The following is a 57,014-nucleotide window of genomic DNA, read 5'->3' as shown; positions in this document are numbered from 1 at the left end:
ACGAATGATTGCGAGAAAAAATGAAGTGGTAGATCAAACGACGAAAGGAATTACCTTTTTGATGGACAAAAACAAAATCACTGTTTTCGAAGGTGTTGGAAGTTTCGAATCTGCGACTCAGATTAAAGTAACGAAAAACGACGGTTCTACAGAAACCATCGATTCAAAATACACCATTATTGCGACAGGTTCCAAACCAAGTTCGCTTCCTTTTATTACGCTGGATAAAGAAAGAGTAATTACTTCTACCGAAGCTTTAAACCTTAAAGAAATCCCGAAACATTTAGTGGTAATCGGCGGCGGTGTGATTGGTCTTGAGTTGGGATCAGTATACAAAAGATTAGGTTCTGAAGTAACGGTGGTTGAATTTATGGATAAAATCATCCCAACCATGGATGGTGCTTTATCGAAAGAACTCAATAAAGTTTTAAGAAAACAGGGAATGAAATTCATGCTTTCTACGGCGGTTCAGGCGGTTGAAAGAAACGGCGATACCGTAAAAGTTACCGCGAAAGACAAAAAAGGCGAAGAAGTAGTGGTAGAAGGCGATTATGTTTTGGTTTCTGTAGGTAGAAAACCTTACACTGACGGACTTTCCCTTGAAAAAGCCGGTGTTGATCTGGACGAAAGAGGAAGAGTGAAAACCAATGAGCATTTACAGACTAACGTTTCAAATATTTATGCAATCGGTGATGTAGTTGCCGGAGCGATGTTGGCACACAAAGCATCTGAAGAGGGCGTTTTGGTGGCCGAACAGCTTGCCGGACAAAAACCGCACATCAATTACAATTTAATTCCTGGAGTAGTTTATACCTGGCCGGAAGTTGCTGCAGTTGGAAAAACTGAAGAACAGCTGAAAGCAGAAGGCGTTGCCATTAAAGTGGGTAATTTCCCGATGAGAGCTTTGGGAAGAAGCCGTGCTTCCGGTGATTTGGATGGTTTCATCAAAATCATTGCTGACGAAAAAACCGATGAGGTTTTAGGCGTTCACATGATTGGAGCAAGAGCTGCCGATATGATTGCCGCTGCTGTAATCGCAATGGAATACCGCGCAAGTGCTGAAGATATTGCAAGAATGTCTCACGCGCACCCAACTTTTGCAGAAGCAATTAAAGAAGCTGCATTAGACGCGACCGGAAAGATTGCGATTCACATGTAAGACTTTAATTAGTTAAGATATTTTAAAGAGAAGCTTCGGCTTCTCTTTTTTTGATTAAATTATTTAATTTTACTGAAATTAAGAGCATGAACGGTACAGAAAAGCAAATCAAGGACGGCGATTTCTGCAGGGTAACCAGCGGAACGCATAAAGGAAAATCAGGCACAGTTCAGGATATCAATCTGAGTAAAACCGGCCATATAACGATTACAGTTTTGCAGGAAAACGGTGTCCGGTTCAAAACTTTGGGTAAAAATGTAGAGGTTACTGAGAAATAAATCAGTCTTTTTTCTCGTACTGGAAATTGGGCTTGATGTTTTTATTGAGATAAGTCCCTTTCGAAAAAGCCGCGCGGAAATCATCGAAAACTTCCTGCGGCACGTCAAGATAGTCATACACAGCTCCGGACACATAAACAATAGTCAGGATCTGGAGTTCCGGCTTATAAAAATATTTTCTGATGACTGATGAAGGCATAATTCCATTTCAGCAATATCCGTTCCTTTAGTTTTCATACCTTTGCAGTCAATTATATATATCAGGCTAACCTATGGATCTCGGCAAAACTCAATTATTAAAAATCGCAGAAAAAAATTATTCCGGATTATTTCTGGAAGATGAAAACGGAGAAAGAGCATTTCTTCCTAAAGTTTTTGCTTCAGAAGACGCCGAAATCGGGACGGAAATGGAAGTTTTTGTGTATCAGGACGACGACAGACTGAAAGCAACAACAGAAAAACCCAACGCCGAAGTAGGCGAATTTGCAGTGATGAATTGTGTGCAGAGCCTTCCCAGCGGTGCTTTTATGGATTGGGGAATTATCAAAGATTTATTCATTCCGTACAAACAGCAGAAACAGAAAATTGTAGAAGGAAAAAGATATTTGGTTCACGTTTATATTGATGAATTTTTAAACCTGATTACCGGAACTACCAGATTCAAAAGAAATCCTGCTTATGAAGATCTGCCTTTCCGCAAAGGCGATAAAGTGAATCTGATTTTAATGGGTGAAGGCGAACTGGGCTGGAATGTGATTGTGAATAAAAAGTATATCGGATTGATTTATGCTTCTGATGTTTATAAAAAACTGTTTCCTCTTTCTGAAGAAATTGGTTACATAAAATCCATCCGTGAGGACGGAAAAATCGATGTTTCCCTTCAGCCTGAAGGTTACGAAAACAACGATGAGTTTCAGCAGATTATTCTTGATAAACTTAATCAGAATTACGGTTTGCTTTATCTTTCCGACAAATCTGAACCGGAAGAAATCAAGGAAGAACTTCAGATGAGTAAAAAGAATTTTAAGAAAGCCATCGGCGGATTATACCGGGATAAAAAAATTGAAATTTTAGAAGATAAAATAAGACTGGTTGAAGATCTTAATTAAAATCACTTCAATTAATCAAAAATAAAAAGAGCAGTAAAAACTGCTCTTTTTTTTGTCGGGATGACTGGATTCGAACCAGCGACCCCTTGCACCCCATGCAAGTACGCTACCGGGCTGCGCTACATCCCGAACGCAGAGGCAAAAATAAGGATTAGCAAATGATTTTCAAAATGAATTTTACCTCTAATTCCTGTTTTTTATCAATAGCCAACCGTTTAGGATACGGGCGTCAGAAACTTTAATAATATACCAATAGCTTCCGGTGGGAAGGGCACGGGAATCAAATTTTCCGTCCCATTCAAAAGTTCCGGCGGTTATTTTTGACAGAACCAGTTTTCCGTTTCTGTCGTACACTTTTATGTCAGAATTCGGGTAATTCTCCATCCCGTCTATTTTCCACATATCATTGATGCCATCAGCATTAGGCGTGAAACTGTTCGGAACGTTAAAAATCGTGAAGTTCATCTGTCCGATCACGCATTCTCCCGAAGTTTTTACATAAACAGTATGATTTCCGTTCGACAGATAGGTAAATGTATTTGAACTTTGCCAAACGACATTATCCAAAGAATACAGAAAATCTCCGGAATTCGACATGATTACCGTCGCGGTACTGTTTACAATTTGAACTCCCGTGATAGTTCCGAGTGAGGATTGGGTCACGGTTACCGATGCAGAGTTTTCGCAGCCGAAACTGTTTTTCACCTTTAAGTTATACGTTCCGGCTGTCGTAACATTTAAAATTTGATTGGTTGAAACTGGTGCTCCAGAACCATCTTTGTTCCATTCGTAACTTGAAAAACCACTGCCCGCATCCAAATCTACCGACTGTCCGGCGCAAAATTCGGCGCTTGCAGGAAGATTCAGTGCGGGTTTTGGATGTAAGGTTAAATTCAGTTTTACGTAGACAAAACAGCCAAGCGCATTCGAAATTTTCACATGAAATGCATTGAGACCGATATTCAGTTTTTGATTGGCCGGATTAGCAATTAATTGGTTGGCTGAATCGTAGAATTCAAAAATTAAACCTGCAGTATTGGCAATCAAATTGGTTATGTAATTATTAAGATCTACGGTTTTTGTATTGGCTGTCATATCATTACAGAAAGCCGTTGCATAATCATTTGCCGGAATTCCGCCATTCGCAACGGAAACTTTTACCGCCAATTTCTGTGTACTTTCACAACCACCAACTGTTTGCGTTGCATAGTAAGTTTTACTGTCGGAAAGTGGAGTAGAGGACGTCAACATCGCACCTGCTGAATCATACCAAATTATATTCTGACCTGTTACGGTCAAATGAGAAATCGTAGGGTTCTGGGCGGAACAGAAATCCTGCTGAGTGCTTCCTGTAGGTGCCATGGGATCATTGAGCGTTACCTTAACTTCTGTTTTGGCACTTTCGCAGCCATTCAGCGTTTGGCTTGCATAATATTTTGTACCGTCAGTTAAAACGGTGTTGGAACTTAAGGGATTTCCGGCGGCATTATACCATTTTATGGAAGTTCCCGTAATCTGAAGATCGGAAATTTTAGGTGAAATGATCTTGCAGAAATTTTGTGCTGCATTTGCAATCGGCAAAGGCTCACTGGTGATCGTTACATTCTGGTTTTGAGTGGAGATATTTCCGTTACCATCATCATATTTCCAGGTAATCACATAATTTCCGGGCAGAGAATACTGTAGCGGATTTGCTGTCGTAGCGACAATATTACCCATACAAACATCAGTTGCAGTTGGAATCACTTTAATTATTGTTTTACAGTTTCCGGTAATTAAAGGAAGATTGGCAACAGTAGGAACTGGAGCTGTTTTGTCTTCAACTTTTACCTCTATCGTGAAAGTTCCGTCGCAACCACCTGTGCCTGAAATATTGCAAGAATATATTCCAGAATTTAAAATAGTAGCATTGGGGATCGTCGGATTTTGTTGGGTGGAAGAAAATCCATTTGGTCCTGTCCAAGAATAAGTGGTGCCGCCTGAAGCTTTTAAATTAATTGGAGAATTAACACAAACAGGTGAATTAGAGGAATAATTGATTGCGTTTTTACAATCATAAAATTTCATCACTTCGAAGTTCGTGAAAGTATAGACAAAATTATTTTTCGAGTGAATCGCTAGAACTGGCCGTTTTAGATATGATCCCCAGACCAAATTTCCGGTTGGGTTAAACTTTGAAAAAAAACCTTGGTTATAGAAATCAAAATTCGGTATATAACCATCTGGAGTCGTAATGTTATTTTTACTTGCAGTCCAACCACCAACAAAAATGTTATTATGTTCATCAATGTCTAAGCAAAATAAATTGTCATCTCCTGTCGTTTGCGGATTGGCATCACCATAATAGGTTCCCCATATTTGTTTGCCATCGGGTGCAAATTTTGCGATATACATATCATTATAGTCATTACTATTGTTTTGCTTGTGAGTACCGGGCGTTGCAATTTTTTCTAAAGCATCTGTCCTTCCTGCGATTATAATATTACCGTCTTCATCACATTTTATTTCTTCAACTTTCGTATTCCCGTAATCATTATTATAAAAAATCCCATCTCTGTTTCGACCACCGAAATAAGTTCCCCATTGATAATTGAAATTCCTGTCGATTTTAGCCAAAAAAACATTTTCCGCTCCAATTATGGCTGTTTGATGTGTATTGGTATTCCCACCAACATTTCCGGCAAAACTTTTACCACTGGAAGTGGAAAGATAAATATTGTCGTTTTTATCGATGGCTGTGTAGCATTCCCAATTATAAGAAACGGGAAATAGGTAAGCATTAACATACTGGCCGTTGCTAGTAAATTTTGCAACAAACTGACCTTCATTTTTTCCATTGATCACATTTTGGATAGTGTTTAAGATAAGGTTAGGGGTTCCGCTGAGTCCGGAAAGTATCAAATTATCCTGAGAGTCAATTTCTATGCTGTTAAATATTTCGTACTGGGTACCACCATAATAAGTACCCCATAATTTCTGCCCCGCATTATTAAATTTCATTATAAACCCATCATTTTGCCGATACATAGTACTACTGGTCATAGAATGTTCCTGGTAAGAGCCGGGTGTAGTTATAGTGTTATTCCCAGAAGCATCATCTCTGGCTCCTCCAACAATTATTAAATTGTTTTCGGAATCCAGTTCAAAATCTCTTATTCTATTAGAATTGTCTTGAGAGTGATGGTGATTTCCTAAGTACAGTCCCCATCGCTTAACTCCGTTTTCATCGAAACTTGCGACATAACCATAATCTTGTGAGCCGGTAGCACCTTGGATATGTGTTCCAGTGGTAACATCGAATTTTGCCAATCTTTGATCAAGCGTATAGATTTTATTGTTTTTGTCTGTTAAAACTTTTAAATAGCCCCATGAAATGTGAGTTCCATTATAGTTATCGGTACTCCAAATTCTTGTCGGAACCGGATCAATCACCATCACTTTATCAGAAATGTTTTTCTCCGATTTGAAACCAAAGATACCGTTTCCTAGATCCGTAAACTCAACACCAATCGTATTTCTTGAGTTTCCATTTTCCTCCCAGGAGTGTGGAATATTTTCCTGCATTTCCCCAAAACGCAGATTCATAGAGAGCTTTCCATTTTTCAGTTTCGTTTTAGCGCCTTTAAATTTTAATCGGATATTCGATATTTTTCCACCTGGATTAACGATGAAATTATATTCAACAGGTTTTAAAGTGTCATCCGGTTTGAAGAAAACCAGGTCAATATTTGCGTATAAATTTTTATAGGTGATTTTTTGGTAGCGGTAAACTTTTTCAATTCCTTCCGGTCTGTTAGGTCTATTGTAATAATTTTCGTAATCTGCAGATTTACCTTCAGCAATAATTACCGGATTTTTATTGGCACCTACAAAATCAATATCAACTCTGTGATACTCATATTTATAATTGTATTTTTTTTCTTTTATACCATCATTAAAAGGATCTTGTTTGACCTCATTAGATATCTTTTTTAAAGTTTTTTCTACTTCATATACATCATAAGAAAATCCTTGATTTTTAATTTGAACATTGAGTCCGTTTGATGTAAAAAGATATTTGATGTCTGGATATTCGTTGCCATCCTGATCAATGATCTGTCCTTTATTCTCGTAGAAAAAAGCATTGGAACTCGGTTGAATATTTTGACTGAAAAGTAAAGCGGAAAGCGATAAGAAAAAGACGAGAAGTAGAGGTTTTTTCATTAAAAAAATTATGCTCAAATATAACTTATTCCTTCCGCACCAACAAAATCCAGTCTTCCTCCAGTAATTTGTAACCGATGTCGTACACAAAACGGTACTCGGCTCCATTTTTATAGATTTTCAGGCTGGTGAAATATTCAAAATCGAAACCTTCTGCAGTGAGTTTGTTGCGGGTTGTTTTTGCCTTACCTTCAGTGAATTTCTGTTCGCTAAGGATGCGGTGGTTTTTGCGCAGTTTGTTATTGATATTGCGCATCAGATTAGTGGAATCCTTATTGTGTTTATTATTATAGGCGTTCCGGCAACCGTCGTTACAGAATTTCTTATCGCTTCTGCCGATAATTTTATCACCGCATTCAAGACAGTTTTCCATGTTTTTAGTTTTTAATTTTTTTAGCGAAAGCAATGATATGTCCGTCAGGATCTGCAAAATAGAAAGCCATGTCGCCCCAGTTTCGCTCCTGTAAACCACTTATCACTGCAATTTGGTTTTCATGAATATTCTTAAGTGCCGCTTCAATATCATCTACGTAAAGATAAAGTTCACATCTCGGTATTCCCGTGCCGCTAGCCGGTGGCACTGTTTTATCTCCAAGTATTTTTACAATACTCTGGTTTGGCATCAGTCCTAAAACAAAGTCGCTGCTCAGTTCAAACTCCGTCATGCCAGGCACGTTCAGTTGTTTAGGCTGTTGCAGAATTTTGGTGTAAAAGTCTGTACTTATTTCCTGATTCTCTACATATAAGATCGTATGAATTTTCTGAATGCTTATCATGATATCTGTGAGATTAGAGTGATATTGTACTCAAATATAAGTAAATATCCGTTTGCTACCGGATAATTATATGTGTTTTTTGACATTTTAATTTGCATATAAAAAAATAGTTTATACATTTGTCCCTACAAAACAAACAGAATGTTCAATCAGTTACATCATCATCATTTTCATACTTGCACTCTCGCGAGCTGATTATGATATGCTGTAAATTCAACAAATATTTAATCCCGCCTGAGTAAATCAAGGCGGGATTTTTCTTTTACTAAAATCAATTTCCAGACTCCGGTTTACTCACGCATTTAGAAATAAAATTATGAGTAAACTTAAAATTGCCATCCAGAAAAGTGGCAGGCTCAGTGAAAAATCTGTCGCACTCTTAGAAGAATGCGGCCTGAAATTTCCCAACGGAGGTGGAAAACTCATCACAGAATGCACTAATTTTCCTGTGGAAATACTTTTTCTAAGAGATGATGATATTCCGCAGTATGTGGAACAGAATGTCGCCCACATCGGAATAATTGGTGAAAACGTTTTCCTCGAAAGTCAGAAAGAAATCCGCATCGTCGAAAAGCTGAATTTCTCAGGCTGCAGATTAAGTTTAGCCGTTCCTAAAGAAATAGAGTATGAAGGACTGGATTTCTTCAACAACAAGAAAATAGCAACCTCCTATCCGAATATTCTTGGGAAATACTTCAAAGAAAATAACATCAGTGCAACGGTAGAAATCATTTCCGGCAGTGTGGAAATAGCGCCCGGAATTGGTTTGGCAGACGGAATCTGTGATATTGTGAGCAGCGGTTCAACCTTGCTTTCCAACGGATTAAAGGAAGTGGAAACGGTGATTGAAAGTCAGGCTGTAATGGTTTCCAGTCCAAATCTTGAAGCTGAAGTTCAGGAGATTTTAAACAAACTGCTTTTCCGCATCCGATCTGTTCAAAATGCCAAAGAAAACAAATACATCTTGTTGAATTCCCCGAATAACCAACTCGAAAAAATCATCGCAATTCTTCCTGGAATGAACAGTCCTACCATCCTTCCGCTTGCAAAAGAAGGGTGGAGCAGTCTGCATTCTGTTATCGGCGAAGATAAATTCTGGGACGTAATCGACGAGCTTAAGCAAGCTGGTGCTGAAGGAATTCTGGTGGTTCCAATTGAAAAAATGATTCTTTAAATACAAATAAAATGAAAATACTAATTAATCCGCCTGCTTCAGATTGGGCCAAAATTTGCGAAAGACCGGTTTTTCCTGCGGAAGATCTGGAAGATAAAGTGAAAGATATTCTCGGGAAGGTTCAGCAGAGAGGAGACATGGCGCTGAAAGAACTCACTTCACTTTTTGACGGTGCTAATATTGAAGATCTGAAAGTAAGCCAAGATGAAATAGAAAAGGCAAAACTAGAGGTTTCCGAAGAATTAAAGGACGCAATTTCTATCGCTGCAAATAATATCCGAAACTTTCACGAAGCCCAACAGGAGAAAGTAACTTTTGTTGAAACAATGCCGGGAATTAAATGCTGGAGAAAAAGTGTCCCCATTGAAAAAGTCGGGCTTTATATTCCTGGAGGTTCTGCGCCTTTGTTTTCAACGATTTTAATGTTGGGAGTTCCTGCCGGAATCGCCGGGTGTAAAACCCTCGTTTTATGTACACCGCCCGACAAATACGGAAAAATCAATCCCGCGGTTTTGTACACGGCGAATTTTCTGGGTATTACCGAAATCTTTAAAGTTGGTGGCGCTCAGGCGATCGCAGCTTTGGCTTACGGTACGGAAACGGTCCCGAAAGTGGATAAAATCTTCGGACCCGGAAACCAGTTTGTGACCAAAGCAAAGGAGCTGGTTCAGAAAAACGGCATCGCTATTGATCTTCCGGCGGGACCAAGCGAAGTTCTTGTGATTGCAGATAACAGTGCTGATGCTGATTTTGTCGCTTCGGATTTGCTTTCCCAGGCCGAGCACGGTCCTGACAGTCAGGTCGTTTTGCTTTCGGATTCATCAGCATTTATTGAGAAAGTTAAAGTAGCTTTAAACGGCCAATTGAGTGCTTTACCGAGGGCAGGAATTGCTGAACAGGCACTTCAAAACAGCTGTTCCGTGGTGTTAAATTCCATCAATGAATGTATTGAATTCAGCAACAAGTATGCTCCGGAACATTTAATTCTGGCCTTTGAAAATGCGGAAGAATTTGCTGATCAGATTCAGAATGCAGGTTCGGTATTTCTGGGCAATTATTCCTGCGAAAGTGCCGGTGATTACGCGAGCGGAACTAATCACACGCTGCCCACTAATGGTTATGCCCGAAGTTACAGCGGTGTTTCATTGGACAGTTTTGTAAAAAAAATTACTTTCCAGAATATCAGTAAATTAGGATTGCAAAATATTGGCAGAACGGTGGAGGTGATGGCGGAAGCCGAGCAGCTTCTGGCACACAGAAACGCAGTTTCCATTAGACTCAAAAAAATACAGAATGAAAAGTAAAATTAAGGAACTTGTAAGAAAAAACATTCAGGCTTTGGCGTCGTATTCCAGCGCAAGAGACGAATATTCCGGGAAAGAAGGAATCTTTCTGGATGCGAACGAAAACCCTTTCGGGATCTACAACCGTTATCCGGATCCGTATCAGCCGGCTTTAAAAAACAAGCTTTCTGAACTCAAAAACATTTCGCCAGACAATATTTTTGTCGGAAACGGCAGTGATGAAGCCATCGATCTGGCATTCCGGATTTTCTGCGAACCGGGTTATGATAAAGCGCTGACATTTGTTCCCACTTACGGAATGTATGAAGTTTCGGCCAATATCAACGATGTGGTACTCATTAAACTTCCATTGAATAAGGATTTTCAAATTGATAGAACTACTTTGCAGCCGTACTTTTCGGATGAAAAGCTGAAACTTATTTTCCTCTGTTCACCTAATAACCCCACCGGAAATTTATTGAGTGTTGCTGATATCGAATTTATTCTCAATAATTATAATGGAATTGTAATCATTGACGAAGCGTATATCGATTTCTGTGATCAGCCTTCATTTATTCAGAAGATCGAAAAGTATCCGAATTTAATCGTCATTCAGACCTTAAGCAAAGCCTGGGGATTGGCCGGGATCCGTCTCGGAATCGGTTATATGAGCGAAGAAATTCTTTCCTATTTTAACCGCGTGAAACCTCCGTATAACATCAGTTTAATCAATCAGCAGACTGCGCTCGATATTTTAGAAGACGAAGTTCAATTTCAAAAGAAAGTGGAAAATATTTTAACCGAAAAATCGAAGCTGATTCAAAATCTTTCCGGCTTAAGTGCAGTCAGGAAAATATATCCTTCCGACGCAAATTTCATCTTGGCGGAAGTTGAAAATGCCGATGAACTCTATGAAAAACTCATTGATAGAAAAATCATCATCAGAAACCGGAATTCCGTTATCAGAAATTGTGTGCGGATTTCTGTAGGAACTTCTGAGGAAAACAATGAATTATTAAATGCTCTAAAAGAATTCAGCAATGACTAAAAAAGTTTTATTTATAGACCGCGACGGAACGATAATCTGCGAACCTGAAGATTTCCAGATCGACAGTTTCGAAAAGCTGGAATTTCTGCCAAATGTCATCAGCAGTCTTTCAAGAATCGCCAGAGAACTGAATTATGAACTCGTTATGGTAAGCAATCAGGACGGTTTGGGAACAGATTCTTTTCCCGAAAAAACGTTCTGGCCTGTGCAGAATTTCATCATAAACACTTTAAAAAATGAAGGGGTGGAGTTCGCTGAAATATTCATTGATCCGTCTTTTGAACATGAAAACAAGCCCACAAGAAAACCGGGAATAGGCATGCTTCAGAAATACATTTACGGAAATTATGACCTTGGAAATTCGTTTGTAATCGGAGACCGACAGACCGACATCAAACTCGCGGAAAATTTGGGTTCTAAATCAATTTTCATTAACAAAGCGGAAAACGGGGAAGCGACGTTGGTAACCAACGACTGGCTTGAAATTTACAAATACCTAAAAGCCGTTCCAAGAATCGGAAAGGTAAAAAGAGATACGTTGGAAACTTCTATTAGTATTGAAGTAAACTTGGATGGAAGCGGTGTTTCAGAAATTAATACCGGTTTGCCATTTTTCGATCATATGCTGCAGCAGATTTCAAAACACGGAAATCTGGATCTGAATATTCAGGTAAAAGGCGATCTTGAAATTGATGAGCACCACACGGTTGAAGATACGGCAATCGCTTTGGGCGACGCTTTTTTTCAAGCACTCGGAAACAAGAAAGGTATTTCCAGATATGGTTTTTTACTCCCGATGGATGACTGTCTGGCTCAGGTGGCGGTGGATTTTGGCGGAAGACCGTGGCTGGTCTGGGAAGCCGAATTCAAGAGAGAAAAGATTGGTGACGTTCCCACAGAACTGTTTTTTCATTTCTTTAAATCATTCAGCGACCAGGCGAGATGCAACCTGAACATCAAAGCAGAAGGCGACAATGAGCACCATAAAATTGAATCGATATTCAAAGCTTTTGCAAAAGCCGTAAAAATGGCGGTAAGTCAAACTGAAAACTATAACATCCCAAGCACCAAAGGAATTTTATGATCGCAATATTAAAATACAATGCGGGTAACGCACTTTCCGTAGAAAATGCAGTGAAGCGTCTTGGTTTTGAAACGGTGATTACGGATGATATTTCTGTGCTGAAATCGGCTGGAAAAGTGATCCTTCCGGGAGTTGGCGAAGCCGGTTCTGCGATGCAATATCTCAAGGAAAAGGGTTTGGATGAGGTCATAAAATCCCTCACACAGCCGGTTCTTGGAATCTGCCTTGGTATGCAGCTGCTTTGTGAATCATCGGAGGAGGGCAATGCCGAAACTTTAGGAGTTTTTAAAACCAAAGTGAAGAAATTTCCGCCCAAAGACCTCGTACCGCACACGGGATGGAATAATTTTACTTCAGTGAAAGGAAAATTATTTGAAAATGTTGAGCCTGACGAAAACTGCTATTTCGTTCACAGCTATTACGCAGAACTCAGTGAAGAAACTGTAGCGGTTACTGATTACATTTTACCATTCAGTGCAGCATTAGAGAAAGACAATTTCTATGCGACCCAGTTTCACCCCGAAAAATCTGCGGCCACCGGAATGCAGATTTTAAAAAACTTTTTAAGCTTATGAGAATTATTCCTGCCATCGACATTATCGGTGGAAAATGTGTGAGACTGACGAAAGGCGATTATGCTACGCAGAAAATTTACAGTGAGAATCCGTTGGATATGGCGAAAATGTTTGAAGATGTGGGTGTTAAATATCTGCACGTTGTCGACCTTGATGGAGCCAAAGCCAAACAGATCGTCAACAATAAAACCCTGGATCTTCTTGCCTCGCAAACCGGTTTACAAATCGACTTCGGTGGAGGCATTAAAACTGAAACCGACATTAAAACAGCATTTGAATGTGGAGCAAAACAGATTACTGTAGGAAGTATTGCGGCACAGAATTCGACTCTGATGCTGGAATGGCTAATGAAATACGGAGCGGAGAAAATTATCCTTGGCGCCGACTGTAAAAACAGGATGATCGCGACCAATGGCTGGCTGGAAAGCAGTAATCTCGATGTGGTGGATTTCGTCAAAGAATTTAATAATAATGGAGTAAAATATAGCATCGTTACCGATATCGATAAAGACGGAATGCTTTCGGGACCGGCTTTTGAACTATATAAAGAAATACTGAAAGAGACCAAGATTAAACTTATTGCGAGCGGAGGAATTACTACGATAGAAGATGTTCAGAAATTAAAAATTATGGGCTGTGAAGGCGCAGTTATCGGTAAAGCGATTTATGAAGGCACTATCAATCTTAAAGAATTAACAGAATTATGCTGAAGAAAAGAATTATTCCGTGCTTGGACATTAAAAACGGCAGGACTGTAAAAGGAATCAATTTTCTGGACATCAGAGATGCCGGCGATCCTGTGGAACTCGCCAAAAGGTACGTGGATGAAGGTGCCGACGAACTGGTATTTCTAGATATTACTGCAACACTTGAAAACAGAAAAACACTTAAGGAACTCGTAACCAAAATTGCTTCCGAAATTAATATTCCGTTTACGGTTGGCGGCGGGATCAATACACTGGAAGACGCGAAAGAGATTATCGATTCCGGGGCGGATAAAATAAGTCTCAATTCTGCGGCAATTCTTCGGCCGGAGCTGATTTCTGAGATCGCTCTTGAATATGGAAACCAGTGTGTTGTGCTGGCGATTGATACCAAATTCATCAAAAATGAATGGATCGTTTTCCGCAGCGGCGGAACCATTATTACTGATTTAAAAGCCACGGAATGGGCACAAAAAGGCGCCGAACTTGGAGCGGGAGAAATCCTTCTGACTTCCATGAATAACGACGGAACAAAAAACGGTTTCGCCCTCGATATCAGTAAATCGGTTTCTGAAGCCGTTACCATTCCGGTGATTGCGTCAGGAGGCGCGGGAACAATGGAGCATTTTGCTGAGGTTTTTAACCAGACAAAAGCAACCGGCGCTTTGGCTGCAAGTGTTTTTCATTTCGGGCAAATCCCAATTCCTGACCTTAAGCAATATTTAAAAACCCAAAATATCTCCGTGCGACTATGAAACCTGATTTTAATAAAACCAACGGCCTTATTCCCGTAATCATTCAGGATGAGGTAAGTCTGCAGGTACTGATGCTGGGTTATATGAATGAAGAAGCCTTTAATAAAACCATCAACGACCAAAAAGTAACCTTTTTCAGCCGGAGCAAAAACCGGCTTTGGACGAAAGGTGAAACCTCTGGGAATTTTCTTTGGGTAAAAGACATCAGACTTGATTGTGATGAGGACACTTTACTTATTCTCGCAAAAGCCGACGGACCAACCTGCCACAAAGGAACGGTTTCCTGTTTCAATACTGAAGCGAAAAAAGGTTTTCTCTACCGTTTGGAGCAGACCATTCAGGAAAGAATTGACGGTAATGTTGAAGATTCTTACACCAATCAACTTTACCGGAGAGGCATTAATAAAGTGGCCCAAAAAGTAGGCGAGGAAGCGGTAGAACTGGTGATCGAGGCGAAAGATAATAACGCCGAACTCTTTAAAAATGAAGCTGCCGACCTGATGTATCACTTTTTAATTCTCCTTAAGGCGAAAGGGTTTACTCTGGAAGAAATTGAAGAGGTTTTGAAGGCGCGGGAGCGGTAACAAGTGTCTTTATAAATACTTTTCGCAAGAATAATTTGAATTTGTCGTGACCTTTACTCGTGTTTTTTAGGCTTATGGACGGTATGGTTTCAGGAATTCGTAAGTGAGGTCATTTAAATACTTTTCAATAAATTCCTCTTCTTCCTGCACATCAATCGCGAGGAGGGTTGCGGCAGCATGGTCATTTAAATTTATTGCCAAGTGTGCAGCGGCACCGTAGGCAGCGATTTTGTAATGGGCCAGTTTTCTGGAAGTAAGGATGAGGGCGATCTCCCAGTTTACATTATCATCTGAAAATATGGTGAAATGTTCATTGGCCTCATTCAGCAACGCAATAATAGCGGCACATTCCTTCGATTTAAGCGATTCATTCTGCATCTGAAAAATTTTTTCGAGCCTTTCTTTGTGTCTCAGATGGATCATGAAATGATTCTGCAAAATGGATTCCAGCTTTTGTGATTCTATTTTCTGCTTTATTTTACCAAATTCACTCGAAATAATGGTTTCGCAGAAATATAATTCTCTGAGCGTTTCAGAAAAGAATAAGCGCAATGTTTTCCTGGAGTTTGAAGGAGGACGGTTAAGGTTATTGCCGTCATTTTGAAGTGGATTTTCCATAATCGCAGGATTTTTACCGTTGAAAAACGAAGAGTACCAGAAAATATTGCTAATTTCTTTTTATGTAAAACATAGCAGCTAATTGTATGCCGATAAGTTGCTGACAGAGAAAAAATTGTTTACAGCAGGCAGGCGTCGTTTCATCAGTTGTAGGTGTGGTGGAGACTGCAGTTGTTAAGCTTTTTCTGTTACCAGATACAGCGGATCCTCCAGAATATTGACATCAATAATGGCTTCGGCATTCTTAAGAAGGGTTCGGCAATCCGGACTTAAATGCTGGAGTCTTACCGTTTTTCCGGCTTTGTGATAACGGCTCGTAATGGAGTTCAACGCCTCGATAGCTGACATATCTACTACACGGCTTTCCGCAAAGTCAATAATGATTTGCTGGGGATCATTTTTCACATCAAACTTTTCTGCAAAAGCCGTTACCGAGCCGAAAAATAACGGTCCGTAGATTTCATAATGTTTCACGCCATTTTCATCAACATGCTTTCGGGCGCGAATTCTTTTGGCATTGTCCCAGGCAAAAACCAGCGCGGAGATCATCACCCCAATCAACACAGCCAATGCAAGATTATGGAGGAATACGGTAATCATTGTTACCACAACCATTACAAATATATCCGATTTTGGCATCCGCTTAAAGATTTTCAGGCTTGTCCATTCGAAAGTACCAATGGCGACCATAATCATAACGCCGGTTAAGGCCGCCATCGGAAGTTTTCCGATAACGGGTGCGCCAACTAAAATGATAACCAAAATGGTTAGAGCCGCCACAATTCCTGAAAGTCTTGCGCGTGAACCGGCCGAGAGGTTTACCAAAGTCTGCGCGATCATCGGACAGCCGCCCATGCCGAAGAAAAAGCCATTTAAAATATTGGCACTTCCCTGAGCCACGCATTCGCGGTTAGAATTGCCTTTTGTTCCGGTGATTTCATCCACGAGATTCAGCGTTAAAAGTCCTTCCGTTAAACCTACGGCCGCCATAATCATGGCATATGGAAAGATGACTTTCAGTGTTTCGAGGTTCAGTGGAATGTTTGGAATATGAAAAGGCGGAAGACTTCCGCTTACCGAGGCAATATCTTCCACCTGTTTGGTATCGATATTAAAGATCATGACGATGGCGAAAACAACTGCAATCGCGACGAGGGATGCCGGGATTTTTTTGGTGAGTTTCGGCAGCAGCAGGACAATGGAAATGGTGAGCGCAACTAAAACTGCCATGATCAGAAACGGTGTTCCGGTGAGCCACTCAGTGTTTCCGTTGACGGTCATTTTAAACTGCTCGAGCTGAGACATAAAGATCACAATCGCAAGTCCGTTCACAAAGCCGAACATTACAGGTTGTGGCACCAGTCTTATAAATTTCCCGAGTTTCAATAATCCAACGCCAATCTGCAGCACACCGGCTAATGCGATGGCGCCGAAAACATATTCCAACCCGTGTGATTTCATTAAGGCGATGAGAACGATAACTGTTGCTCCTGCACCGCCGGAAATCAGTCCGGGTCTTCCTCCGAAAACCGCGGTCACAAGCCCCATAATGAAAGCCCCGTACAATCCAACCAATGGCGGAAAACCAGCTAAAATGGCGAATGAAAGTGACTCGGGAATCATCGTCATTGCGACGGTAAGACCGGCCAGAATTTCGGTACGGTAGTTTACTTTCTGGGAGAAATCGAACAGGTTCAGAACAGCTTTCATCGGAATTATTATGCTGCAAAAGTAGGAGTTTGCGAAAGAAAGGACAAATTGCCTCCCTCAAACCATCTACATACTTAATTTTATAGACAATACCGAAAAATGGGTGATATAAATCTAATTTCCATTCAGGCTCCAAATCAAAGCCTTTTCTTTTACCGCGCGGAAAATTGTACTGTGCTCTTCAGTGGGAGCGGGGCTATAATTCCATTTTAAATTGGGGAGGTTTGCCGAATTTAAAGTTTGAGAAATCTGCTGGGTAAATTCGGAAGTGCTTTGTTCTTTGGAACTGGCAAACCATAATTTTTGTTGGCTTCCCGCAGGAAATTCCGTCAAATAGTCTTTAGCCGCTGAGGTTAAATAGTGGTTGTTCCACCACAGCGAAGGATCAATAGCAATATAATTATCGAACATTTCCGGACTGGTGAAGAAAGTTTCCATGATGAATAATCCGGCCAAAGATTCTCCGATAATGCTTTTTTCCTGCGTCGTTCTGTATTTTCCGTTGATTTCTGGAAAAAGTTCCTCTTTAATAAAATCCCTGAATGTTGCCGAACCTCCTACAACTGCGGCGATTTTCTTATCCTCTTCAACGCTGGTAAATCCAGTGAGATCTCTTCTTCGCTGCGTATTTTCAATTCCGACAAGAATGACCGGACGTATCCTTTTTTCTTTGATCAGTTTTGCAACGGTATTGGCAAGATGAGGAAAATCTTCCTTAATTCCTCCGTCAGCCATATAGAGAACCGGAAAAGAGGAATTTGTGGACGGGTATTCTGATGGTTTCCAGACATTAATAATTCTTTTTTCACCCAACAGTTTGGAATCCAGTATAAAAGAGTCATGCACCGGAACCGGATCGGATTGCTGAACATTACTTGCGCAGCTACTAAGAAAAATAAGGAAGAATAATGCCAGATAATGCATTGTTTTCATAAGGTTAGATTCTACGATTAAAGGTTTCAGCATTACTTAACGGTTTTTCTTAAAATGCTTTAGTGGTGTGCTTTCGTAATAAATAAAAAGCACGGCTGAAACCGTGCTTTGAAAGTTTAGGCCTCGTGGCCATACATTTTATTGTAGAGTTTTATAAAGCGTTCTTTCACTGCTTTACGCTTCAGTTTGAGCGTTGGAGTCAGGACGCCGGAGTCGATGGTCCAGATTTCCGGGGTGAGTTCAAAACGCTTGATCTGTTCCCAGCTGCCCAGTTTGGTGTTGAGGTAATCGATTTCTTTACCTATTCTTTCCTTGAGTTCCGGACTATTGGCGATCTCTTCCGGTGTGGTGCCGATCTTAATGCTTTTGCGTTCTGCCCAGTGCTGTACAAAATTGAAGTCAGGCTGAATCAATGCGCAAGGCATTTTCTCGCCGTCACCCACGACCATGATCTGCTCAATAAATTTCGAAGCTTTTGCCTGGTTTTCGATGACCTGAGGAGCAACATATTTTCCGCCGGAAGTTTTGAACATTTCTTTTTTACGGTCGGTAATATGCAGGTAACCTTCCTCATCGATATGTCCGATATCGCCGGTTTTAAAATACCCGTCTTCTGTGAAAACCTCTTTGGTCATTTCCTCGTTCTTGAAATATCCTTTGAACACAGAAGGACCTTTTACCGTGATTTCACCGTCTTCCTGAATTTTTACATCAAGATTTTCAAGCACATGTCCCACGGTGCCGACTTTAATTTTACCGAAACTGTTCACCGAAATTACGGGCGAGGTTTCGGTTAATCCATAACCTTCAAGGATGGGTATTCCCGCGTTTTGGAACATTTTGTTGAGTCTTGGCTGCAGTGCTGCGGAACCGGAGACTAACGTGATGATGTTACCGCCCAAACCTTCTCTCCATTTGGAGAAAACAAGTTTGTCTGCGATGGTTTCCATAAGACCCGAAGGTTTACCGATTTTCTGTTTGGCTTTGTTTACGCCCAATGCCCAAAGGAAAATTTTCGATTTCAGTCCGCCTGCGCTGGTTCCTTTGTCGTAGATTTTATCATAAACTTTCTCGATCAATCTTGGCACTACCGACATAATGTGCGGTTTCACTTCCTTGATATTGTCGCCCATTTTTTCGATGCTTTCGGCGAAATACACGGAGTAACCATTGTACTGATACAGATAGAACAACATTCTCTCGAAAATATGACAGATAGGAAGGAAACTCAAAATTCGGATATCACTGTTTTGTAAACCTTTAACCCGTGGAATTCGTGGATCCGAAGCCAGTACATTGGAAACGATATTATGGTGCGTAAGCATTACGCCCTTTGGTCGCCCGGTAGTTCCGGAAGTGTAAATAATGGTAGCCAGATCCTCAGAATTGATGCTGTTGCTAAGGTCATCCACTTCATTCTGCGTGGCATCATTATTACCAAGATCCAGAATTTCATTCCAGTTTGGTGCCCCATCAATCTGATCGAAGGTAAAAACGCCTTTCAATGTTGATACATTGGCTTTAATCTGTATTACTTTATCGTAGAGATCACGGTCGGACACAAAACAATACTGAACTTCAGCATTGTTGAAGATAAAATCGTAATCCTCCGGAGAAATTGTAGGGTAAACAGGTACCGAAACAGCTCCGATTTGTGAAATTCCTAAATCCATTACAGCCCATTCCGTGCGTGTTGCGCTGGTAATGAGCGCAATTTTATCGCCAGGCTTAATGCCTAATTTCAGAAGCCCGCGGGATATTTTATTTCCCTGGTTACAAAATTCTTTTGTTGATATTTTCTCCCATTGGCCGTGATATTTCGTAATGAACATATCATCCTGCGAATATTTTTCCAATGCATTGTGGGCAAAATCGAAGATTCTCTTTATCGTCATAGCTTAATTTTTTACTTGGATTACTTTAGCGGCAATGTGGGTATTGCCTTTGGGTAAAAATATCAATTTTATTTTAAACAGCAAAACAGATTTTATGATGTGTTTTTCTTAAAAATTTAAATGATTTTATAATACATATAATGAATAAAACTGCTATTCAATGAATAATTTTAACCTCTGCCAATATAATTTTTTATTTTTTAGAAAAAGCGTAAATTTACGATCAAACAATTATATACTTTATGGACTTTAATTTATCTGAAGAACAGTTAATGATTCAGCAGGCTGCAAGAGACTTTGCCAATACAGAACTTTTGCCTGGCGTAATAGAAAGAGACAATGCACAGAAGTTTCCACACGAGCAGGTGAAGAAAATGGGAGAACTCGGTTTTCTGGGAATGATGGTGGATCCACAATATGGCGGAGCGGGAATGGACAGTGTTTCTTACGTTTTAGCCATGGAAGAAATAGCAAAAGTTGATGCTTCTGCAGCGGTGGTGATGTCAGTAAACAATTCTTTGGTATGCGCAGGACTGGAAAAATTCTGTAACGAAGAACAGAAAATGAAATATCTGAAACCTTTGGCAAGCGGAGAAGTAATCGGTGCTTTTGCACTTTCTGAGCCGGAAGCAGGTTCGGATGCAACTTCACAGAAAACTACAGCCGTTGATATGGGCGACCATTACATTCTGAACGGAACAAAAAACTGGATCACCAACGGGGGAAACGCAACTTATTATATTGTAATCGCACAAACTGATCCTGAGAAGAAACACAAAGGAATCAACGCTTTCATCGTGGAAAGAGGATGGGCAGGTTTCGAAATTGGGCCAAAAGAAGACAAACTCGGTATCCGCGGAAGCGATACACATTCTTTGCTCTTTACAGACGTTAAAGTTCCGAAAGAAAACAGAATCGGTGAAGACGGATTCGGATTTAATTTTGCGATGGCCGTACTGAACGGAGGAAGAATCGGGATTGCATCTCAGGCTTTAGGAATTGCTTCAGGAGCTTATGAACTTGCATTGAAATATGCAAAAACCAGAAAAGCTTTCAGAACCGAAATCATCAACCATCAGGCAATCGCATTTAAATTAGCCGATATGGCAACGCAGATTACCGCTGCAAGAATGCTTTGCTATAAAGCTGCTGTAGAGAAAGATGAAGGTAAAGACATTTCTGAAATCGGGGCAATGGCGAAACTTTACGCCTCTCAGGTAGCAATGGATACTACGGTTGAAGCAGTACAGATCCATGGTGGATACGGATACGTAAAAGAATATCACGTAGAAAGAATGATGCGTGATGCGAAAATCACCCAGATTTATGAAGGAACTTCAGAAATCCAGAAAATTGTAATTTCCCGCAGCATTGCAAAATAATTAATCACTAAAGATTTGCCATGAAGTATTTGTGGATTAGCCTTGTTGCCGTTTTCTTGCTTTTGAGCGGTGTTATTTATTACCGTTATTATTTCGTTTTCGGTGAAGGCGTGAAATCCGGAATTCTTAATTACGCTGTAAAAAAGGGAAATATCTTTAAAACCTACGAAGGTAAACTCATCCAGCAGGGATTCGGAGCTAATCCGCGAACCGGCAGTTTAACGAGTTATGAATTCGAGTTTTCGATTGAGGACGAAGAAATCTTCAAACAGCTCGAAATTAACAACGGAAAAACGTTTGACTTGCATTATAAAGAGTATCACGGTGTACTGCCATGGCGCGGAAATACAACTTATGTTGTAGACCGCATTGTGAATATGAAATAAAAAGAAAAGCCTTCCGGATGTGGAAGGCTTTTTTGATTGATATCGTTATATTACAGGTGATTGTTCTCGCAGATTTTGCTGATTTCACGGATAGAAGTTTAAATAAATTTGCGTCATCAGCTCCATCAGCGAGAGACTTTCAATTTAATTCTTCGGCAGATATTTAGAGTAATCTGTATCCGGAGTTTCTGCCGGTTTATCTTCCTGAACGGTTTCGGTAGAAGTCTGGTTCTGGGTTGGATACGCAGCGCTCTGCTGATTCAGGATTTGCTGTTTTTCCCATTCTTCCTGAGCTTTTTTCTTTTTATTTCTCTGGATGAAATACCAAACCAATGCTCCGATCAAAAATATCGGCCAGAAGGGAAGGAGAAAAAGCAACGCGTCACCTAACACTTTGAAGCCTTTCATAAAAGCATTCCCGAAACTGTTCTTATCTTCTTCGTTCTGATTTTCGACAATAGGATTGGACGCGATATTTTCGTTCTGTAAAAGCGTGATTTCAATGTCACACATTTGCGAGGCTACATAATCTTTACCTTCAGATTCCGTGCTTTTCGATTTCACATCGCCAAGCTGACCGGAAAGATTAGAAAGCAGCTGATCAAAATTCTGAAGCGGAACTTTCGCGGTAATATATTCCCGCTGAATGCCTTCATTCTGACTGAAATTTTCAGTCACCAGATCCGCGTTGTTTTCTCTGATTTTCTGTTTCAGAAGCGCTTTTGCAGCATTCAGATCATCAACCTGAATTTCAAGCTTGGCGGTTTTTACCAAAGGATTTCTTTCTGCAACAGGCGGCACAATAACCGGTTTATTCTGTTCCTGTGGAGTTGCACGGTTTTCAGCAGTGGGAGTTTCCGGCGTTGAATTTTGTTTTTTGGTTTGCTTCAGAATTTTATCGGCAGTTTGGGTAAGTACTTTTATGGTGCTTTCACCGCTTTTCAGCGCATTGTTTGCGGAGTCTAAAGTTTTCACAACTTCAGTTCCCACCACCACATTTTTCGTGATTTTTTCAATCTGTTTGTTAATCGAATCGATTCGCCAGCCACCCGACTTTATAGTACTGTCGATAGATTTTTTCTGTTTTTCAATTTCGGGCATGATTACTTTTTTAGCAATGCCATCAGAATCTGAAATTGTTTTTGAGATAGAATCCAAAGTCTTGATTCCGTCGTTTGCTTTTGTAAAAAGACTGTCGGCTCTTTTGATGTTATCGGTTGTCTGCTGAATCGTGCTTTTGTCGCAGGAAATTACAGCGGCCGCAGTAATTATGATAATAAATAAGTTCTTCATGAATTGATTTTAATGATAAACGCCGGAAAAGAATCAAAATGTATTCCTCCAAACATCATATTTCGATTTGTATTCCGGTAAATAACTATAAATAAATGAATTGCAAATCAATTTACAAAATGTTTACAAAAAAATCTCCGGATTTGCCGGAGATCAGTTTATTGTTTGTTTCGGAATTCACTGATGAAGTGCAGTTTCACGTTCGGGAACTTTTCCTGGGTCATGTGAATGGTAAAGGACGAATCGGCAAGAAAAACCGGCTGCCCGTATTTGTCTTTTGCCATAAAACGCTGTTTGAGTCTCGCAAATTCTTTAAACTCCTCAGATTTTTCATCTGCTTCAATCCAACAGGCTTTGTGGATGGATAGTGGTTCGTACGTACATTTAGCGCCATATTCGTGCTCCAAACGGTATTGAATAACTTCGTACTGAAGCGCGCCCACGGTTCCGATGATTTTTCTGTTGTTCATATCCATGGTGAAAAGCTGCGCCACACCTTCGTCCATCAGCTGATCGATTCCTTTTGCCAGCTGTTTTGCTTTCAGCGGATCATCATTATTGATATAGCGGAAATGTTCCGGAGAGAAACTGGGAATTCCTTTGAAACTGATTTTTTCACCCGCCGTTAAAGTATCACCGATTCTGAAATTTCCTGTATCGTGAAGTCCTACAATATCGCCTGGAAAACTTTCGTCAACAACTTCTTTTTTATCAGCAAAGAAGGCGTTTGGTGAAGAAAATTTCATTTTTTTATTGTCTCTTACCAACAGGTAGTTTTCATTTCTTTTGAATGTTCCGGAAACGATTTTCACGAAAGCCAGTCTGTCGCGGTGTTTCGGATCCATATTCGCGTGGATTTTAAACACAAAACCGGTGAAATCTTTTTCCTCAGGTTTTACAATTCTTGTTTCACTTTCTTTCGGCTGAGGTTTGGGAGCGATCTCGATAAAAGCATCGAGAAGTTCACGGACCCCAAAATTATTCAACGCAGAACCGAAAAATACCGGCTGAAGATCACCGTTAATATAGTCCTCGCGGTTAAATTCGGGATAAACCGACTGCACCAATTCTAGTTCTTCTCTTAAAGTTGCGGCAGCTTTTTCCCCGATAACATCGTCGATTTTTGTGTCGTTGATATCATCGAATTTTATCGCTTCACCGACTTTCTGTTTTTTCTCTTCCAAAAACAGTTGTATGTTATTTTCCCAAATATTATAAATTCCCTGAAAATCGCCTCCCATACCGATTGGTAATGATAATGGGCAAACTGTTAATCCCAGTTTCTGCTCCACTTCGTCCAAAAGATCGAAAGCATCTTTCCCTTCACGGTCTAATTTATTGATGAAAACCAACATCGGAATATTCCGCATGCGGCAAACTTTTACCAGTTTTTCAGTCTGTTCCTCAACTCCTTTTGCAACATCGATAACAACAATTACGGAATCAACAGCAGTTAAAGTTCTGTACGTATCTTCTGCAAAATCCTTGTGACCCGGTGTATCGAGAATATTGATTTTATGATTTCGGTATTCAAAAGCCAAAACCGAAGTTGCGACAGAAATTCCTCTCTGTCTCTCGATTTCCATAAAATCGGAGGTGGCTCCTTTTTTAATTTTGTTCGATTTTACTGCCCCAGCTTCCTGAATTGCACCACCAAAAAGCAGCAGCTTTTCTGTAAGCGTGGTTTTTCCGGCATCGGGGTGAGAGATAATTCCGAAAGTTTTTCTTCTTTCTATTTCTTTAATGAGTTCAGACATAATGATATTTGAGTTTGCAAAAATCGTGTTTTTTTATGGAAAATGAAAACCCAGTTTTATCTTCGCCGGATTTAGTTTTTATCTTTTTAATTTATCTTTGCTGAAATTAAATTTCATGGCAGAAAATTACTCACGGAAAAAATTTATTTTCGACTGGAAAGGTGCATTCGCGCTGATCGGCGGAATGATTGTAGGCACAGCAGCAGTTTCTGTAATCAATGTTTTTTCAATGTTTGTCTTCAATGAAAATCTGCAGTATAAAGATTTCTACTTAATGCTTACGAATGCTGCGGGATTTCTCGGTGCTATTTTCGCTTTTGATTATTTTATTGCAAGACCGCAGACCGGCAGGAAACTGAACTTCAATTTTTCTCCTACAAATGTCGGAACGTATCTTCTGATCTTTCCGATGATGCTCGGGATGATGTTTATTGCTGAATTTATTACTGCCCAAATTCCCATTACAGGACCTTTTTTCGGTGAATATTATGAGTTTTTCTCGCGCTTGATGGAACAAATGACTAAAGATAAAGCCACGATGATCGTTCTGGCCGTAATTATGGCGCCTATATTCGAGGAGATTGTTTTTCGCGGAATTATTCAGAAAGGATTAATCAACAAAGGAATGAACCCTGTAACTGCGATCATTATTGCCTCGATAGTTTTCGGGTTGGTTCACGCTAACCCCTGGCAGTTTGTGGGCGCGGTTTTGCTGGGCTGTGTTTTAGGATTTGTTTACTATAAAACAAAGTCTTTGCTGTTGCCGATGTTGCTTCATGCCTTTAATAATCTGTGTTCTTCAATTTTAATTTTTTACGGTGATTCCGAAAGTTTTGCAGATGTTTTCCGTCTTTCAGAATGGATTGTTCTGGCGATCGGAATTATGCTTTTTGCCGTATTCTACTATCTTTTTACACGGAAATACCGAATTCATTATTCTGAAAAATAAATCATTACTATAAAAAAAATATGGACAAAGAAATCCTTATCGCCACCCACAATCAACACAAGAAAGAAGAAATTCAGCAGATTTTGGGAGGTGATTTTAAAGTTACCTCACTGACAGATTACGATATACACGACGAAATTGTGGAAGACGGCCACACTTTTCACGAGAACGCACTCATTAAAGCAAAATACTGTTTCGAAAGAACCGGAAAACCAAGTCTTGGTGATGATTCCGGTTTGGTTGTGGAAAGTCTTGACGGAAGACCGGGAATTTATTCCGCACGTTACGCAGGTAACCACGATTTCGCGAAAAATATGGCGAAAGTCTTAGAGGAAATGAAAGATGAGGAAAACCGAAAAGCCTATTTTGTAACCGTAATGTGTTTGGTTGATGAAAGCGGTGAAAACTATTTTGAAGGCCGGGTTTACGGAAATCTAACGCACGAAATCCGTGGGGAAAAAGGTTTTGGTTATGATCCGATTTTTGTTCCCGAAAATCATGAAATCACTTTCGCAGAAATGAAAGCAGAAGAAAAAAACCAGATCAGCCATCGGAAACAGGCCATCGAAAAGTTCCTGCATTTTCTCAATTCCTAGAAAGAAAACACCCAGGAACTTGCTGATTAAAAAATTTAAGCCTGAAATTACCGCCGAAATTTTCAGTTAAAAATTGTATTTTTGCAGTTCAATAAATATTAGAGATGTTAGAAAAGATTGATGAATTATTGGTTGAGGTAAGCAATTTCAGCTCAGCAAATAAAGATGAAATTGAGCAGTTCCGAATCAAATTCAGCGGAAAAAAAGGAATTCTGAACGATATTTTCTCGAAATTCAAGGATGTTCCGAATGAGCAGAAAAAAGAATTCGGGCAGAAGATCAATACCCTCAAGCAGGCTGTCGAAACCAAACTCGAAGATTTAAAAAACGCAACTTCTTCTAACCTTATCTTAGAAAAAGAAGATTTAACCCGCCCGGGATTTTCTTCTGAACTGGGAACCCGCCATCCGATCAATCTGGTTAAGAATAAAATCATCGAAATCTTTAAATCCATCGGTTTTGCGGTTGCAGACGGACCGGAAATTGAAGACGACTGGCATAACTTTACCGCGCTTAATCTCCCGGAATATCATCCGGCAAGAGATATGCAGGATACATTTTTTATCGAAACCAATCCTGATATTCTTTTAAGAACGCATACTTCTTCTGTACAAATCCGATACATGGAAGAGAACCAGCCGCCAATGCGGATTCTTTCCCCTGGAAGGGTTTTCCGTAATGAGGCAATTTCTTCACGGTCGCACTGCATTTTCCATCAGATTGAAGGACTTTATATCGATGAAAATGTAAGTTTTGCAGATTTAAAACAGACAATTCAGTTTTTTACCACAGAACTTTTCGGTAAATCCAAAATCAGACTTAGACCGTCTTATTTTCCGTTCACCGAGCCAAGCGCGGAAGTGGACGTATATTGGGGACTGAATTCTGAAACCGATTACCGAATCACCAAAGGAACCGGCTGGCTCGAAATTATGGGCTGTGGAATGGTGGATCCTGCTGTTTTGCAGAATGTAAATATCGATGCTGATAAATTTTCGGGTTACGCTTTCGGAATGGGAATTGAAAGAATTGTAATGTTGCTTTATCAAATGAGCGACATCAGAATGTTCTTCGAAAACGATAAAAGAATGCTCGAACAGTTTAAATCACTGTAAAAAATTAAAATAAAAAAAGACCATTTCGAAATTTGAAATGGTTTTTTTTATTGCTTATCCTTTTTTCTTTAACCAGTTTTTCGCCTGATTGTAGTCGATATAGTAGGTCAGTTTCAGAGAAATATTATCCACCATTGGCTCATTAAATAATCGGTTGAAGTTTTCTTTAATGCCGATTCCCGATTCCTCCAAATAGCTTCCTACAGCATTTCTGTACAGTAAAGTGAGCTGACTTCCGGGTGCAAACCACCAGGAGTAGCGCAAGTCGACATTCCACGAATTGAAAGTTCCGTCGCGGTTTTCTGTGAAAAGGCTGGTGTCGGTAACGCTTCCGTTTGCATTTAAAGTCGAGAAACCTTTATAAGTAACCTGAGAAAAATAATGACGGAAAGAAAGATTCAGCGCCATTTTATTATTAAAGGTGTACTGTGAGGAGATCCCGTTTTCTACAGTGAACCGGTTGCGATTTCCCATAAAAATTTCACTGCTGTTTTTACCTACAAATCCCCGGTCGTTATTCTGGTAATTAAAGTTTGCATCATAATAGAGGCGTAGCTTGTCCGAGAATTTATAACTTGGGTTCAGCTGATAAATCAACTGGTAACGGCCTTTTTCATCATACGCATAATAATCGATATAGGTATTGATCCGGAATTTCCTGCGGTTATCGGTATTGATGAAAATCCACGGGTTAATCATTGCTGGAACTTTCAGGAATCTGCCTGCGGTTCTCGGCTCATAAATGTCGTTTTCTCCGATTGGCCAAATCATAAGTCCGCCACCAAAGTTGAAAAATTTCTTTGTCTGCATTTCAATACTGTTATGAATGACAAACTGCGTAAACAAATCTTCATCAAGTCTTCGGTTGTGGGAAACATTTAAATTGTAATTCAAAGCATTTAGTCCGCCTTTCGGCTGCAGATAACGGTATGAGTAATTGGTGTTGATGCTGTGGAAGTTGGTTCTGTCGTAATATCCCAGATCGCCAATATCGTAATCTTTGGTTCTCATAAAATAATTGGCACCAAAACGGTGAGTTCCGGAAACTTTATTAAAGCCTGCGGTGGACTCGTTTCCAGCTTTTGTACCACCGTTTAATACGAAGCTGGCTTTTGTACCACCAAAATATCTATAGGTGTTTTTCTTATTTCTGATGTCGAAAAGTAACGCTGTTACATTAGCATCTCGAAAACTTCCGTCTCTTGTAACATTTGAATTGACGAGGGAAACCGAAGAGTTTCCCTGAAACCGCTGGTCGAGAACAAAAACACTGTAGTTTGCCCAAGGTTCAGTTACTTCTGTCCGTGTAGCTCCGGTGTTGATGTTTCGGATCTCTGCGGTCATTTTCTCGGTAACGGCATTGAAGAAACCGATTCCCAGCCCTTTATTTGTTCTTCCGGAAATTTTCACCGCATTAAATAATTTTACTTTATCAGGATTTTCCACAAATATTTCATCTTCATTCAAAATCGGCGAGACAGAAGGATTTCCCCCGATTCGTCTTGAGTAAAAAAGATTTCCTTTGCTGAAAAGTTCCGTCCCTTCTGTAAAGAACGGGCGCTGCTCCTGAAACTGTACTTCGAAAGGAGAGAGATTCAAAACAGATTTATCAAAAGAAGTCTGTCCGAAATCCGGAATCAATGTTAAATCTAGAGTAAAAGCATCGTTAATGCCGTATTTTAAATCCATTCCGCCATTAAAATTGGTTGTTGTTTTTCCCTGAAAATGGTTTAAATAGGTAGAAAAATAAGGAAGAAAGGAGAGTCTGGTGGGCGGATTAATGTTTTCGATACCTTCTAAAAGTCCGTCGTACAGCATGTAACTTCCTTTTTTATTGTCAACAAAATTCCAGTCGTATGTCGTGCTTGTACGGTTAACCAATCTTAAGATATTGATTCCCCATTCCTGTATCTGTTTTTTTGGAAACCGGAGTTCAGAATATGGAATTTTCATTTCTACAACCCAACCGTTTTCAGTGATCTGGACTGCTGAAAACCATACGGCATTCCAGCTGAAATCTTCGCCGAAATCGGTGGTAAGTTTTGCATCAGCCTGCACTCCGGCAGGAGTTATCAGGAACTCCAGGCTTTGCTGGTGATCATTATAACCGTTTAATGTAACTCCAAAAATATCATCATTTTCAATATTGTCGCGTTCGGTGAGTTCTTTGGCTATTTTGCCGGGTTCGGTATCAAAAAGTATTGCCCCGAAATAAATTCCGGTATCATCATAAAGTATTTTTACTTCTGACCGGAAGGATTCATCTGCTGGTTTGCCATTATTGGGGCGGCGCTCAATAAAGTTGCCTGCTGAAGTGGCGTTTTTCCAAATTTCTTCGTCCAGAATTCCATCGATCTTTGGTGATTGGGTAACGGGAATTGCAGTGATTTTTTTTCTTGAGATACTGTCGGCCCCAATATTCTGTGAAAAAAGATGACTGAAACAAAGAATGTAGAAGGCACTTATAATCGGGGTTTTCATGGCGGTGTTAGTTTGTTATGAATAAGACACCATAACAGGAACTTTTGTTACACGGGTCATAAAAAAAACCGGCATCGGCCGGTTTACTATTGTTTTAAGGTTCTATTTCCTAAAGTTTAAAGGATATTTCACATTTTTAAAAGAATCAATACTTGCTTTCAGTGATCCTACCACCAAATCTGCTTTAATGGCGATCGGAACATAATTTCTGTCGTTGCTCACCCAAAGCGTAACGCCTTCCTTGTCTTTAAAAACGCGGCCGCTCATTACCTGCGGAACGATTTTCAGGGTATTGATGGTGCCGAATTTTGTTTTGATGTTTTCTGTGCCTACAACCTTAATCTGAAAAGGGAACATTTCATCGTCGATCCAGACATTTATTTTCTTTACACTGCCAACTCTCAAATCCGTGGAATCCAGACTTCTCAAATGATAGAAAGCAGATAACATATCCTGAACACCTTTCACTGATTTTAGGTTTCTCGTGGTGTTTTTCTCTTTATCAGTAAGGGATACTGTACCGTTGTTCTGGTTAAAGGTGGCTTCAAGATGTTGGGTGTAGCCACCTTCCTGCACATTACGCACATAAAAACTTGGTAATCCGGTGTTATAATTAATGTAACTTTCGTAATTATCTTCAACTTTAAAGAAAGCGCGCACCGCACCAGTGGTTCTGCCGTAGCCTTTAACGTAATAATGGGGCTGGCCCTTATAATTAGTCTTTACGGTGGTTAGTGTAGCTGTTCCGGCATTCAGCAAACCATAATGAATCCGGTAATTTAATGCCTCGCCAGGCTGAATATTATCGAGTTTTTGGGAGAACCCCAATGCAAAAAATAGCAGGGTAATAACACTTAAAATCTTTTTCATAGACATGGTTTTGCAAAAAATTTGCCACAAATATAGAACATTGATTTCAAAGGTATTTAAAGTGATATTTTTCAGTATTATGCAATCCGCCGTTCTTTTATTTTTCGTAAATTTGCAAAATTAATTTTTTTAAAAATCATCGATGATTACAAGCGATATATTGATTATAGGAGCGGGACCTACAGGGCTTTTCGCAGTTTTTGAAGCCGGTTTACTTAAAATGAAATGTCATTTAATAGATGCGCTGCCTCAACCGGGCGGTCAGTTAACCGAGCTTTATCCAAAGAAACCTATTTTCGATATTCCCGGATTTCCTTCTATTAACGCAGGTGATCTTGTAGATAATCTGATGGAGCAGATCAAGCAGTTTCAGCCGGGATTCACTTTAGGAGAAACGGCACAGACTTTAACAAAACTTGAAGACGGAACTTTTGAAGTCATTACAAATAAAGGAACTGTTCACCGGGCTAAAGCAGTAGCGATTGCTGGTGGATTGGGAACTTTCGAACCTAGAAAACCTGTGATCGACAATATTGCCGATTACGAAGAAAAAGGTGTTGAATATTTCATTAAAGAGCCTGAGCATTTCCGCGGTAAAAAAGTAGTGATTGCCGGCGGCGGCGATTCTGCCCTGGATTGGAGTATTTTTCTTGCCAATATCGCAAGCGAAGTAACTTTAATCCACAGAAGAAACGAGTTCCGCGGTGCGCTGGATTCTGTTGAAAAAGTGCAGGCGCTGAAAGACCAGGGTAAAATCCGTTTGGTAACGCCTGCTGAAGTTACAGGAATTAAAGGCGAAGGTAAAGTTTCCGCAATTACCGTAGAAAAGGATGGGGAAGTTTTTGATATTGAAACAGATTATTTTATTCCGCTTTTCGGACTAACACCGAAACTGGGAGATTTGGGTAACTGGGGTTTAAATATTGAAAAAAATGCAATCGTTGTAAATAATGCATTAGACTATCAGACCAATATTCCGGGAGTTTATGCAATCGGTGATATCAATACTTATCCAGGAAAACTGAAACTCATTTTATGTGGTTTCCACGAAGCGACGTTAATGTGCCAAAGTGTCTATAATATGCTGAATCCGGGCAAAAAATACGTCCTGAAATATACCACAGTAAGTGGAGTTGACGGTTTCGACGGAAGCCGTAAAGAAGCCGAAAAAGCAGTTGTTAAAAAAATCGATTAAGAAATCATGCAGGATATCAATTTGAAAATTACCGACCGAAACGGCGAAACTCATGAAGTGGTGGCGCCAACGGATATGTCGATGAACCTGATGGAAGTGATCCGTTCTTACGAGCTTGCGGAAGAAGGAACTATTGGTGTTTGCGGCGGTATGGCAATGTGTGCATCGTGTCAGGTTTATGTTTTGGAAGGTTCAGAAAAACTGGTAGAAATGGGTGATGAGGAAGATGCAATGCTTTCCGAAGCGTTTCATGTGCAGGATAATTCCAGATTGGGCTGCCAGATTCATATTACAGAGGAAATCGATGGTTTGGAGGTTGCAATTGCTCCTTATCCATAAACATCATTTTAAAATATAAAATCCCGAAGATTATTTCGGGATTTTTTTGCAATTAAGTGATGGTTTTCTATACGCTGTATCTCGCAGATTTCACGGATCTCGCAGATTTTTTATCAGTTTGTAATCTGCTCAATCTGTATAATCAGCGAGAATTCTACGACTCGTTTGCCTAAACTTTCATTTTCCCCCGAAATCCTCTCGCTGCATAATAAGATTCTGCGCCATTGTGATAAATGAAAACCGTTCCGTAACGGAAATCTCCAAAGATTGCTCCGCCCAGTTTTCTGATATTTTCAGGTGTTTCGAGCCAGCTGGAAGTCTTGGTGTCGAAATCGCCCAGAGTCTGAAGATAACGATATTCCTCGTCACTCAAGAGTTCAATTCCTATTTCCCTGGCCGCGTCCAGGGCATTGTTTTTAGGTTTGTTTTCTTTTCTTTTGTCAAGGGATTCACGGTCGTAACAAAAACTTCTTCTTTCTTTCGGACTTTCAGCAGAGCAGTCGAAAAACACATATTCGCCGGACTTCTCATCAAAATCAACAACATCGGGTTCGCCCCCGGTTTCCTCCATTTTTTGAAGAACTGCCAGCTTTTTCGGATTGGCTTCGAGCTTTTGCTGGATTTCTGCCCAGTTTATATTTTTATGCCGGTTTTGATTGGCTTCAAAACGTACCTTTAGGATAGAAAGCATTTCTCTGGAAGTAATTTTTGCAGCAGGCATAAATTTAATTTTGAACTAAAGTTAACAAAATCTGGATTTAAAACTTTATTAAAAAAATATCCAAAACACTTTCGCATATTGGATATTGATTTTCAGTTTATTTTTTTGGAATTTCTGCCAGAATTTCTTTTAAAAATTTCCAGAATTTCTGTGCTGACGGGATATTTGCTCTCTCATCGGGTGAGTGTGCGCCGCGAATCGTCGGACCGAAGCTCACCATTTCCATCTCTGGATAATTGGCGCCGATAATTCCACACTCTAAGCCTGCGTGACAGGCCACTACATGAGGTTTTGACCCAAAATCTTTTTCGTAGATTTTTTCCATGAGTTTCACGATTTCGGAACCGGGTTTTGGTTTCCAGCCGGGATAGGAACCGCTGAATTCCACTTTCATTCCTGCAAGTTCAAAAACAGATTTCAATTGTTCGGCAACCGCATATTTTGTAGATTCTACAGAAGATCGGGAGAGATTGAAGATCTTCAGTTCGCCCTGCTTCAGTTCTAACCGAGCGATGTTATTGGATGATTCTACCAAATCTTCAACATCTGGGCTCATTCTGTACACACCGTTGTGTGCGGATTTTAATGCTAAGATAATTTTTCTGGAATCTTCTTCAGAAATAGCTTTTTCAGCAGATGAAAACGTTTCAATATTGATATGTAAATCTTTTTCTACACTTGCGAATTCTTCCAGAATTTCTTTTTTCAAAGCAGTAACCTGCTCAATGAATTCTACTGAATGACGAACGGATAAAACTGCGTTAGCTTCCCGTGGAATCGCATTTCTCAGTCCACCGCCGTCGATCGAAATCAACTGGATGTTTTGGTTATAAAGTCCGGTATAAAGAAGTCTCCCCAAAATTATATTTGAGTTCCCGAAACCTTTAATAATATCCATTCCTGAATGGCCGCCCTGAAGACCTTTCACTTCAATTTTTACAATCTGTCCTCTTGCGTTCTCCAAACCGTAATTTTGGGTTGCAGTTACATCAATTCCGCCCGCGCAGCCGATATCGATTTCGTCATCTTCTTCGGTGTCAAGATTTAAAAGGATTTCACCGTTCAACTGTCCCGGTTTCAGCCCCATTGCACCAGTCATTCCAGTTTCTTCATCAATTGTGAAAAGTGCTTCCAGAGCGGGATGCGGGATATCGCTGCTTTCGAGAATACTCATAATTGCGGCAACGCCCAAGCCATTGTCGGCACCAAGTGTTGTACCTTTTGCTTTTACCCAATCGCCGTCAATTTCCATCTGAATTCCCTGCGTATCAAAATCAAAATTTACATCGTTGTTTTTCTGGTGAACCATATCAAGATGCGACTGAAGGACAACAGATTTACGGTCCTCCATGCCTGCAGTTGCAGGTTTTTTAATGATAACATTGCCCACTTCGTCAACTGTGGTCTCGAGGCCGAGATTTTCGCCAAAGTTTTTAATGAATTCTATTACTTTTTCCTCTTTTTTGGAAGGTCTGGGAACAGCATTTAATGCTGAAAAATTTTTCCAGATCAGTTGAGGTTCTAATTGTGAAAGTGCCATAAAAGTATAATTTTAATCAAATTTAAGAATAAAAAAACGCTCCCGGAATTTTCGGAAGCGTGAATATTAAATTTAAGCTGATCTAGCAGCCGCACTCGCCATAAAAGGGTGTAGAATATTGGTTTCCGTTTTTTTTATTTTCTACGGCCATTTCACCCTGGAACATTAAAGTTTCATCCATTTCATTTATTTTTTTGCCGCTTAATGTGATTTTAAAATCGCTGTTCTCTATGTTTTTTTCAAAATTCACCGGGTCAAGATCGCCTTCCTGCATGGGGATTTTGATCATTTTTCCTTCCGTTTTTATAAAGGCGTTTTTTCCATAATCGTCAACATAAATATATTTCTCGTTTTCGTAATCTTCTTTGTTTTTGGCGAAATAGCAGGAGCAACCTTCGACTTCAGAAGGCATTGGAAACTTTTCTAATCCAGATGGCTTTTTTGCAGAAACAGAATCTGATAATTTTTCCTGATGATCAACCGAAGCATTCACGATACTGTTTTCTTTCGGATTTACTGTTTCTTTTTGGCAAGACTGGATGAATAAAAAAACGAGTGCGTAAAATAAGGTGTGTTTTATCATAGAAATTAAAAATGTTTAGCCGCGTTCTCTTTCCAATAAAACCATCATCAAAAAGCTCAGCACTACAAGAGATTCATCTTCGTCATTAATATCAATAATCCGGTCTAGCTGAAATTTTCTTCCAAAGAGTGAAGGCATTTTTTTAAGTTTAAAATATTCTTTTCCGGCGTTATCTTTTAGCGTGTAAGAAGGATTCAGGAAATAACCTGTCAGCATTCCAACGACGGGAATTTCGCCAATGATCCCGTCCAGTACTTTAATCCAACCATTGTCTTCATTAATTTGGTACTTTGTCGCGCTTGTTTCGTCTGCAATATCGTACTGTGATTTCCAGAGCGATCGCATTCCTCGACGGGAGAGATTTCCGAAGATTTTGCCCGACTGCAGATCGGTAATGGCGTAGGATGCATTGAAATCAATCCATTGGTTAGCTTTAATTCTGAAAAGTTCCTGAGATTTAGTTTCGTCATTGAAAACGATTACATCCTCTTTCAGTTTAAACATTTTCTGGCGCACGTAGGCAACATAATTTCCGTTTCTGTCGGTAATATTAAAATCGCTGGAAAGCGTGGTGATTTTGAATTTAAAATCAAGGGGATAATTTAAGTTTTTCAGGACCATGAACTGTAATTTTTCCAAAGATAATAAAAGGGTTGAAACTTGCATCCTGAGGGATAAAATTTTATTTTTGTGGAATGGACTATCCGAGTAAAGTTTTGGCGAAAGCCGTTGAAGAGATTTCCGGGCTGCCGGGAATTGGCAGAAAATCAGCGCTGAGGCTGGCTTTGCATCTTCTGAAACAGCCGGAAAGTCAGGCCATCGCGCTGGGAGATTCGCTGAAGAAATTGGTGACCGACATTAAGTACTGTAAAGAATGTCATAATTTTTCGGATTCTGAAATTTGCGAGATTTGCGCCAACCCAAAACGGAATGAGGAAATTATCTGCGTTGTAGAAGATGTGCGGGACGTGATGGCGATTGAAAATACAGGAAAGTACCGCGGAAAATATCTTGTTTTAGGCGGAAAAATTTCACCTATGGAAGGAATCGGACCGAACCAACTCAATATTTCATCGATTGAAAGGAAATTGCAGAACGGCGTTGCGAAAGAACTAATTTTTGCCCTCAGCGCTACGATGGAAGGCGACACTACAGCATATTATATTTATAAAAAATTCAAGAATTTTGAAGTAAATTTTTCAACAATTGCGCGCGGAATTTCCGTGGGCGATGAATTGGAGTATGCCGATGAAATTTCGTTGGGAAGATCGATACAGAACAGGTTGCCGTATAACGAGAAAGATTAGGTTTAATTTTATCTCACACATTTAAATCATAATTTAATAATTTCAATCGTGATTTCTGTTATTATACCTATTTATAATTCTGAAAAAACTGTCGTAAAAGCATTGGATTCTGTTAAGAATCAAAGCTGGAACGGGGAATTTGAAATTATCCTTGTAAACGACGGATCTACTGACAAAAGCCAGAAAATCTTAGAAATTTACCGGCAGAATAATCCGCAAATGAATATTATCCTTATCAATCAGGAAAATGGAGGGGTTTCGAAAGCCAGGAATGCAGCACTGGAATTTGCAAACGGAGAGTATATCGCTTTGCTTGATGCTGATGATGAATGGCTGCCGGAAAAAACTGAGAGGCAGATGAAAATTCTTCTCAATCACAGCTTAAAAGCAGATTTTGTAACAGCATTATGGAATGATGAAGGAGTGGTTTATCCTTATGTCATTGATAATCATACTAATTTGGTAGAAATTACACTGAAAAAACTATTGATAAAAATTACAGGACAAACATCAACGGCAATTTTTAAAAGAAAAGTTTTAGAAAATACAGGTCAGTTCGATGAAAACCAGAGATATTCTGAAGATGCCAATTTCTGGATGCGAATTTCGGCTAACAACAGAATGTATCTTTTACCCGAAAAACTTGTTATCGCGGGTGATGGGAAAAAATCATTTGGATTTTCAGGTCTTTCGGCCAATTTAAAGGAGATGGAGAAAGGAATCCAGAAAAATATCCGGGAAATGTACCAAACCAACCGCATAAATTTTCCGGAATATCTTTTTTATTTTGTATTTTCAAAGTTGAAATATTTGTTAAGGCCATTTAGAGCAAAAATATGATAGATAAATTATTTTGGGGATTACGTGCTTTATGTTATGCGCCTTTTTTCGGGAAACTGGGATTACCTTCCTATATGGGCAAACCAATTTTTTTTAAAGGAATCCGGAATATATTTATTGGGAGTAAAGTTAGAATCTTCCCTCACTTGCGCATGGAAACTCAGGATGGAGGGACAATACACATTGCGGATGATGTAGTTATTTCCCAAAATGTACACATTACTTCCGCGGGAAATTTAGTCATTGGCAAGAGATCTCTTATCCTAGCTAACGTTTTTATCACAAACATCGATCACGAATATACAGAAATTGGCGTACATGTGGTAAAGCAGAAGATACATGTTAAGGAAACGAAAATTGGTGAGAATTGTTTTATCGGTATGGGTGCAGCGATCATGGCCGGAACAGTATTGGGAAAACAGTGTGTGGTGGGAACAAATTCAGTGGTGAAAGGGATCTTTCCGGATTATTGCGTTATCGCAGGATCGCCTGCAAAAATTGTAAAAATGTATAACCACCAAACCCATAGTTGGGAAAGATATAACCAGATAAATTGAAAAACATACTCATTACCGGCGGTGCAGGTTTTATTGGAAGACGGATGGCGCGGAAGCTTTTAGAAGAAGGTTATGGGTTACAATGCGATAATCTCTTGTCTCAAATTCACGCTAAAAGCCCGGAAAACGATTCTCCTCTGTATAATAGCACTGCTGAAAAAGTCAATTTCCTCAAAGGTGATGTAGCTTAACGCCAAGAATCATGAATTTTGTCCAGAAGAAAATACTTTTTATTTCCCCCTACTTTTTCGGTTACGAAAAAGCCATTGCTGCCAGGCTGCGCGAACTTGGAGCAGAGGTAGATTTTTATAACGAAAGACCTTCAGATACGATCATTACGAAAGGAATGATCCGGGTGAAAAGTAAATTGTACCGAAAGAAGATACTGCGGTATTATGAAAAGCTTTGGCAAAATCTGGAGAAAAAAAATTATGATTATTTTCTTTTAATCAAAGGAGAATCTATACCTCTGTCCTTCCTGGAAAAATTTGCATCAGCTAATCCCAATACAAATAAAATTTTCTATTCTTACGATGCTGCTGCAGAATATCCTAAGTTCTTGAAACTTTATAACTTTTTTGACAGTAACTTCACTTTTGAACCTTCGGATGCAAAAAAATATCACCTGCATTTCCGGCCCCTTTTTTTTCTGGAAGATTATAAGCTTTCTGAAAAAATTTCCCCACCGAAATTTAATGTGGCCTTCATCGGAACAGCGCATACCGACCGCTATTTAATCGGCGAAAAGGTACGGGGTTTATGCTCTGAACGCGGCTTTAAAAGTTTCTTTTATTACTATGCGCCGGGTAAACTGGCTTTTGTCCTAAAAAGAATATTCGATAAAAACTTACAGCATTTTGATATGAACAGACTCAGTTTCAGCAAACTTAAACATTCAGAAATTGCTGAAATTTATAGGGATTCATTTTCTGTTCTTGATATTAATAAACCGTTTCAGAATGGTCTCACGATGAGAACTTTTGAAGCTCTGGCTTCCGGAAAAAAATTATTGACGACAAATGGCGATATCAAGAATTATCCTTTCTATCACCCGGAAAACATACATATTCTGGACAGGAATGATATCGAAATAAATGCTGATTTCTTTCAGACAGAATTCAGGGCACTCGATGCCTCAATTCTTGAGAAGATGTCCCTGGACTCCTGGCTTCACTGCCTTTTCTATCAAAATCAGGATGACTATTGGGGGATTAAGCAGAATTTTAATTAATTATCACATTGTCAAAAAATAAGAAAGCGGTTTAGATATCGTCTAAACCGCTTTTTAATATGTTAAAAACCTGTTTTTAATTTCCCGCAGGAGCCGGAACAGGCATTGTAGTCGTGTTATTTGTTCCAGGAGCTGTTTGCGGTGCTGGAGCTTCTTTTTTGGCAGGAACCTGCTGCATTGTTGAAGATGGTTTCGCTGTCAAAATCACACTTAATAAAATTAAGAACACAATTGCACCACCAAGAATCCATGTCGCTTTCTCCATAAAATCATTTGTTCTCTGAACACCGAACTGTGCAGATGAAGTTCCCCCGAATGTTCCGGAAAGACCGCCGCCTTTAGGGTTTTGAGCCATTACAATGATGATAAGTAAGACGCTAATAATCATGATCAGAATCATGAATAATGTAAAAATTGTATTCATTTCTATTTCAAAGTTTTCGAACTGCAAATATAATTATTATTTTGAAATATAAAAGATAATTTATCGCCTAAATAACAGCGCAATTTGGAACAATTTTGGATGTTAAGGCACAGGCTTTATTATACCAAAAAATATTTGAGAGGGACATAATGTTACCATAATATGAAGTTATTTAAAAGGTTGCCATATTTTTCTCTAAATTCGCAGCGATGAAAAATTTTCTACTTAACAATGTGAGTTTAGACTCTTTAACCACTCTTTTCAGTCAGGCTCCTGTAGCTTTAGCGATGTTAATGGGAAAGGATCAGGTTGTAGAAATTGCTAACCGTCAGATTCTCGATTTATGGGGTAAAGATGAAAGTGTGATAGGTCTGCCTCTTCTGCAAGCTTTGCCCGAAATAGAAGAGCAGGAATTTCCTAATATTTTAAATGGAGTTTATAATACAGGGGTTGCTTATAAAGGTAATAACGTCCTTGCTATGATCGAAAAAAATGGCATTTTGAATGAGTGCTATTTTGATTTTGTCTATTCACCCATCTTCAATAATGATATAATTACCGGAGTAAGTGTGGTTGCCACCGAAGTTACAGAAAAAGTACTATCGGAAAAAAAGCTGAAGGAAAGCGAAATCCGTTTTAAAGAACTTATGGAGATTTCCGATTATTCCACAGGAATTTATGTAGGTGAAGATCTTATCATTGATTTTGCTAACGACCAGATGATCAAGACCTGGGGTAAAGATAAATCGGTTATCGGAAAAACACTCGAGGAAGCGCTGCCGGAACTTAAGGGCCAGCCTTTTATCGGTATTCTTCAGAATATTTTTAAAACAGGTGTTCCTTACGTGGCGCAGGAAGATAAAGTGGACCTGGTGGTAGATGGTGTTTTGCAGACATATTATTACAATTTTTCTTATAAGCCGCTTCGTGATGCTAATGGTAACATCTATGCCATTATGAATGTAGCAATGAATGTTACAGAATTGGTAGAGGCCAGAAAAAGAGCAGAAGCAAGCGAAGTCGAATACCGTAACCTTGCAGAAGCGATGCCTCAAATCGTATGGACCTCTTCCGACGGAAAATTCGATTATTTCAACCGTAATTTGCTGGACCTGCTTAACTGTGCGGAAAAAGAAGTGAACGAATTTAACTTTGAAGATATCGTACATCCTGCTGATCTGCATTTAGTTAAGAAAAGGTGGGAAGAGAGCATTAGGAATTCGCAGAACTTTGAAATGGAGTATCGAATCCGCGATTCCCGCACCGGCGAATACATCTGGTTTCTCAATCGTGCAACGCCGGTCACAGTGGAAGGTGAGGTGGTAAAGTGGATCGGCACAAGCACCAATATCCATGAGTTTAAGAATCTTGTCGCGCAGAAGGATACTTTTCTTGGGATCGCAAGCCATGAACTGAAAACGCCTCTAACTTCTCTAAAACTTTATGCACAGGTATTAGAAAGAATGTTGAAGAAAACAGGCGACGAAAAAAATGCGCAGTTTGCTAAAAAAATGGATCTTCAGGTTATTAAACTCACTTCGTTAATCGGTGATTTGCTCGATGTCACTAAAATCAATTCCGGAAAAATTCATCTTAATCAAGATGTCTTCGACTTCGAGAAACTGGTTTTGGAGACCGCGGAAGAGTTACAGATGAGTACAATGCATAAAATAGAAATCGAATCGGAGCATGTAGGTATGGTTTTTGCAGACCGTGAACGTATAAGTCAGGTAATCACCAATTTAATTTCTAATGCAATTAAATATTCGCCGGAAGCTGAAAAGATTATTATCGAGGTAACCGGGAATAATGATGAAACTGTTTTCACCGTCCACGATTTTGGGATTGGGATGCCGGAGGAGAAAAAAGACAGGGTTTTCGAACAGTATTACCGGGTCAGCGGCGATGAACAAAGTACTTTTCCGGGACTTGGGCTGGGACTTTATATCGCAGCACAGATCGTAGAACGTTCCCACGGTAAAATCTGGGTAAACAGTGTACTTGGAAAAGGATCAACATTCAGTTTTTCACTTCCTGTGGTGAAAATTTAAAAAGATAAAAATGAATTCAAAAAAAATAATAATAGTCGATGATGACGTTTCGATTCTGGATTCTTTAGGAATAATGCTCGATTTTGAAGGTTTCGAAGTAAATGCCTTCGAACGCGGTTCCGAAATTTTTAATTATGTTGAATCAGTTTCAAAACCCGATATTATCCTTTTGGATATGTGGCTTTCCGGTGAAGACGGTAGAGATATCTGTAAAAGACTGAAAGAAAACGAAATCACTAAAAATATTCCTGTTGTAATGATGTCTGCAAGTCGCGGTCTGGAGCATACTGCAATTCAGTCTGGTGCCAATGCGTTTATCGCAAAACCTTTTGAGATTGACGAAGTGGTAAATAAGTTGAATCAGCTCACGGCATAAAACAGTTATAGTAGGAAATAAAAAAGACAAACCGATAAGTTTGTCTTTTTTTATGATTGAATGCAAAATTTAAACGCGTACAACATCAAAATTAAATGAACTGGTGAAATTCATCTGAAAATTAGAATTCAACCTGTATTTTAATTTCTTTGATATTTCATTTAACAGATTGAAATAATCTGTTCTGTCAGAATCGTCAGTAAGTAAATTTTGGTTATTGATCTTAATTCCCGAATCGTCAAAACGGATAAATTCTAATCCATAGTGGGAATGAAGTTTTTCTAAAAATTTAAGATCTTCTAAAGAGAGTATATTTTCTGACATGGCCTTATGTTTTTGGATTATGTTAGCATATTTACAATTATTGTGCCCTTATTATTTCAGAAAATTATAATCTTCACTTTTTTTAACAAAATTAAAATCTCGGCAAATAAAAACGGCAGCCTAAGCTGCCGTTTTCAAAAAACATTTTAAATAAAGCTTATTTAAAATCTGAATCTTTGAATTGGTTAATCTGGTAAGATTTCACCGTGAAATCCACCGGCATTCCGCCCATATTCTGCGACATTTTGTATGGAAGCTTTACCCCGGAAACTACCTTGTAATCACCGAAAATAGTAGGAACGGTCATTTCTCCCTGAGGACCTTTCTGTATTTTGGTCTCGCCCAGTTTCATGCCTGTTTTTACGCTGTAGTAATAACTGTTTTTATCTTTCTTTACTACGTAAGCATCTTCATTCTCGAATTTTTCAATTCCGGCTAATTTGTAATCTGCGGATTTAGCGAAATTTAATTCTGGGAAAAGTTCCGTTGCGTCAGCAAGTTCTTTTTTAGAATCGTCCGGCATTGGGGATTTCTGTCCCTGCATTTCCATGTAGCCTTCTTTTCCGTCGAAAACAATTTTCTGGAAGGTGTTACCCATCATTTTAATTTCCATTTTCATTTTCCCGCCTTTCGCCTGAATCATATTCATATCGAGATCCATACCCTGTACTTTTGCAGAAGCATCCGTGGTGATAGAATTCACTTTCTGTACTGCAGCTAAACCTCCGATGGCATCGATGTATTTGTCGGCAACCGTAGCTAACGTTACTCCGGCATCCATTTTCTGGGTTGACGGTTTTGCCGCGGGATTTGCTTCAGTGTCATAATATTTTACAGGATAACCTAATTTTTCAAGACCTTCAGCAATATCAGCTGCTTTACCAGCAACAAAAATTCTGCTTTGGTTAGGCATTATCGTACTTTTCACTGCTGCAGAAACATCAGCTGCCGTTACTTTATCTATGGATTTAAGATAATTTGCATAGAAATCTGCAGGCAGATTCTGCACTTTTTCGTTCAGCGCAAATCTCGCGATCGTTTCCGGTCTTTCAAGAGAACGGATGAAATCTCCTTTCAGTTTTGCTTTTGCATTCGCAAGTTCATCAGGTGTTACTTTAGAAATCGCATTCAGTTCGTTCATAAATTCTTTTACCGCTTTATCGGTAACTTCATTTCTAACACTGGAATTCGCGGAAAAATTTGGTGAATATTTACTTGCGGTCATTGATGAATAAGCGCCGTACGTGAAACCGTTTTTCTCACGGAGATTCATGAAAAGTCTCGCTTCACCGCCGCCGCCTAAAATGTAATTGGCGATCATTGACGAGAAATAATTCGGGTCGCTCATCTTCAGGTTATTGATGTTTCCGACAGAAACCACCGACTGAACCGCGGTTGGAACATCGACAACATTAATTTCTGTAGCAGCAACATTAGCAGCCGGTTCTAACGGACTGAAAGTGGTGCTCGATTTTTTCCAGCCTGAAAATGCTTTTTCAATCATTTTTTTAGCCTCGTTATATTTCACATCACCAACTACAACAAGATATGCATTGTTCGGAGCGTAATATTTGTTGTACATATTCTGCACATCAGTGAGCTGAATGTTTTTGATGCTTTCCTGAGTTTCAAATTCACCTCTGGAAGTGTTTTTTCCGTACGTAAGTGCTGTAGAAACACGGTTCGCGATTGAACTTGCGTTTTTTTCGTCAGCTTTCAGACCTTCGATCATTCTGTCTTTGGAGTCTTTAACTTCTGATTCGGAAAATTTAGGCTTTACAATAGCGTCGGCCATTAATCCTAAAACCTGAGGGAAATATTTTGAAAGCGTGTTTGCATTTGCACCGGCTGAAGAGAAATTTAAATTCGCCCCAAGAAAATCAATTTTCTTGTTAAAATCTTCTTTGCTCATCGTCGTTGTTCCACTGCCCAACTGATCTGCCATAATTTGGCTCACCCCAACGATCTTACCTTCGTAAACTGGCGGGCGGTCCATGGAGAGGCTCATATTCACTCTTGGTAATTTGTTGTTTTCAACCACCATTACGGTAAGTCCGTTTTTCAGGGTGAAAGTTTTGGGCTTTGCAATGTTAATTGTTGGCGTAGGGCCGGGTTTCGGCATTTCGTCCTTATTTATTTTTTGCGCAGAAAGCATTCCTGAAATTAAAAATGCTGCCGCGATATATTTAAAGTTGTATTTCATGGATTATTTTTTTTCAGGTAAGTAATTGATGATGATTCTTTGGTTCGGGTTGAGGTATTTTTTCGCCGCATTCATAATATCCTGTCTTGAAACTGAACGGTAAATGTCGAGCTCTTTATTGATGAGGTTGGTATCTCCCATCAGCACATGATTTGTCGCTAAAGAACCTGCAATGCCCTGAATAGATGAGTTTGAGTTTACAAACTGGTTTTCGTACTGGTTCTGAAGTTTCTGGTAATCTTCTTCAGAAATCAAAGTAGTCTGTAACTTTTTAATTTCTGCATCAATATCATTCTGAAGAGTATTTTTAGGCGTAGCACCCATTGGAATCGCGAAGAAAGCAAAGATTCCCGCATCTTCCAAACCTTGGTTGAAAGCCTGAACCTGAAGCGCTTTTTTCTCCTGATCTACAAGTTTTTTGTAAAGTACCGATGATTTTCCGTTGCTCAAATAAGAAGACAACATGTCAAGGGTATAAGCATCTTTTTCTTTGTTCGAAGGTGTTCTGTACGCAAAAACATAAGCCGGAAGCTGAATGTTTTTATCGGTAACCGTTACTTCTTTTTCCTTTGTAATCGGTTCGTCTTTCGGGAAATTCTTAGGATAAACAGTTCCTTTTGGGATGTCGCCGTAATATTCCATGATCCACTTTTTGGTCTGTTCAGGTTTGATGTCCCCAGCCACAACTAAAGTTGCATTGTTCGGCACATAGAATTTTTTATAAAAATCCTGAAATTCTGATAGGGTAGCCGCATTCAAATCCTCCATCGAACCGATGGTTGACCAATGATAAGGATGTTTGGTGAACAAATTGTTCTGTACAGCAGTGAAAAGATTTCCGTAAGGCTGGTTATCCATTCTCAGGCGTTTTTCCTCCTTTACTACTTCTCTCTGCGTATCTACTCCGATTTGGTTAACGGTGCCGCTTTTCAATCTTTCGCTTTCCATCCATAAACCCAGTTGTTCGTTATTGGAAGGGAAAGTTTCATAATAATAAGTTCTGTCATTAGTGGTGTTGGCATTGTTGGTCCCACCGTTTGAGGAAACGATTTTGAACCAGTCGCCACGTTTGATATTTTTGGTTCCCTCGAAAAGCAAATGTTCGAAAAAGTGCGCCATTCCCGTTCTGCCAACAACTTCATCTTTGGCGCCTACGTGATACATTACACCTGTGGTTACTACAGGCGCGGTGTTGTCCTGATGAAGAATGACGTGCAGCCCGTTAGGAAGATCATATTCCTCGAATTTAATTTGCTGTGCATTAATGATCATTCCCAGGAACGATACAGCAGCAGCAGAAAGGAGTCGTTTTTTCATATTATCTTTAAAATTTATGGTATATGTAGCTAAGATAGGGTAAAAGTTACAGCACATTGCTTTTAATTTCTCTCATTTACGGCAATTTTTTTTAGTTTTAAGTACTTTGATTTCTCATGTGTACTTGTTAAGATTAATTATCGTATCTTTGCAGTATAATTTATAAGAGGCAACTGCCTTGCTTTATCTACTACCGTTTAGAATCTACTTTTTTTCTTATCAGTTTTCGCTATTTCGCAGCTGCTTTTATACTTTATCACCTGATTTTTTTGATTTCTTATGGCGTACTGGCGCAGGTTAAGATTTTATTTTCAGGTTAAATTTAGAGGCTAAAGTGAGCCTAATTGGTTATCAGAAACTTAAATACGATTATAATATATGGCAGATTCTTTCTCAAAAAAAGAAAATTTCAAGAAAAAATTACAGAAACAAAAAGAGAAAACGCTAAAGCGTGAAGAGCGCAAAAGCAACAACAACAAAGGGAAGGCATTAGATGAGATGTTCCTGTATGTTGATGCAAACGGGCAGTTAACAGAAACTCCTCCCGGAGAACAAAACCGCGAAGGCATCGACCTGAACGACATTCAGTTGGGCGCAGCGCCAATTGAGGCTGAAGAAACCCTGAAAACGGGAATTGTAACCTTCCTAAGCGATAAAGGTTACGGATTTATTGCAGAAAACGGAACTCAGGAAAATATCTTCTTCCACGAGAACAACTGCGCACACGCCGTTAAAAAAGGCAACAAGGTTTCTTTCGAAAAGGAAAGATCACCGAAAGGTTTTTCAGCTGTTAACATACAGCTCGTAAAATAATAACACAAACATAATTAACAACAATACAATGCAAGAAGGCACAGTAAAATTTTTCAACGAAACTAAAGGTTTCGGATTTATCACTCCATCAAACGGTAGCGAAGACATCTTCGTTCACGTTTCTGGATTAACTACTAAAATCCGTGAAAACGATTTGGTAACTTACGAAGTTCAGCAAGGAAACAAAGGACTTAACGCAGTTAATGTAAAGTTAGCGTAAGCTCCCACCTTTATAAAAATTGATTTAAAGCTCCGTTAGCGGGGCTTTATTTTTGTTTAATTACCGAACTGAATTTAACTTAACACTGAAATCGAAACCGCTTTTGACTTCCGTATATATTTCTTTAAATTTGTTCCCCAAAACTTTTTGCCCAGATGGATTATTTGAAAGGATTAAATGAAGCCCAGTACGAAGCCGTAACCACCTTGGAAGGGCCGCTGATGGTGCTTGCAGGCGCAGGTTCCGGAAAAACCCGCGTGCTGACCATGCGAATTGCCCATCTTATTACCAATCTTGTAGATCCCTTCAATATTCTGGCGCTAACCTTTACCAATAAGGCTGCTAAAGAGATGAAAGAAAGGATTGCGAAAGTGGTAGGGCAGAGCGAAGCCAGATCGCTTTGGATGGGAACCTTTCACTCCGTTTTTGCACGGATCTTAAGAAGCGAAGCCCATTATCTTGGTTTTCCTTCCAATTTTACGATTTACGATTCTCAGGATTCCCTTAATGTAATTAAAAAAGTCCTGAAAGAACTCAATATTGACGCAGACCTTTATAAACCAAAGAAAGTTCAGGCAAGAATTTCAAATTATAAGAATAATCTCATCACCGTTAAAGCATATTTCAACAATCCCGAACTCATTGAAAATGATGAAAGGGCGAATATGAAGCACATGGGTCTTATTTATCAGAAATATGTAGATGTCTGCTACCGGAATGGTTCGATGGATTTTGATGACTTGCTTCTCAGAACAAATGAGTTATTAACCCGTTTCCCGGAAGTTCTCGCGAAATATCAGGACCGGTTCCGCTATATTTTGGTTGATGAGTACCAGGATACCAACCATTCTCAGTATCTTATTGTGAAAGCGCTGGCTTCCAAATTCGAAAATATTTGTGTCGTTGGTGATGATGCGCAGTCGATTTACTCTTTCCGTGGCGCGAATATTTACAATATCCTGAATTTCAAAAAAGATTATCCCGACGCAGTAACCGTTTCCCTCGAACAGAATTACCGTTCAACACAAAACATTGTAAATGCGGCGAATGTGGTAATCTCCAAAAACGTTCAGCAGTTCAAGAAAAATGTTTTCAGTGACAATGAAGAAGGGGAGAAAATTAAAGTGTACCGCTCGCTTTCCGATGCCGATGAAGCGAATTTTGTAGCCTCGAATATCTGGGAACTTCATAATTCCCAGCAGAGAAAGTTTACCGATTTTGCGATTCTATACCGTACCAACTCACAAACCAGAGCATTTGAAGATGCTTTGCGCCGAAAAAACATTCCGTACAAAGTCTTTGGCGGGCTTTCTTTCTATCAAAGGAAAGAAGTAAAAGATTTGGTGGCTTACCTCCGTTTACTGATCAACGAAAACGATGGTGAAGCGCTCTCAAGAATCATCAACTTTCCTGCTCGTGGAATTGGTGAAACTACCCAAAATAAACTGATTGTTTTTGCAGATTCACAGAATGTAGCCATTAATAATGTTTTGGATAACCTCGGAATGTACGCTCCACAGTTGGGTCTTAATAACGGGGTATTGACCAAATTATCAGATTTCTGGGGAATGATTAAAGCCTTTCAGGTGATGCTGAAAACAGAAAACGCTTACACCGTTGCAATGGAAGTTGCCAAACGTACCGGTCTGATTAAGTTTCTGAAAGACGACCAGACTCCCGAAGGAATTTCAAGGGTTGAAAACGTGCAGGAATTAATGAACTCCATGCAGGGATTCATCGAAGAACAGCAGCAGATTGAAGACGGTGACCCGTCACTTTCAAATTTTTTAGAGAATATTGCGCTTTCTGCCGATACGCAGAATGATAAAAAAGAAGATGGCGACCAGGTTTCGCTTATGACCATTCACCTTTCCAAAGGACTGGAATTCCCGATTGTGCATTTGGTAGGGCTCGAAGAGAATCTTTTCCCCAGTTTCATGAGTTCATCTACCCGTGAAGAACTGGAAGAAGAGCGCCGTTTGTTTTATGTGGCTTTAACGAGAGCCGAAAAACAGGCTTTTTTCTCTTACGCAGTTTCCAGATTCCAGTGGGGGAAAATCACCGATGCTGAACCGTCGCGCTTTTTAAGTGAGATGGATTCTGCTCATCTGGAATTTATCAATCCGGCCATCGAAAGCCGCTTCGTCAATCATTCCGGTTTGAAATCAAATATATTTGATGACGGTCCAAGTGAGCCAAGATATTTTAAGAAAAAGGAAGAAAAGAAAAGCATTCAGCGGAATGAGCCTTTACCTGTTCCACAAAATCTAAAACCTGTAGCGACAGCAAAAATTACCAATCCTAGCGGCCTTTCGTCCGAAAATATTGAAGTGGGCGATAAGGTAAGACACGACCGGTTTGGTGTGGGTGAAGTTTTATTTTTAGACGGAACAGATCCGCAAAACATCAAGGCAAAAGTGAAATTTCAGCATGAAGGTGAGAAAAACCTGATCCTGAAATTTGCCAAGCTCACGAAGATTTAAAAACAATTTTTCATAAAGAAAAACGCGCCTTTTGGCGCGTTTTCTAATTTCTTACTTCCGTAATTCACATTCTTGCTACCGTAAGTTCAATTCTTGCCACCGTAAGTAACATTCTTGCTACCGTAAGTTCAATTCTTGTCACCGTAAGTTCAATTCTTGCCACCGTAGCTAACATTCTTGCCACCGTAAGTTCAATTCTTGCTACCGTAAGTAACATTCTTGCCTCCGTAAATCACATTCTTGCCCCCGAAAACAATATTCTTGCGTCCTATTTTACTAACTCCTCAAACAACCGTTCAAATGTTGCATCCAAATCCGTAGTTTTCCCCGGATGCGGACGTGAAGTCTGGATCACCGAACTCCTAACTGCTGTCAGCCAGCGGAAACGTTCAGGAATATCAAAAGCCCCAATTTCTCCGCCTTCTTTTTCACCTCTTGCAACATGTTTGAAATTTTCAAGATTTTGTAGAATGTCTGTAAAATCAATTTCACACTGCATCAGTTCAAATTTTTTCGGACAAAGATGAAATTCCACCCGAATGTACTTTTCTTTTTTAGAAAACATCACGAGGCCGATATTGAAAAATTCTTCTCTTTCAACTTTGGGAACCAGCCTGATTACCGCGTATTCGTAAATTTTAACCTCTTGCATTTTTCGCTTCGTTTACAAAGTTATGGGAATTCTCGAGTCGGGTTTTCAGGAAATTAAAATACACTTCTTTAATTTCTTCCGGTGAATCATCGGTATCGTTCCACTGCAGCCATTCCATAGGAATAAGTTCTACAATCTGGCGCAGAATGGTTTCATTTAAAACTGTTTTGGCAAAAGCATCAGCTTCATCAAGCATCGAAGCCTGGCGAAGAAGGACGTGATCTTTTATATAAGCAAAAGGGCTCAGCGCATGCTTTTCAAAATTCATCCACGAATGATGGAAGTAGAACGAGGCGCCATTATCAATCACCCAAAGTTCCTTATGCCACATCAGCAGATTGGTATTCTTAAAAGTTCTGTCGATATTTGTAATAAATGCATCGAGCCACACAATTTTTGAAGCGAGAAGTGAGTCGATTTTTACGGAACCGTCATACGCAATGGCTCCGGAAAGAAAATGCAGCGCAAGATTTAAACCTTCTGAGAATTTAAGTAAATCCTGAATTTCTTCGTCGCCTTCGGTTCTCCCGAAATCAACATCAAGATTGGCAAAAACAAGTTCGGGAATCTGCAAACCGAGAATTTCCGCGATTTTTCCGCCTAAAAGTTCGGAGATCAACATTTTTACGCCGTGGCCGCCACCACGGAATTTCAAAACATATTTAAAATCGTCATCTGCCTCTGCCAAAGCCGGCAGCGACCCGCCCTCACGAAGCGGTAAAATATAGCGCATCACCGTAACGGTGCGTAAACTTAAATCCTGAGTCATGCCGTAAAAGTACGAAAAAGGTAAGGCAAATTGGGTAATGTAAAAAGTATGATGTTTAAAGTGCAGGGAGTCAGAACGATATTCATAGGCGAAAACATCAGTCGTTATGATACGGTTTTCCCTGAAGGATTTGGTCGGCGCGGTAAATTTGTTCAACAAAGAAAAGCCGGATCATCTGGTGCGTGAAAGTCATCTTAGATAAAGACATTTTTTCGTTGGCCCGCTGGTAAATCTCGTCTGAAAAACCATAAGCTCCGCCAATAAAAAAAGATACTTTTTTTACGGAGGAATTCATCCAGTTATCAATTTTACCGGCAAATTCGCGACTGGTGAACTGTTTTCCGTTTTCGTCGAGTAGAACGACAATATCAGAGTTTTCGGTGTGACTGAGGAAAAGTTTGGCTTCTTCTTTTTTCAGAAGTTCGGGCGAAAGATTTTTGGCATTTTTAACGTCGGAAATTTCTGTAATTTCGAAATTCCAATGCTTTGGAAGCCGGTTTTGGTAGTACTTTACAAGGCCGGCAATTTCCTTATCGTCGGTTTTGCCAATGCACAGCAAATTGATTCTCATTTCTTATCTTTGTTCTGCAAATATAGATTAATGGGTATTAAAACTCCTAGATTCCTCCTGAAAATCCATCAGTATCTCGATGATATTCATATTCCTGTATTAGGAATTTCGCTTTGGAAAATGTTCGAGATATACGGTCAGGGTGTTTTTAAAATGCAGATTGGGCGCAGCGCCGCAAGTATTTCCTGGAGCTTTTTTCTGAGTCTGTTTCCGTTTATCCTGTTCCTGCTTTCGCTGCTGCCGTATCTGCCGCATTACGATAAACTTCAGTTCTATATTTTCGAGGTGCTGATGCATAATATCTTCCCGGCGCATATTCAGCACGATGTTTCTTCTTATATACAGACTTTCATCATTCCGAATATGAAGAACATCAGCAATCTTACCATTATTTTTGCGATGATCTTTGCGGTGAACGGCACGCATTCGCTGATCAACGGTTTTAATATTCACACGAATCTGCAGCGCGGCGTGGTGAAGGAATATATTGTTGCTTTTTTTATCACCATTGCGTTTATCGTGCTCATTATAGCATCTCTGCTGGGAGTTTATTACAGCGAAGTGGTTCTGAAACTTTTCACTCCGGAAATAAATATTTCCTGGCTCGTAAAAAATATGTCGAAGATCATAGGATTTTTCTCGTTTCCTGTTTTCTATTTTATTTTACTGGCGCTTTTTTACTGGGTAGGATGTCTTAAGATTACTTCGTTTAAACAGGCAATGCCCGGCGCGGCGCTAACAACAGTTCTGTTTGTAGTGTTGGCTTATGTTTTTACGATTTATGTGCGTGACTTTGCCCGTTATAATGTCCTTTACGGCTCTATCGGGACTATTATTCTGGTAATGGTTTGGGTTAACCTGAACATTATTTTGATTCTTCTGGGAAATGAACTGAATATCGCAATTAAAAAAGTACGGGTAGAAAAAATGATTGCCGATGAAATGAAACACAATGCACAGCAGTTTAATCCCGAACTTCTTCCTGATTTAGAAGAACCGGATGATACCCATACCGTGAAAATTTAATGTGAGGGTTTTAATCCTGATCAACCGTTTTTTTTCGGAAATTTTTCAAGATAAGATAACCTGAAATTCCTGATATGAGGGATGCCATGAGGATGGCAAATTTAGCCTCGTCCTGAATTTCCGGATGTCCTTTAAACGAAAGCAGGGCGATGAAGATCGACATGGTGAAACCAATTCCTGCAAGTAAAGCGGTTCCGATCATTTGCGGCCATGTACTGTTTAGTGGCAGGTTGCTGATTTTCAGTTTAACGAAGATGTAGGAAAATAAATTGATGCCTACCAATTTTCCCAGGAAAAGTCCCAGAATAATTCCATAGCCCAAACTGCTGAAAAGTCCGTCAACCATTCCTGCTTTAAAGGTGATATTGGTGTTGGCCAGCGCAAAAATTGGCATAATAAGAAAACTTACCGGAAGATGCAGCTGCTGCTCCAATTTTTCCAGCGGCGATATTTCTGTTGTAGAAACATTCGTAGGAATTGTAAACGCTAGCAGCACACCCGCAATGGTTGCGTGAATCCCGGAATGGTGCATGAAATACCAAAGCAGCACACCGGGAATAAGATAAAAAATATGTTTCTTGACATTGAAGAAATTTAATGTCACCAATAAAGCGACCATCAACCCACTCAGACCCATATAATTCCAGTGAATCTGGTCGGTATAGAAAATCGCGATCACCATAATTGCACCCAGATCATCCACAATTGCCAAAGCGGTAAGGAATATCTTTAATGAAAGGGGTACACCTTTTCCCAGAAGAGAAATAATTGCTAACGAAAATGCGATATCGGTTGCCATGGGAATTGCCCAACCATTGGCATATTCGGTCCCGGTGTTGAACAAAAAATAAATCAATGCAGGCACTACCATACCTCCCACAGCAGCTACGATAGGTAACGAAGCATTTTTCAGACTCGAGAGCTCACCTTCAACAATTTCCCTTTTAATTTCCAGACCAACGAGAAGGAAGAAAATCGCCATCAGACCATCATTAATCCAGATGCTGATCGGGTAGTTGAGCTGAAACATCTCGGTGCCAATTTTTTTGTCCAGCAAATTCTGGAATGCCGGGCCCAGAGATGAATTTGCGATCAACAGCGAGACGGCAACACACAAAATAAGTAAAATACCCGAAGACTGGGAATTGTGAATAAATTTTTTGAAATAGTCGGTAATAACCATAAATATTTTTTTTAAAGTCGTTTAACTCTCGAGACGCCATTGATGTTTTTAAGCTGTTTGAAGGTTTCTTCCAGTTGGCTTTTGTTTTTTACTTCGAGATTGATGTTTCCCAAAAATATTCCGTTGTTGGATTCTATCGACATACTCTTCATATCCATGTTCATCGAATTACTGATGACCGCAGTGATGTCATTAATCATACCCATTCTGTCAAGTCCTTCAATTTCGATTTTAATTCTGTTTTTGAAACTTTCTTCGTTCACCCATTTCGCAGGTAAAACTCTGTAATCGTATTGTGCGCGGAGGTTTATGGCATTTGGGCAGGCATCGTTGTGCACTTTAATACCGTCTGAAATGGTTATAAAGCCGAAGATTTTGTCGCCGGGGATTACGGTGCAGCATTTGGCGAAAGAGTAGTTCATCTTTTCTTCATCCTTCCCAAAAACAATCATATCGAGATTGGTTTCCGGAGCCTCAGTAAACTCTGTATTTTTTGTCGGAGATTTTCGGAAACGCTGGATGAAATTGCTGAAAATTCCTTTTCCCTCGGTATATTTTTTAATGTCACCTATATCCAGATTACCGTTCTGGAAACTCAGAAACAGTTCCTGCGAAGTCTTCAGATTAAAGAATTTCTGCATTTTATTGATTTCCTCATCATTAAAATTCAGTTTGGCGTGGCGCATTTTTCTCTGAAGGATTTCTTTCCCTTCTTCAACCAACTGATTTTTTTCTGAATTCAGAATCGCCTTAATTTTCGATTTTGCTTTGGAGGTGACGACAAAGTCGAGCCAGTCGGGCTTGGGCTTTTGGTTCTGGGACGACAGAATGTCCATCTGGTCACCGTTTTGCAGAACGTATGAAATTGGAACCAGCTTGCCGTTGACCTTTGCGCCCAGACATTTTGTGCCTAAATCAGAGTGAACCGAAAACGCAAAATCGAGCGCAGTAGAACCGATGGGAAGGATTTTAATTTCACCTTTCGGAGTAAAAACAAAAACTTCCTTTGAGTAAAGATTAAGTTTAATATTGTCTAAAAGTTCTGTCGTGGTAAGCGATTGCTGATTTTCCAAAACCTCACGGATCTCAGTAACCCAAGTATCGAAGTTTTTTTCGTCGCTGTTTTTGCTGAATCCTTCTTTGTATTTATAATGTGCAGCAACACCTTTTTCGGCAATATCATCCATCCTTTCGGAGCGGATCTGCACTTCAATCCATTTTTTGTCAGGACCCAAAACCGTCAAATGAAGACTTTCATATCCTGTAGAACGCGGCTGCGAAATCCAGTCGCGCATTCGTTGCGGATTGCTGTGATAAAGGTCGGTTACAATCGAATATATTTTCCATGCGAGGAATTTTTCGTTCTTTGCGTCAGATTTATAAATTATCCGGATGGCGTAATTATCGAAAACTTCGTCAAAAGTTACATTTTGCTTCAGCATTTTCCTGTAAATGGAAGAGATTGCTTTCGCACGGCCTTTGATTGAGAAATTTAAACCCTCATCCCTGAGTTGCTCGGAAACTTCTTTTTTGAACTCTTCAATATATTTTTCACGGTTTTCTTTGGCAAGTTCCAGACGTTCTGAAATATCAAAATAAACATCCGGATTGTTAAACTTTAAAGAGAGATCCTCAAGCTCAGATTTAATGTTATAAAACCCGAGCCGGTGGGCAAGGGGAGCGTAGATATAGACTGTTTCTGACGCAATTTTCTTTTGCTTGTCCGGCGTCATACTATCCAGTGTGCGCATATTGTGCAGCCGGTCTGCAATTTTGATGAGAATTACCCGAAAATCTTCAGAAAGGGTAAGGAGAAGCTTACGGTAATTTTCAGACTGAATCGAAATATTCTGGTGATTCATCACCGAGATTTTGGTCAATCCGTTTACAATATCGGCGATTTTTTTTCCGAAGATTTTTTTGATGTCTTCGTAGGTATATTCCGAATCTTCGATAACGTCGTGAAGCAATGCACAAGCGATTGATGTTGCTCCCAAACCGATTTCGTTGGCAACGATTTTTGCCACCTCGATGGGGTGGTAAATGTAGGGTTCACCGGTTTTTCTGCGCTGGTCTTTGTGGGCATCCAAAGCAATATCGAACGCTTTCCGGATGACTTTGTTCTGCTCTTCATCCAGAGTGCGGTAAGTATTGGAAATTAAATCTCTGTAGCGCGCAAGAATTTCCTTATTTTCCTGTTCTAAATCGTATACCATTAAAGAAATTTTTTTTCAGTATACGAAAATAGGTAAAAATGGATAATTATTGAGTTACTTATTTAAAAATACCTCCTCGGTGCCGGATTGAAACGAAAACAGAAATAAAAAAATCCGCTTCAACATTCTGAAACGGATTTTTAGGTGTTTATTCTCCTTTGCCAAAAAGTACTTCCGAATTCATCCCGTTATGTTGGGTATGATGCTTCATTTCCTGAGAAGAGAAAATCTGTGATTTTGCGCGGAGTGTCGCAATTCTTTTCAGGTAGTCCAGAGACATTGCATCCCGGAATTTTATATTTTCGAAATAGTTATAGTGAATGACATTATTCTCTGAAAAGATTTTTAAAGCCTTCTCTTTTAAGGTAGGATCATCCACTTTAACACTAATTGCCAGGCTTTCGTCTTCAAGAGTCGTATCATCTTTAAAGAAAAATTGCCACAGCGAGGTTTTTACGTCCCGCGAAACAGGTTCTTCATGCAGGTACATGATGTAATCTGAATTATCAAAACCTGCATTCTCTAAGTCTTCAGAAATTTTCTTAGACTGACTTTGGCTTCTGAATAAGCCTGTGATGATTGAAGCCATAATTAAGGTTTTTAAATTTCTATTACAAATTTTACGAAAAAAATATGAAGTCTGCAAATTTTTATGTAATTGTTTTACAGATCCGTAGTATAAGCAGGTTTCGTTTAAGAACGATATTTAATAATCAAAAGATTATTTCGTTATATTTGAAAATAAAAAGCAAAAATGATCAGATTCATTGCCATATTACTGCTTGCTTCCCAGACGTTTCTCGCTCAGAATACCGCACAAAAATTAGAAACAGCTACCAAAAATCTGCTTAGTTCCGCGCCGGCTTATTCGGCGAATCTGTCGCTCTATGTTGTGGACGAAAACGGTAATTTTATCTATGAACATAACGGAAACCAAGGACTTTCTAGCGCGTCAACACAGAAGATATTTACTGCAGCGGCTGCGTTGGAAACCTTAGGAAAGAACTATCAGTATACGACTACAACTTCCTATTTGGGAGATATTTCAGGCGGAAATTTGACCGGAAATCTCTATATCTATTCCAACGGTGATCCCACTTTAGGAAGCTGGCGTTACGAGAGTTATAAACCTGAAAATTTTAAACAAAAATTCATTGATGCGCTCAAACAGAAAGGGATTTCAAAAATCTCGGGCGATTTGATTATTGATGATTCTTATTTTGATTTTCAAACGGTTCCAGGTGGCTGGCCGTGGAACGATTTAGGGAATTACTACGGTGCAGGAGTCTGGAGTGTCAACTGGCGCGAAAACCAGTTCGATATCAGCATGAACGGCAAGGAAATGAAGGGTGTAAA

Annotated in this window: 57 protein-coding genes and 1 tRNA gene (2 of these 58 cut by a window edge); 30 read left to right on the top strand and 28 right to left on the bottom strand. The window is 39.6% G+C overall.

Going from position 1 to position 57,014, the window contains the following annotated elements; all coding sequences use genetic code 11:
- Positions 1-1,159: the 3' portion of a dihydrolipoyl dehydrogenase gene (gene lpdA / locus KTV93_RS02220; RefSeq protein WP_218249705.1), read on the top strand. The gene continues 245 nt to the left of window position 1, outside the view; 1,159 of the gene's 1,404 nt are visible here — the last part of the coding sequence; its start codon lies off the left edge, out of view; it ends in the stop codon at positions 1,157-1,159.
- 86 nt (positions 1,160-1,245) lie between these two features.
- Positions 1,246-1,437, top strand: coding sequence for a KOW motif-containing protein (locus KTV93_RS02215; RefSeq protein WP_218249704.1), 192 nt, complete (start codon positions 1,246-1,248; stop codon positions 1,435-1,437).
- A gap of 1 nt (position 1,438) precedes the next feature.
- Here KTV93_RS02215 and KTV93_RS02210 read toward each other — a convergent pair whose 3' ends face one another.
- Entirely contained in the window at positions 1,439-1,636 is a 198-nt protein-coding gene (locus KTV93_RS02210) for a KTSC domain-containing protein (protein ID WP_218249703.1), read from the bottom strand.
- Positions 1,637-1,709: 73 nt separating this feature from the next.
- Here KTV93_RS02210 and KTV93_RS02205 point away from each other — a divergent pair, with 73 nt between their 5' ends.
- Positions 1,710-2,546 carry a CvfB family protein gene (locus KTV93_RS02205; RefSeq protein WP_218249702.1) on the top strand — a complete coding sequence of 279 codons (837 nt, stop codon included), beginning with the start codon at positions 1,710-1,712 and terminating at the stop codon, positions 2,544-2,546.
- A 55-nt stretch (positions 2,547-2,601) separates the two neighbouring features.
- Here the strand turns inward: KTV93_RS02205 and KTV93_RS02200 are convergent.
- The 4 genes from KTV93_RS02200 to KTV93_RS02185 form a co-directional block, all read right to left on the bottom strand.
- Positions 2,602-2,675 (bottom strand) — tRNA-Pro (locus KTV93_RS02200).
- Between the two features lie 54 nt (positions 2,676-2,729).
- The gene (locus tag KTV93_RS02195) at positions 2,730-6,749 is read right to left on the bottom strand and encodes a DUF7948 domain-containing protein (RefSeq protein WP_218249701.1); all 4,020 of its coding nucleotides are present in this window, start codon (positions 6,747-6,749) and stop codon (positions 2,730-2,732) included.
- 25 nt (positions 6,750-6,774) lie between these two features.
- A complete protein-coding gene (locus KTV93_RS02190) occupies positions 6,775-7,122 on the bottom strand; it encodes a hypothetical protein (protein ID WP_218249700.1) in 348 nt (115 codons plus the stop codon).
- Between the two features lie 4 nt (positions 7,123-7,126).
- A complete protein-coding gene (locus tag KTV93_RS02185; RefSeq protein WP_218249699.1) occupies positions 7,127-7,525 on the bottom strand; it encodes a VOC family protein in 399 nt (132 codons plus the stop codon).
- 316 nt (positions 7,526-7,841) lie between these two features.
- On the opposite strand from KTV93_RS02185, the gene hisG reads away from it, so the two are divergent.
- The 8 genes from hisG to hisIE are packed head-to-tail and all read left to right on the top strand — an operon-like array spanning position 7,842 to position 14,732.
- A complete protein-coding gene (gene hisG, locus KTV93_RS02180) occupies positions 7,842-8,699 on the top strand; it encodes an ATP phosphoribosyltransferase (protein ID WP_218249698.1) in 858 nt (285 codons plus the stop codon).
- A gap of 11 nt (positions 8,700-8,710) precedes the next feature.
- On the top strand, positions 8,711-10,003 hold the full coding sequence (hisD, locus tag KTV93_RS02175; protein ID WP_218249697.1) for a histidinol dehydrogenase: 1,293 nt from the start codon (positions 8,711-8,713) through the stop codon (positions 10,001-10,003).
- Complete coding sequence (gene hisC, locus KTV93_RS02170; protein WP_218249696.1) at positions 9,993-11,030, top strand: histidinol-phosphate transaminase; 1,038 nt, start codon at positions 9,993-9,995, stop codon at positions 11,028-11,030. The genes hisD and hisC overlap by 11 nt, the downstream gene beginning before the upstream one ends.
- Positions 11,023-12,114, top strand: coding sequence for a bifunctional histidinol-phosphatase/imidazoleglycerol-phosphate dehydratase HisB (gene hisB, locus KTV93_RS02165; RefSeq protein WP_218249695.1), 1,092 nt, complete (start codon positions 11,023-11,025; stop codon positions 12,112-12,114). Before hisC ends, hisB begins: the two co-directional genes overlap by 8 nt.
- Positions 12,111-12,689 (top strand): imidazole glycerol phosphate synthase subunit HisH, encoded by a 579-nt coding sequence (hisH, locus tag KTV93_RS02160; RefSeq protein WP_218249694.1) that lies wholly within the window; start codon positions 12,111-12,113, stop codon positions 12,687-12,689. Before hisB ends, hisH begins: the two co-directional genes overlap by 4 nt.
- On the top strand, positions 12,686-13,399 hold the full coding sequence (hisA, locus tag KTV93_RS02155; RefSeq protein ID WP_218249693.1) for a 1-(5-phosphoribosyl)-5-[(5-phosphoribosylamino)methylideneamino]imidazole-4-carboxamide isomerase: 714 nt from the start codon (positions 12,686-12,688) through the stop codon (positions 13,397-13,399). Before hisH ends, hisA begins: the two co-directional genes overlap by 4 nt.
- Entirely contained in the window at positions 13,393-14,148 is a 756-nt protein-coding gene (gene hisF / locus KTV93_RS02150) for an imidazole glycerol phosphate synthase subunit HisF (protein ID WP_218249692.1), read from the top strand. Before hisA ends, hisF begins: the two co-directional genes overlap by 7 nt.
- Positions 14,145-14,732, top strand: a complete 588-nt coding sequence (gene hisIE, locus KTV93_RS02145; RefSeq protein WP_218249691.1) for a bifunctional phosphoribosyl-AMP cyclohydrolase/phosphoribosyl-ATP diphosphatase HisIE — start codon at positions 14,145-14,147, stop codon at positions 14,730-14,732. The genes hisF and hisIE overlap by 4 nt, the downstream gene beginning before the upstream one ends.
- Before the next feature lie 72 nt (positions 14,733-14,804).
- Here the strand turns inward: hisIE and KTV93_RS02140 are convergent, their stop codons facing one another.
- From KTV93_RS02140 to KTV93_RS02125, 4 genes are all read right to left on the bottom strand, one after another.
- On the bottom strand, positions 14,805-15,350 hold the full coding sequence (locus tag KTV93_RS02140; protein WP_218249690.1) for a DUF892 family protein: 546 nt from the start codon (positions 15,348-15,350) through the stop codon (positions 14,805-14,807).
- Between the two features lie 174 nt (positions 15,351-15,524).
- Positions 15,525-17,060: a SulP family inorganic anion transporter gene (locus KTV93_RS02135; protein ID WP_218249689.1), complete on the bottom strand. Its 1,536-nt coding sequence runs from the start codon at positions 17,058-17,060 to the stop codon at positions 15,525-15,527.
- 114 nt (positions 17,061-17,174) lie between these two features.
- On the bottom strand, positions 17,175-17,993 hold the full coding sequence (locus KTV93_RS02130) for an alpha/beta hydrolase (protein WP_218250472.1): 819 nt from the start codon (positions 17,991-17,993) through the stop codon (positions 17,175-17,177).
- 116 nt (positions 17,994-18,109) lie between these two features.
- The gene (locus KTV93_RS02125; RefSeq protein ID WP_218249688.1) at positions 18,110-19,888 is read right to left on the bottom strand and encodes an AMP-dependent synthetase/ligase; all 1,779 of its coding nucleotides are present in this window, start codon (positions 19,886-19,888) and stop codon (positions 18,110-18,112) included.
- 242 nt (positions 19,889-20,130) lie between these two features.
- On the opposite strand from KTV93_RS02125, the gene KTV93_RS02120 reads away from it, so the two are divergent.
- Positions 20,131-21,270 (top strand): acyl-CoA dehydrogenase, encoded by a 1,140-nt coding sequence (locus KTV93_RS02120; RefSeq protein ID WP_218249687.1) that lies wholly within the window; start codon positions 20,131-20,133, stop codon positions 21,268-21,270.
- 20 nt (positions 21,271-21,290) lie between these two features.
- The gene (locus tag KTV93_RS02115; RefSeq protein WP_218249686.1) at positions 21,291-21,656 is read left to right on the top strand and encodes a hypothetical protein; all 366 of its coding nucleotides are present in this window, start codon (positions 21,291-21,293) and stop codon (positions 21,654-21,656) included.
- Positions 21,657-21,800: 144 nt separating this feature from the next.
- Here KTV93_RS02115 and KTV93_RS02110 read toward each other — a convergent pair whose 3' ends face one another.
- On the bottom strand, positions 21,801-22,949 hold the full coding sequence (locus tag KTV93_RS02110) for a DUF4349 domain-containing protein (RefSeq protein WP_218249685.1): 1,149 nt from the start codon (positions 22,947-22,949) through the stop codon (positions 21,801-21,803).
- Positions 22,950-23,107: 158 nt separating this feature from the next.
- Positions 23,108-24,706, bottom strand: a complete 1,599-nt coding sequence (locus tag KTV93_RS02105; protein WP_218249684.1) for a peptide chain release factor 3 — start codon at positions 24,704-24,706, stop codon at positions 23,108-23,110.
- Between the two features lie 115 nt (positions 24,707-24,821).
- Here KTV93_RS02105 and KTV93_RS02100 point away from each other — a divergent pair, with 115 nt between their 5' ends.
- The 3 genes from KTV93_RS02100 to pheS all read left to right on the top strand — a co-directional run bounded on the left by KTV93_RS02100 (position 24,822) and on the right by pheS (position 27,366).
- Positions 24,822-25,655, top strand: a complete 834-nt coding sequence (locus KTV93_RS02100) for a CPBP family intramembrane glutamic endopeptidase (protein ID WP_218249683.1) — start codon at positions 24,822-24,824, stop codon at positions 25,653-25,655.
- 20 nt (positions 25,656-25,675) lie between these two features.
- A complete protein-coding gene (gene rdgB / locus KTV93_RS02095) occupies positions 25,676-26,251 on the top strand; it encodes an RdgB/HAM1 family non-canonical purine NTP pyrophosphatase (protein WP_218249682.1) in 576 nt (191 codons plus the stop codon).
- Positions 26,252-26,355: 104 nt separating this feature from the next.
- Positions 26,356-27,366, top strand: coding sequence for a phenylalanine--tRNA ligase subunit alpha (pheS, locus tag KTV93_RS02090; RefSeq protein WP_218249681.1), 1,011 nt, complete (start codon positions 26,356-26,358; stop codon positions 27,364-27,366).
- A gap of 54 nt (positions 27,367-27,420) precedes the next feature.
- Here the strand turns inward: pheS and KTV93_RS02085 are convergent, their stop codons facing one another.
- Both KTV93_RS02085 and KTV93_RS02080 read right to left on the bottom strand, forming a co-directional pair.
- The gene (locus tag KTV93_RS02085; protein WP_218249680.1) at positions 27,421-29,847 is read right to left on the bottom strand and encodes a DUF5916 domain-containing protein; all 2,427 of its coding nucleotides are present in this window, start codon (positions 29,845-29,847) and stop codon (positions 27,421-27,423) included.
- A gap of 102 nt (positions 29,848-29,949) precedes the next feature.
- A complete protein-coding gene (locus tag KTV93_RS02080) occupies positions 29,950-30,717 on the bottom strand; it encodes a DUF3108 domain-containing protein (RefSeq protein WP_218249679.1) in 768 nt (255 codons plus the stop codon).
- A 142-nt stretch (positions 30,718-30,859) separates the two neighbouring features.
- Between KTV93_RS02080 and KTV93_RS02075 the strand changes: the two genes are divergently transcribed.
- On the top strand, positions 30,860-31,912 hold the full coding sequence (locus tag KTV93_RS02075; protein WP_218249678.1) for an NAD(P)/FAD-dependent oxidoreductase: 1,053 nt from the start codon (positions 30,860-30,862) through the stop codon (positions 31,910-31,912).
- A gap of 6 nt (positions 31,913-31,918) precedes the next feature.
- Complete coding sequence (locus KTV93_RS02070; RefSeq protein WP_088469374.1) at positions 31,919-32,251, top strand: 2Fe-2S iron-sulfur cluster-binding protein; 333 nt, start codon at positions 31,919-31,921, stop codon at positions 32,249-32,251.
- 169 nt (positions 32,252-32,420) lie between these two features.
- Here the strand turns inward: KTV93_RS02070 and KTV93_RS02065 are convergent, their stop codons facing one another.
- The 4 genes from KTV93_RS02065 to KTV93_RS02050 form a co-directional block, all read right to left on the bottom strand.
- Entirely contained in the window at positions 32,421-32,972 is a 552-nt protein-coding gene (locus KTV93_RS02065; RefSeq protein ID WP_218249677.1) for a DUF4256 domain-containing protein, read from the bottom strand.
- A gap of 97 nt (positions 32,973-33,069) precedes the next feature.
- Complete coding sequence (locus tag KTV93_RS02060; RefSeq protein WP_218249676.1) at positions 33,070-34,512, bottom strand: aminoacyl-histidine dipeptidase; 1,443 nt, start codon at positions 34,510-34,512, stop codon at positions 33,070-33,072.
- An 82-nt stretch (positions 34,513-34,594) separates the two neighbouring features.
- Entirely contained in the window at positions 34,595-35,095 is a 501-nt protein-coding gene (locus tag KTV93_RS02055) for a hypothetical protein (RefSeq protein ID WP_218249675.1), read from the bottom strand.
- Between the two features lie 15 nt (positions 35,096-35,110).
- A complete protein-coding gene (locus KTV93_RS02050; protein ID WP_218249674.1) occupies positions 35,111-35,716 on the bottom strand; it encodes an LURP-one-related family protein in 606 nt (201 codons plus the stop codon).
- Positions 35,717-35,790: 74 nt separating this feature from the next.
- Here KTV93_RS02050 and recR point away from each other — a divergent pair, with 74 nt between their 5' ends.
- From recR to KTV93_RS02025, 5 genes are read left to right on the top strand one after another with little or no spacing between them, the layout of a single operon-like run.
- On the top strand, positions 35,791-36,402 hold the full coding sequence (recR, locus tag KTV93_RS02045) for a recombination mediator RecR (protein ID WP_218249673.1): 612 nt from the start codon (positions 35,791-35,793) through the stop codon (positions 36,400-36,402).
- 48 nt (positions 36,403-36,450) lie between these two features.
- Positions 36,451-37,242: a glycosyltransferase family 2 protein gene (locus tag KTV93_RS02040; protein WP_218249672.1), complete on the top strand. Its 792-nt coding sequence runs from the start codon at positions 36,451-36,453 to the stop codon at positions 37,240-37,242.
- The gene (locus KTV93_RS02035) at positions 37,239-37,799 is read left to right on the top strand and encodes an acyltransferase (protein ID WP_230259176.1); all 561 of its coding nucleotides are present in this window, start codon (positions 37,239-37,241) and stop codon (positions 37,797-37,799) included. The genes KTV93_RS02040 and KTV93_RS02035 overlap by 4 nt, the downstream gene beginning before the upstream one ends.
- Positions 37,796-37,990 (top strand): NAD-dependent epimerase/dehydratase family protein, encoded by a 195-nt coding sequence (locus KTV93_RS02030; RefSeq protein WP_218249671.1) that lies wholly within the window; start codon positions 37,796-37,798, stop codon positions 37,988-37,990. Before KTV93_RS02035 ends, KTV93_RS02030 begins: the two co-directional genes overlap by 4 nt.
- Before the next feature lie 11 nt (positions 37,991-38,001).
- Positions 38,002-39,030 (top strand): WaaS/CpsH family glycosyltransferase, encoded by a 1,029-nt coding sequence (locus KTV93_RS02025; RefSeq protein ID WP_218249670.1) that lies wholly within the window; start codon positions 38,002-38,004, stop codon positions 39,028-39,030.
- Positions 39,031-39,106: 76 nt separating this feature from the next.
- On the opposite strand, the gene secG is transcribed toward KTV93_RS02025, so the two are convergent.
- The gene (gene secG, locus KTV93_RS02020) at positions 39,107-39,454 is read right to left on the bottom strand and encodes a preprotein translocase subunit SecG (RefSeq protein ID WP_218249669.1); all 348 of its coding nucleotides are present in this window, start codon (positions 39,452-39,454) and stop codon (positions 39,107-39,109) included.
- Positions 39,455-39,663: 209 nt separating this feature from the next.
- Here secG and KTV93_RS02015 point away from each other — a divergent pair, with 209 nt between their 5' ends.
- Together KTV93_RS02015 and KTV93_RS02010 are read left to right on the top strand one after the other, a co-directional pair.
- A complete protein-coding gene (locus tag KTV93_RS02015; RefSeq protein ID WP_218249668.1) occupies positions 39,664-41,505 on the top strand; it encodes a PAS domain-containing sensor histidine kinase in 1,842 nt (613 codons plus the stop codon).
- 10 nt (positions 41,506-41,515) lie between these two features.
- The gene (locus tag KTV93_RS02010) at positions 41,516-41,881 is read left to right on the top strand and encodes a response regulator (RefSeq protein WP_218249667.1); all 366 of its coding nucleotides are present in this window, start codon (positions 41,516-41,518) and stop codon (positions 41,879-41,881) included.
- Positions 41,882-41,950: 69 nt separating this feature from the next.
- Here the strand turns inward: KTV93_RS02010 and KTV93_RS02005 are convergent, their stop codons facing one another.
- The 3 genes from KTV93_RS02005 to KTV93_RS01995 all read right to left on the bottom strand — a co-directional run bounded on the left by KTV93_RS02005 (position 41,951) and on the right by KTV93_RS01995 (position 45,725).
- Positions 41,951-42,205 (bottom strand): hypothetical protein, encoded by a 255-nt coding sequence (locus KTV93_RS02005; RefSeq protein ID WP_218249666.1) that lies wholly within the window; start codon positions 42,203-42,205, stop codon positions 41,951-41,953.
- 157 nt (positions 42,206-42,362) lie between these two features.
- Entirely contained in the window at positions 42,363-44,408 is a 2,046-nt protein-coding gene (locus tag KTV93_RS02000; protein WP_218249665.1) for a M16 family metallopeptidase, read from the bottom strand.
- 3 nt (positions 44,409-44,411) lie between these two features.
- Entirely contained in the window at positions 44,412-45,725 is a 1,314-nt protein-coding gene (locus tag KTV93_RS01995) for a M16 family metallopeptidase (protein WP_218249664.1), read from the bottom strand.
- Positions 45,726-46,103: 378 nt separating this feature from the next.
- On the opposite strand from KTV93_RS01995, the gene KTV93_RS01990 reads away from it, so the two are divergent.
- The 3 genes from KTV93_RS01990 (at position 46,104) to KTV93_RS01980 (ending at position 49,241) form a co-directional block, all read left to right on the top strand.
- Positions 46,104-46,538, top strand: coding sequence for a cold shock domain-containing protein (locus KTV93_RS01990; protein WP_218249663.1), 435 nt, complete (start codon positions 46,104-46,106; stop codon positions 46,536-46,538).
- A 28-nt stretch (positions 46,539-46,566) separates the two neighbouring features.
- Complete coding sequence (locus KTV93_RS01985; RefSeq protein ID WP_218249662.1) at positions 46,567-46,758, top strand: cold-shock protein; 192 nt, start codon at positions 46,567-46,569, stop codon at positions 46,756-46,758.
- 155 nt (positions 46,759-46,913) lie between these two features.
- Positions 46,914-49,241 carry an ATP-dependent helicase gene (locus KTV93_RS01980; protein WP_218249661.1) on the top strand — a complete coding sequence of 776 codons (2,328 nt, stop codon included), beginning with the start codon at positions 46,914-46,916 and terminating at the stop codon, positions 49,239-49,241.
- Positions 49,242-49,305: 64 nt separating this feature from the next.
- Here KTV93_RS01980 and KTV93_RS01975 read toward each other — a convergent pair whose 3' ends face one another.
- The 4 genes from KTV93_RS01975 to rlmH form a co-directional block, all read right to left on the bottom strand.
- Positions 49,306-49,458, bottom strand: a complete 153-nt coding sequence (locus KTV93_RS01975) for a hypothetical protein (protein ID WP_218249660.1) — start codon at positions 49,456-49,458, stop codon at positions 49,306-49,308.
- 51 nt (positions 49,459-49,509) lie between these two features.
- Positions 49,510-49,893, bottom strand: a complete 384-nt coding sequence (locus KTV93_RS01970) for a DUF3037 domain-containing protein (RefSeq protein ID WP_218249659.1) — start codon at positions 49,891-49,893, stop codon at positions 49,510-49,512.
- Positions 49,880-50,662 (bottom strand): HipA family kinase, encoded by a 783-nt coding sequence (locus tag KTV93_RS01965; protein ID WP_218250470.1) that lies wholly within the window; start codon positions 50,660-50,662, stop codon positions 49,880-49,882. The genes KTV93_RS01970 and KTV93_RS01965 overlap by 14 nt, the downstream gene beginning before the upstream one ends.
- 97 nt (positions 50,663-50,759) lie before the next feature.
- Entirely contained in the window at positions 50,760-51,233 is a 474-nt protein-coding gene (rlmH, locus tag KTV93_RS01960) for a 23S rRNA (pseudouridine(1915)-N(3))-methyltransferase RlmH (protein WP_218249658.1), read from the bottom strand.
- A 30-nt stretch (positions 51,234-51,263) separates the two neighbouring features.
- On the opposite strand from rlmH, the gene KTV93_RS01955 reads away from it, so the two are divergent.
- A complete protein-coding gene (locus KTV93_RS01955) occupies positions 51,264-52,259 on the top strand; it encodes a YihY/virulence factor BrkB family protein (RefSeq protein ID WP_218249657.1) in 996 nt (331 codons plus the stop codon).
- A 10-nt stretch (positions 52,260-52,269) separates the two neighbouring features.
- On the opposite strand, the gene nhaA is transcribed toward KTV93_RS01955, so the two are convergent.
- From nhaA to KTV93_RS01940, 3 genes are all read right to left on the bottom strand, one after another.
- A complete protein-coding gene (nhaA, locus tag KTV93_RS01950; RefSeq protein WP_218249656.1) occupies positions 52,270-53,442 on the bottom strand; it encodes a Na+/H+ antiporter NhaA in 1,173 nt (390 codons plus the stop codon).
- Between the two features lie 11 nt (positions 53,443-53,453).
- Positions 53,454-55,658, bottom strand: coding sequence for a RelA/SpoT family protein (locus KTV93_RS01945; RefSeq protein ID WP_218249655.1), 2,205 nt, complete (start codon positions 55,656-55,658; stop codon positions 53,454-53,456).
- Positions 55,659-55,806: 148 nt separating this feature from the next.
- Positions 55,807-56,247 carry a hypothetical protein gene (locus KTV93_RS01940; RefSeq protein ID WP_218249654.1) on the bottom strand — a complete coding sequence of 147 codons (441 nt, stop codon included), beginning with the start codon at positions 56,245-56,247 and terminating at the stop codon, positions 55,807-55,809.
- Between the two features lie 165 nt (positions 56,248-56,412).
- On the opposite strand from KTV93_RS01940, the gene dacB reads away from it, so the two are divergent.
- A protein-coding gene (gene dacB, locus KTV93_RS01935; RefSeq protein WP_218249653.1) for a D-alanyl-D-alanine carboxypeptidase/D-alanyl-D-alanine endopeptidase crosses the window boundary here: on the top strand, positions 56,413-57,014 show its beginning. It continues 772 nt past the right edge of the window; the window shows 602 of its 1,374 coding nt (coding positions 1-602); the start codon lies at positions 56,413-56,415; its stop codon lies beyond the right edge, outside the window.

Origin of the sequence: Kaistella faecalis, from assembly GCF_019195395.1 — a bacterium.
GTDB classification, from domain to species: domain Bacteria; phylum Bacteroidota; class Bacteroidia; order Flavobacteriales; family Weeksellaceae; genus Kaistella; species Kaistella faecalis.
The sequence above is the reverse complement of the archived record's forward strand: the minus strand, read 5'-3'. Positions and strand labels throughout refer to the sequence as shown.

Coding starts and splice junctions, on each gene's coding strand:
- KTV93_RS02215 (WP_218249704.1), top strand. CDS start 1,246: ATGAACGGTACAGAAAAGCAAATCAAGGACGGCGATTTCTGCAGGGTA.
- KTV93_RS02210 (WP_218249703.1), bottom strand. CDS start 1,636: ATGCCTTCATCAGTCATCAGAAAATATTTTTATAAGCCGGAACTCCAG.
- KTV93_RS02205 (WP_218249702.1), top strand. CDS start 1,710: ATGGATCTCGGCAAAACTCAATTATTAAAAATCGCAGAAAAAAATTAT.
- KTV93_RS02195 (WP_218249701.1), bottom strand. CDS start 6,749: ATGAAAAAACCTCTACTTCTCGTCTTTTTCTTATCGCTTTCCGCTTTA.
- KTV93_RS02190 (WP_218249700.1), bottom strand. CDS start 7,122: ATGGAAAACTGTCTTGAATGCGGTGATAAAATTATCGGCAGAAGCGAT.
- KTV93_RS02185 (WP_218249699.1), bottom strand. CDS start 7,525: ATGATAAGCATTCAGAAAATTCATACGATCTTATATGTAGAGAATCAG.
- hisG (WP_218249698.1), top strand. CDS start 7,842: ATGAGTAAACTTAAAATTGCCATCCAGAAAAGTGGCAGGCTCAGTGAA.
- hisD (WP_218249697.1), top strand. CDS start 8,711: ATGAAAATACTAATTAATCCGCCTGCTTCAGATTGGGCCAAAATTTGC.
- hisC (WP_218249696.1), top strand. CDS start 9,993: ATGAAAAGTAAAATTAAGGAACTTGTAAGAAAAAACATTCAGGCTTTG.
- hisB (WP_218249695.1), top strand. CDS start 11,023: ATGACTAAAAAAGTTTTATTTATAGACCGCGACGGAACGATAATCTGC.
- hisH (WP_218249694.1), top strand. CDS start 12,111: ATGATCGCAATATTAAAATACAATGCGGGTAACGCACTTTCCGTAGAA.
- hisA (WP_218249693.1), top strand. CDS start 12,686: ATGAGAATTATTCCTGCCATCGACATTATCGGTGGAAAATGTGTGAGA.
- hisF (WP_218249692.1), top strand. CDS start 13,393: ATGCTGAAGAAAAGAATTATTCCGTGCTTGGACATTAAAAACGGCAGG.
- hisIE (WP_218249691.1), top strand. CDS start 14,145: ATGAAACCTGATTTTAATAAAACCAACGGCCTTATTCCCGTAATCATT.
- KTV93_RS02140 (WP_218249690.1), bottom strand. CDS start 15,350: ATGGAAAATCCACTTCAAAATGACGGCAATAACCTTAACCGTCCTCCT.
- KTV93_RS02135 (WP_218249689.1), bottom strand. CDS start 17,060: ATGAAAGCTGTTCTGAACCTGTTCGATTTCTCCCAGAAAGTAAACTAC.
- KTV93_RS02130 (WP_218250472.1), bottom strand. CDS start 17,993: ATGAAAACAATGCATTATCTGGCATTATTCTTCCTTATTTTTCTTAGT.
- KTV93_RS02125 (WP_218249688.1), bottom strand. CDS start 19,888: ATGACGATAAAGAGAATCTTCGATTTTGCCCACAATGCATTGGAAAAA.
- KTV93_RS02120 (WP_218249687.1), top strand. CDS start 20,131: ATGGACTTTAATTTATCTGAAGAACAGTTAATGATTCAGCAGGCTGCA.
- KTV93_RS02115 (WP_218249686.1), top strand. CDS start 21,291: ATGAAGTATTTGTGGATTAGCCTTGTTGCCGTTTTCTTGCTTTTGAGC.
- KTV93_RS02110 (WP_218249685.1), bottom strand. CDS start 22,949: ATGAAGAACTTATTTATTATCATAATTACTGCGGCCGCTGTAATTTCC.
- KTV93_RS02105 (WP_218249684.1), bottom strand. CDS start 24,706: ATGTCTGAACTCATTAAAGAAATAGAAAGAAGAAAAACTTTCGGAATT.
- KTV93_RS02100 (WP_218249683.1), top strand. CDS start 24,822: ATGGCAGAAAATTACTCACGGAAAAAATTTATTTTCGACTGGAAAGGT.
- rdgB (WP_218249682.1), top strand. CDS start 25,676: ATGGACAAAGAAATCCTTATCGCCACCCACAATCAACACAAGAAAGAA.
- pheS (WP_218249681.1), top strand. CDS start 26,356: ATGTTAGAAAAGATTGATGAATTATTGGTTGAGGTAAGCAATTTCAGC.
- KTV93_RS02085 (WP_218249680.1), bottom strand. CDS start 29,847: ATGAAAACCCCGATTATAAGTGCCTTCTACATTCTTTGTTTCAGTCAT.
- KTV93_RS02080 (WP_218249679.1), bottom strand. CDS start 30,717: ATGAAAAAGATTTTAAGTGTTATTACCCTGCTATTTTTTGCATTGGGG.
- KTV93_RS02075 (WP_218249678.1), top strand. CDS start 30,860: ATGATTACAAGCGATATATTGATTATAGGAGCGGGACCTACAGGGCTT.
- KTV93_RS02070 (WP_088469374.1), top strand. CDS start 31,919: ATGCAGGATATCAATTTGAAAATTACCGACCGAAACGGCGAAACTCAT.
- KTV93_RS02065 (WP_218249677.1), bottom strand. CDS start 32,972: ATGCCTGCTGCAAAAATTACTTCCAGAGAAATGCTTTCTATCCTAAAG.
- KTV93_RS02060 (WP_218249676.1), bottom strand. CDS start 34,512: ATGGCACTTTCACAATTAGAACCTCAACTGATCTGGAAAAATTTTTCA.
- KTV93_RS02055 (WP_218249675.1), bottom strand. CDS start 35,095: ATGATAAAACACACCTTATTTTACGCACTCGTTTTTTTATTCATCCAG.
- KTV93_RS02050 (WP_218249674.1), bottom strand. CDS start 35,716: ATGGTCCTGAAAAACTTAAATTATCCCCTTGATTTTAAATTCAAAATC.
- recR (WP_218249673.1), top strand. CDS start 35,791: ATGGACTATCCGAGTAAAGTTTTGGCGAAAGCCGTTGAAGAGATTTCC.
- KTV93_RS02035 (WP_230259176.1), top strand. CDS start 37,239: ATGATAGATAAATTATTTTGGGGATTACGTGCTTTATGTTATGCGCCT.
- KTV93_RS02025 (WP_218249670.1), top strand. CDS start 38,002: ATGAATTTTGTCCAGAAGAAAATACTTTTTATTTCCCCCTACTTTTTC.
- secG (WP_218249669.1), bottom strand. CDS start 39,454: ATGAATACAATTTTTACATTATTCATGATTCTGATCATGATTATTAGC.
- KTV93_RS02015 (WP_218249668.1), top strand. CDS start 39,664: ATGAAAAATTTTCTACTTAACAATGTGAGTTTAGACTCTTTAACCACT.
- KTV93_RS02010 (WP_218249667.1), top strand. CDS start 41,516: ATGAATTCAAAAAAAATAATAATAGTCGATGATGACGTTTCGATTCTG.
- KTV93_RS02005 (WP_218249666.1), bottom strand. CDS start 42,205: ATGTCAGAAAATATACTCTCTTTAGAAGATCTTAAATTTTTAGAAAAA.
- KTV93_RS02000 (WP_218249665.1), bottom strand. CDS start 44,408: ATGAAATACAACTTTAAATATATCGCGGCAGCATTTTTAATTTCAGGA.
- KTV93_RS01995 (WP_218249664.1), bottom strand. CDS start 45,725: ATGAAAAAACGACTCCTTTCTGCTGCTGCTGTATCGTTCCTGGGAATG.
- KTV93_RS01990 (WP_218249663.1), top strand. CDS start 46,104: ATGGCAGATTCTTTCTCAAAAAAAGAAAATTTCAAGAAAAAATTACAG.
- KTV93_RS01985 (WP_218249662.1), top strand. CDS start 46,567: ATGCAAGAAGGCACAGTAAAATTTTTCAACGAAACTAAAGGTTTCGGA.
- KTV93_RS01980 (WP_218249661.1), top strand. CDS start 46,914: ATGGATTATTTGAAAGGATTAAATGAAGCCCAGTACGAAGCCGTAACC.
- KTV93_RS01975 (WP_218249660.1), bottom strand. CDS start 49,458: ATGTTACTTACGGTAGCAAGAATTGAACTTACGGTGGCAAGAATGTTA.
- KTV93_RS01970 (WP_218249659.1), bottom strand. CDS start 49,893: ATGCAAGAGGTTAAAATTTACGAATACGCGGTAATCAGGCTGGTTCCC.
- KTV93_RS01965 (WP_218250470.1), bottom strand. CDS start 50,662: ATGACTCAGGATTTAAGTTTACGCACCGTTACGGTGATGCGCTATATT.
- rlmH (WP_218249658.1), bottom strand. CDS start 51,233: ATGAGAATCAATTTGCTGTGCATTGGCAAAACCGACGATAAGGAAATT.
- KTV93_RS01955 (WP_218249657.1), top strand. CDS start 51,264: ATGGGTATTAAAACTCCTAGATTCCTCCTGAAAATCCATCAGTATCTC.
- nhaA (WP_218249656.1), bottom strand. CDS start 53,442: ATGGTTATTACCGACTATTTCAAAAAATTTATTCACAATTCCCAGTCT.
- KTV93_RS01945 (WP_218249655.1), bottom strand. CDS start 55,658: ATGGTATACGATTTAGAACAGGAAAATAAGGAAATTCTTGCGCGCTAC.
- KTV93_RS01940 (WP_218249654.1), bottom strand. CDS start 56,247: ATGGCTTCAATCATCACAGGCTTATTCAGAAGCCAAAGTCAGTCTAAG.